Genomic DNA, 56859 nt, shown 5'->3' on the forward strand with positions numbered 1-56859 from the left:
GCTCTTTTCCTGAAGGAGGGGGTTTCCGATGGCAGACCGGAAGCAGACCTTTACCCCTGAGTTTCGCGCTGAGGCGGTGCGATGGGCGCAGACGAGCGGGCGGTCCCGCCGCGAGGTAGCCCCCGATCTCGGCGTCGGGCTCTCGACGCTGCGCACCTGGATCGACGGCCGGCGTGAGCGGGAGATGGATCACCCGCCGGCCGATCGGCAGGAGGACATGGCCGCCGAGCTCAAGCGCCTGCGGCGCGAGAACGAGGTGCTGCGTCAGGAACGGGAGATCCTGAAGCGGGCCACAGCTTTTTTCGCCAAGGAGGGAAGTCGATGAGGTTCCGCCTCATCGACGCGGCGAAGAAGGACTTCCCGGTCGCGCGCCTGTGCAAGGTCCTCGACGTCAGTCCGAGCGGCTATTTCGCCTGGAAGAACCGCCCGGCCTCGACGCGCCAGCGCGAGGMTCTCGTGCTGCTTGCCCACGTCCGCTCCGCCTTCACGCTCTCGCACGAGACGTATGGCAGCCTGTACCTGGCGGTGGTCCTCGATCTGTACTCCCGACGGGTCGTGGGCTGGGCGGTGGGCGATCGCCTTCACAAGGAACTTGCACTGGCTGCGTTGCGACGTGCCCTTTGGTCTGGCGCACCGCGTTCCAGACGCGAGCCGAGGCTATCGCCGCGCTGGCCCGTCACATCGATGGCTTCTACAATCCCCGACGCCGTCACTCGGCACTCGGCTTCACAARCCCCACCCAGTTCGAGAGGGGCATCGCCCACCAAACCGCTCCCCACTGAACTGAAGCAAGTCCAGTTCGGCCCTTGCGCAGCGCCCCATCGTCGATGCCGATAACGTGCTGCCGTCGGCGTTCGGAAGCGGCAAACGCGCTTCGTCCGCAACAGGGTTGTGGCGCTGGTCGGCATAGCCAAATGCCCGAGCAACCGGGCGGCGGGCTGGCCACCGAGCGCGAGACTGGTGCGAGCATGCGCGTCAGTGAGGCGGCGCGTGCGCTGGGCATGGCGGCTGAGCGGCTTCTGGAACCGCTCGGAGCGGGTGCGCCGGGGGCAAGCCGGGTTGCGCCAGTAGAAGCGCCGAACCTCCAACTGCAGCTGGACGGCCTTGCCGCTGACCGGCAGTTCGGCGGGCCGTCGCCGATACCGGCTATGGACCGACGTGCTCACGGTTCGACACGTCGGGCAGCGAACGTGATCGTGTGGAGTTTCGGCGGCGACCATGAGGGCGGCGCGCTTGACAGGGACGAGGCGACAGCCGGGCAGAGGGCAAAGCAAGGTCATGCTTCGATCTGTACCTTGGAGACGATCTTCGCCACGAGCCAGCCGTCACGCTGACCCTTCCACCAAACCTGACGGAGAACCACTCCTAAGGGGCGGATCAGTGCGAGACTCAGGCCAGAAATTCCTGGTTTCTATCTGGGCTTCAAGGCTATATTCCGTTTCGATGCGCGCGTTCCTCAGCTCGTCAAGCGTAAAGACGGACGCAAGTCGAAACCGAGCTAAAGGCTTGGTCTGGGGAAGCGTCGGCGTGCTCGCCTTCTCGGTCTCGCTGCCTGTAACCCGCCTAGCGGTGGCTGGAGGAATAGCAGGCAGTTTCGTCGGAATCGGTCGGGCAGCGGTCGCTGGCGTCCTAGCCTTGCTCACGCTAGTGATAATGCGCCAGCCGTTGCCCTCTTTTCGACTGATGCCCCGGCTCGCAGTGGTCGCAGTTGGGGTCGTGCTGGGCTTTCCGCTGCTCACTTCTCTCGCCCTTACTCACGTGCCCGCGTCACATGGCGTCGTCGTTGCAGGCCTGCTCCCTTCAGCCACCGCAGTCATGGCGGTATTTCGCGCAGGAGAGCACCCCTCACTGCGGTTCTGGATCGCTGTTCTGGCTGGCGTCGCGTGTGTGCTCAGCTTCGTCTTCGTGCAAGGAGGGGGCAGCTTTCAGTGGGCGGATGCGCTTCTACTCGCTGCGGTCGTGCTCTGCGCGCTGGGTTACGCCGAGGGTGGCGCGCTAGCTCGGGAGTTGGGGGGCGTGCAGGTCATGTGCATTGCCGTCATTTTGGCACTGCCCGTCACGGTGCCGATCACACTGATAGAGCTGGATGTCGTCCTGCTTGCACACATTACACCCGCTGCCTGGGCTGGTTTCGCCTACTTGTGCGTGGTCAGCAATGCGGGCTTCTTTGCCTGGTATCGCGGCCTATCTCTCGGCGGCGTAGCGCGGATCAGCCAGCTTCAGCTCGCGCAGCCTGTTCTTTCGCTGGCCTGGGGCTGGTTGCTGTTGGGAGAAGTGATTACTGGCCCAACTATCGCGGCTGCGCTCGGTGTCCTGACCTGCGTGGTCATGGCGCAATGGCTGCGTTAGCTGTTTGCTTGCGGAACGTCATTGGGGACTGTCGGAAATTTTGTGTAGGTGCGGCGGGTTGAACATCAGGCCGCCATGGCACGGGTAAAGCGCTCACCGAAGAAGACGGCGAACTGCGCCTTGGCCATGACCCACTCACGCGGGCCATCTCCCACGCCTTCTCGGAGTGGTTCAAGACCAGGTAGAGCAGCTTCAGGGTGTTGCTCGAAGACACCGGCAGTGCAGAACCTTTGCAACACCGCCTCCGGATAGGCGCCGGCGTCGATAACCCCGACCTGTGGCCACAATTCCGCTCTCACGACCACTGCGAGACTGGGGAGCGTGCCGGGCTCGGAGGAGGTCATTTTTGAGCTTGTCGCTTAGCTTGGGCMTAGTGCCTAGACGCCGACGAACGCATCTCGTGCTTGCCCGCTAACTTGCTGCTATCGCTTCGAAAAAGCGCGCTACCTCGTGTACGCTTTGTTGGCGTCAGAGCACTAGGGCTCGCCGGACCGGAAGAGCGTCGGGGCTTTCGCAACCGTTGGCAGGAGTGAACAGTTCGGTCACCGGGATGTCTGCGCAGGATTGTCCGGGGGTGAGGACGACGTGTCCGCACTCCGCGTAGCCGGAAGAGCGGTCTGGTGAGCGGGTGTACGGCCCACCCCCCCTATGGCAGTCAGAGTGGTCGGACAGGCAAAAGCTTGCCGCGCAGCAGCAGGCTCAATGTTCTGAGCGCGATGTTCGCGCCACTCGCGCCCGCGGCGACGGCCCTCGTGCTCACGGTAGTGCGTAGGCGCCGCCTAGACTGACCCCGCCGGAGCCGTTCCCTGCGCTGAGGCCGTCACGATCCCCCAGCGCCGCCGTTCCGCTTCAGAATGGATCGGGCGGATTCTCGGGTGTCACCTCCTCTGGAGGCCGGACTCCGGAACGCCCTCCTTCGGCGCGTGACCAGCCGGTCAGATCTACGTCCTGTCGCCTGCCGGATCTATGAGCCCATAAAAAGATTCAATTATCGGCCGCTGCTTCCCTGGTCCATCCTAAGCCGAGTGCTGTGGCGCCCCGGGTGAGTGCAGAGAGCATTGTCCTTATGAGCGCGTACGTACATCGTTCGCTTCACGAGGACGATCTTCTGCCCGCCCTCGTGGCTAACGGCATCGATCACTTGGTGGCGGGCGTGAGAAGCCCGCCACAGTGACACGTGACGTGGCTGTACTGGGAGGAGACCAGATGCCTGCAAGAAACCACAGTCAGTGGACCGCAAATCCGCCCCTGGAGAGCAGCGAGTGGATCGACAGCCGCATCTATACCGAGGAGGCCATCTTCGAGGAGGAGATGGAGAAGATCTTCAAGAAGACCTGGATCCCCGTCTGTCACGAATCCGAACTCCCGAAGCCCTACGACTTCCGAACCACGAGCATAGCGCGTGAACCGGTCGTCGTCTGCCGCGGCCCGGACAACGTGATCCGCGCGTTCCTAAATGTCTGCCCCCATCGCGGGATGATCATCGAACGGCGCCCGGCGGGAAGCTTCTTCGAACCCCAGCCGTCCGGAAACCCCAAGCGTATGACCTGCATGTTCCATGCGTGGCAGTTCGACATGAAGGGGAATTGCGTCTACGTGAGCCGCGAAAAGGAGGGATATCAGGACCGCCTTCGCAAGGAGGACGTCGGTCTTCGCCGCCTCCGGTGCGAGGTCAAGTTCGGTGGCTTCGTTTGGGTTAACCTCGACGACAATCCTGTCTCACTCGAAGATTGGGCGGGCAAGCCGTTCGAATGCCTGCGCAAGACTCTGGAGGCGGAGCCGCTCGAAGTCTTCCACTACCACAAGGCTATTGTGGAAACGAACTACAAGCTTTGGCACGACACGAATTGCGAATTCTATCACGATTTCATGCACTATCACAACCGTGTCACCGGCTTCAACGACGCGTACTTCGCTCGAAAGAACGAAGCTTTCGAGAACGGTCACATCGTGGTCGGTACGTTCGAGGTGAACTACGACCAGTATGAGGGGTTTGAAAGCCGGGCTGGGCTCTCCTTCCCGCATCTGCCGCCGAACCAATGGTACATGATCGACCTATTCCCGGGCATGAACTTCAACCTGCGCGGTTCGGCGCTCCGGTGCGACACGGTTACTCCGCTAGGCCCGAACAAGCTCATGATCGAGTTCCGCGGCCTGGGATTGAAGAGCGACAGCAAGGAAGATCGGCAGACCCGGATCAATCACCACAACTCCATCTGGGGGCCGTTCGGCCGGAACCTGCACGAGGATCTTATCGGCGTGCAGGGTCAGGGCACGACGATGCGACCGGGCTCGGAGCCCCGCCGCATACTTCATGGCCGTCAGGAGAACCAGACGATCCACGATGAGAACGGCATGCGGCACTACTACGACGAGTGGGGCCGCTGGATGAACCGCATGCCAAATGATCCTGACAAGGTCTTCGCCGAGCGAGAACTTATGGCTGCGGAATAGCGGACGATCTCCGGGCGGCGACCCAACCGGGGCCGCTGCCCGGCACACGCGAGAGACTCGACGACAGACAAAGACAAACGGGAGGGTTTCGCCATGGACGCTGCGAGCGCCGTACGCGAGGCGATCGGCCGAGCGACCGTCTACTTGGACGATCAACGCTGGAACGATTGGCTCGATCTCTGTGCCGACGACTTTAATTATGCGATCAAGTCGTACAGTCCTGAGATCAGCCAAGATATGACGTATCTCCAGGGAAGCCGGAAAGACATGGAGAGCCTGATCAAGCTCCTCCCCAAGCACAACACCGATCACTCGCCCCTCAGTCGCCACACGAATGTTTGCACTGTCGAGGTCGATGCCGACGGCAAGAATGCGACGGCTGTCAGCTCTGTCGCCGTCTACCAACATTTGCTCGACGGCACCAATTCGCATGTCGACTCGGGAGAGAGCAGGCTGTTTCTCGTCGGCAAGTACATCGACAAATTCCGCATCGAAGAGGGGCGTCCTATCTTCGTCGATCGCGAGGTCCGGCTTCAGAACCGACGCCTCGACAAAGGGTCGCATTGGCCGATCTGACGGATGCCGTCCGTTTTCGGGCGGTCAGCCGGAGCCTGTGTTCCAGTCTTGCCCGCCGTCTATTTGGAATGCCGTAACAGGATTGAAGCCACCTGCGCTCCGCGGAGGAAACATGGGCTGGAAGTATCTGTGCGACGCCTCGGACATCGGGACCAACGCCGTCAAGCTGGTCGATGTCGACGGCGTTTCCGTGCTCGTTGCCAATTATGGCGCCGGCTTCAGGGCCATGCCGCCGATCTGCCCGCACATGGAGGAGCCCCTCGCCGAATCCGGCGTGATCGCGAACTGCATCCTGACCTGCACGAAGCATCTGTGGGCGTGGGATCTCCAGACCCTGTCGATGATCGGCGAGACCGAGAAGGAGCTGAAGACCTACGAGGTCAAACAGGAAGGCGGCAAGGTTCTCGCCCTCATCGACGGGGAGATCACCTACGATTTCGACGAGGATGGCGACGATGACGACGATTTCTTTAACTGACGTGGACGCGTCGCCATCGGAGCTGAGCGGCGGCGGTCGTTTGCTCGATCGCGCGGTGACCGCGTCGGCGGGCGCCGTCCGCGTACAGGTGCAGTCCAAGGCGGGTTCCGTCACGTTCGATTGCGGCCGGGACGAGACCCTGCTGCTGGCGGGCCTCAGGCAGAACCTCACACTGCCCTACGAATGCGCCTCGGGAACCTGCGGATCCTGTCGGGCGCGCCTGGATTCGGGCGAGGTCGCCAATGGCTGGCCGGACGCGCCCGGCCACGCGAAGATCAAGCCCGCGAAGGGCGATATCCTGATGTGCCAGACCCGTCCGCTGGGGGATTGCTCCCTTCGGGTTCCGGCCAACGTCGTGGAAGGATTCCCGCGACACGCGTGCCCGACCCACCACAATGGCCGGATCGAGCGGCTCGACAGGCTGACCGCGGACGTCCTCCATTTCGACGTCGTTCTCGCCGAACCGATGGTGTTCGACGCCGGGCAGTTCGTCCTGCTGCAGGTCCCCGGCCTGGAGGGTATGCGCGCCTACTCGATGGTGAACTACGAGCGCCGGACCCGCCGCCTTTCGCTGGTGGTGAAACGCAAGCCAGGGGGTGGGTTCGGAGACTGGCTCTTCGAGCGCGCGGTCGCGTCCGATACCGTCGATGTCTTCGGCCCCCTCGGCCGAGCCACGTTCCATCCCGATGAAGATCACGATCTCCTGATGGTGGCCGGCGGCTCCGGGATCGCCGGCATGATGTCCATCCTCGAGCGGGCAACGAACGAGGGACATTTCGATGCCCATAAGGGCTACGTGTTCTTCGGGGTGAGGACGATCGACGATTGCTTCTATCTCGAGCAATTCAGCCGGTACGTGGACAAGGCGCGTGGGAATCTGGAAGTCACGATCGCTCTGTCGGAGGCCCCGCCTCAGGGTCCGACGGAGGCCGCACATCCGGGCGTTCGCTTCGCCACCGGCATGGTGCATGAGGTCTGCGGGCGGGCCATGGCGGGGCGCTTCACCGACAGGATGATGTCGTACCTTGCGGGGCCGCCACCGATGGTCGATGGAGCCCTTCGGACGCTCATCAGCAGCGGCACAGTCACGCCGGATCGCATCCGGTACGACAAGTTCGGATAGTCTCGCATGCTCGCCGCCGCCGCCACGCCGCTCGCGTTGAATCTGCTGTTCGTCGGCACCCTCGCCGGCCTGATGATCGGCTGTGTCGGGATCGGCGGCGTCATCATCGTGCCGATCCTGTCGCTCGCCCTCGGCGTTCCGGTCGGAACGGCGGCGGCGGCGGCCATGGTGGGCTATATCGGTACCGGACTCGCCGGAACGCTCGCGTTCGGCCGGAACGGGTCGATCGACAACCAACTCGCGGGGCTGCTGTGCCTGGGGGCAGTCCCCGGCGCGCTGACCGGAGCCTGGATCGTTCGGACCGCCGATCCCTTCGTCGTCCAGGCGACGATTGCCTGCCTCGCGGGCGGTGCGGGCCTTCACAGCCTCCTCAAGAGCCGGGCCGATTTCGCGCCGCGCCCGCAGATCGCCTTCGGCGTCGCCAGCGCGATGCTGGTCGGGTGCCTGGTCGGCCTGATCTCCGCTGTAACCGGAACCGGCGGCCCGCTCGTCCTCGTGCCCCTTCTCATGTGGCTCGGCTTCCCGGTGCTCGGTGCGGTGGGTTTGGGCCAGGCGATCCAGATCCCGGTGGCGATCACGGCGACCGGGGGGGCGATGCTCTTCGGCTCGCTCGACTACGCGATCGCGATCGCTCTCACCATAGGCCTCGTGGTCGGCTGCCCGGCCGGCGCCTGGGTGTCCCACCGCATCGAACAGAGGGCGCTTCGGACTGTGGCCGCGACCGTCCTCCTGGGGACCAGTTGCATCATGGCCGCGACCTTGGCGTTTCGCTAGGGCGTAGTCCTGCCCTCTGGGACCACGCGGGCGCGGTCCCTCGCCCGGATAGCTTTACTTTCCGCTCCTCACCATGTAGCATTATAATGCAGCGGCTGCGGGGCTGATGTGAAAGAGTGCCGATAGGGCGGAGCGCCAATGTTCCTGCGTCAGTTCAACTATCTCTTGGCCGTAGTCGACGAGGAACATTTTGGCCGGGCAGCCGAGAAGTGTCACGTGACTCAACCGAGCCTTTCGGTGGGCATCAAACAGCTTGAACTTGAACTCGGAGTACCGGTCTTTCTTCGCGGGCGCGGACAACGCTTCCACGGGTTGACGGCCGAAGGCCAGATCGTCGCGAAGTGGGCGCGCAAAGTCGTCGGGCATTGCGACGCCATGCGCGACGAGATCGCGGAGATGCGCGCCAATCTGTCCGGACGGTTGAGAATGGGGGCGATGCCCTCCATGTCGCCCGTCCTGCCGGTACTGCTTCAGCTTGTCCGACAGAAGCATCCGAACGTCGCGATGGATGTCCGTTTCATCGGCCACGACGCGATGAAGGTCGGGCTGAACAACTTCACTCTGGATGCGGCTCTGACATACCTCGACGAGGCGGAACTCGGGCGACGTAATACGATCAAGATCTACACCGAGAAGAGCTGCATCCTGGTCTCGGACACTCCGGAATACGCAAACCGCACGACCATGGGCTGGGACGAGGCTGCGAGGCTTCCTCTGGCGATGCTGCGCCCGTCCATGCATGAACGCCGTTTCGTGGACAGCGTCTTTGCCAAGATCGGTCTGAACCCCGAGCCCAAGCTGGAATCCGAGTCGATCCTGCACCTGATGTTTCAGGTGCAGTTCGGAGGCCTCTGTACGATCATCCCCGAGCACTTCACCCGCATGCCGGGTCTCCATCCGGGAACCAAAGCTCTGGATCTCGTGGATCCGGTCGTGAGCCAAGATGTCGGGTTGTACTGGTCCGAGGGAGAGCTTCTCACGCCGATCGCGAGTGCCCTGGTCGCCGCGGTGAAGAACCTCAACAAGCGCGGCGGCCTGGACCAGATCCTGAGCCGGACGTCGAACGTGCCGGCCCCCGATTGGAACGCCACGCTCCCGCCCCTGGCTTGCCCGAGCTTCGGCCTGCCGCAGAAATCCGAGCGGGTCTGACCGGACCGATCAGGATCCGCCGCCGGGGATCGCACACGAACCGAGCCGGGCCCGAGATCGGGGACCGGCTCGCCGGACAACGAGATCCGGGGAGCCAGGACGGACGCCTTTCGGTGCGGTCTTAGTGGCCGCGCACGAAGGCCTCGAGCTGGGCGCCCTCAGCATGCCTGAAGATCTGCGAGGCCGCGACAACGTCCTCGCTCCGGCGCTTCTGGCCGTCGCATCCACGGACGTAGAAATGCGGCTCGTCCAGACCTGATCCCACGGGCCTGAAGCCAACGACACAGGTCGCGCATTCCAGCTCCATGCTGAGATCCTCGGGCCGAACGAGGATTCCGCTGTCGGTCGCGCCGCCTTGCCGAGGATCGGCACTCCGAAGCGCATGCGCCGCGTGCGACATCCACTCGGCCAGAAGCGTCAACTCCTCCCGATACTGCTCGGGGCTGAAGTCCTGGCCATCGCCCGAGAGAAGCTGGGACGCGTCATAGGGGAGGTTCTTCGTGAACTTCGATCGGTCCACCCCTCTGTGCAGCAATTCGATCAGCAGCCATGCCTCGGCATGCGCCGGCGAATGTTCTTCCGCCGAGAACGCGTGATTCGAGGGCTGTCCGTCCTCGAGGAACTGGAGGACCATCTCGGCGACGCGGAGCTCGAGTTCCAGGCCGTCAGCGAGGCCGTGGGTCCTGATGGCGCGTCGTTCGTCGCACCAGCGGAGCCTGACCGACCCCCGCGTTCCCGCGTCGGGCCCGTAGCTGTTCTCGACGCGGGCCACCCATTGCAGGAGGCTGTGGACCTGATGCTGCGCCTCGTTGAACTTCCGGAAATCGTTCACGTCAGGATGGAAAGGCTTAGGCTCCGCCATGGTTTCGACTCCCTATTCAGCGCGATGCGCGCGCCCCCAGGTCCCCGTGCCGGGCCTGCAGGGCGCGCGCTGAGTTCAGGGACGACGGTTCATCGCTCGAAATTCATTCCGAAGATGCGGCCGGCGTTCAGGTAGGTCGCTGCCGCAAAGGCTTCCGCCGAGAGGCCGAGGTTGCAGAAATCATCGACACCCTGACGCATCGGCCGGAACGGATACGAACTTCCGAACAGGAACTGGTCCTTCATGAAGCCGTTGGCCGCTTCGATGTACAGCTTTCCGCCGGGACAGAATGTGTACATGTCCGGAGAGACGAAGACGTTCTCGTTCCGGAACGCGACCGTGACGATGTCATGCACGCGAGGGTAGAAGCCGTGTGAGCACACGAGCTTCAGCTTGGGAAACGTCTTCGCGACCACATCGACGGCGAACGGATCGTTGAACGCGAGATCGGGCGTCGTCGGCCCCGACATGATGAAGGCCGGCACCTCCAGGGTCTGACAGAGCTCGTAGAGCGGCATCAGACGATCGTCATGCGCCTTGAGGGGCTCCTTGTAGAAGCCGGCATCGAGGTTGAGGCCCGTCAAGCCGAGCTGCCGGATGGCCCGGGTCGCTTCCTCGAGCGCGCCGTCCGGGCCGAGTTCCACGGGATCGACGGACGCCACGCCCAGAAGCCGCTTCGGAGCCGTGGCGGCCACATCGGCCAGTGCGTCGTTGGTAACCCGCACACCCGGGACACTCCGGGCGACCATCACGGCCGCCGTGATGCCCGCTTCGTCCATCTCGGCGACGAAGCCCGCCGCATCGCGGGCACGGGTAAAGTGATCGACATCCCGGCTCCCGACGCGTTTGTTGAGCCAACGGACGACGCCATATTCCGGAGTATCCGGTGTTGAACCAAAAAATTTGTGCAGAAAAGCCGGCCGACTCCGCATGTCGACGATGGGTTTTTTGCCTCCATCTGCCACTTCAAATCCTCCCGGTTTGCCTTCGTTATTGAGTTTCGCGAACGGCGAGACGTTTCAGCTGGCCTGGTAGGTCGAGCCGATGGATCTGTTGCCGGACCGATGTCCGCAGGACGTGACCAGTCTGTTCTCGCTCGGAACGCGAAAATATTAGAAAATTCGGATCGGCCCATAGCCCGATCCTAATTTACTCACGCGTGAGCGCCCGGCAGTCTGCCGTTTGCAGGGCGCTCGCGCGCAATCGAACCCCTGCGCGGGCAAACTAATAGACAGCTCCTATCGCTAACTTCCAAATAAATATTAGCCGCAGCGGTGATAAGCGGCCAATCATCGAAGGGCGACGTCTTTGCGCTGCAACATGGAGGTTTGCATCGAACTTTGTGCTCGCGATTTGGGAGCTCTAACGCTCGCTCTGGCAGGGACTCGAGACCGTCGAACGGTCGGTCGACAATCAGGTTTACGCCAAACCAAAGACCAGCGGTCGGGTCCGACTGGCAGAGCGCGCTGTGGCTGAGTTGTGACGATGGGGCTTGCTGTTGGTCAGATCGAGCAACCAAACGGCTAACATAAACTGGGAGGAGAACGTTATGTCGTCAGGTGTCGGGGTCATTACCGAGGGGGCTGTTCCAATTGGCTCGGCAACATCAGCGCACGAGATTCCCTTCGAAGAGCCTCAGATCACGAAGAAGGCCCGCAACACGATCACACTGGCGGCGACGCTCGGCTATTTGTTCGATGCCTATGCGATCAACATCTACGGCATGACTCTAGCTCTCATCGCGCTGGACTTCGGGGTCGGCGTTCAGACGATGGGCGCCATCGGCTCGATCTTCATCGCGGGCTACATGCTCGGCAGCTGCGTCTTCGGGATGTTGGGCGACAAGATCGGCCGCAGGAAGACGCTCGGATTCTCGATCTTCGCCTATGGGAGCGTGACGGCCCTGACCGGCTTCGCGACCGGCCCGATCTCGTTCGCCCTCGGCCGGTTTCTCACTGGGGTCGGCGGCGGCGGAGAACTGACCGTCGGCGTTCCCTATGTCGTCGAGTCCTGGGACAGCAAGAACCGCGGCCTCGGCGCTGGGTGGATGTTCGCAGGCTATGCCATTGGCGTCGTCTACGCGGCCGGCGTTTCAGCGCTGATCCTCGATTGGCTGGGTTGGCGCGCAATGTATTTCCTTGCGATCCTGCCGGCTGTCGTTATCCTTTTCGTCCGCCTCCAGCTCGAGGAAAGCCCGTCCTACGTCGCCACGATGGCCAAGCTGAAGGAAGCCAAGCGCGAACGTGTTTCTCTCACTGCTGCCATGAAGCAGAACCCGCAAATTCGGCGCAACCTTATCTGGGGATCGCTGATTTACGTCTCGCTGGCCTGCATCTACTACGCCGAGACAGTGTTTGCAGTACCCTTCATGGTCACGACGCTCAAGATGACAACGGCTACGGCGGTTGCGACCCTCGGGCTGTTTAATCTCTCGATGTTCGCCTTCTCGATCATCTGTGGGATGGCCTCAGATCGCGTTGGCCGGAGACTGGCGGGCTCGATCACGCTTCTGGCCTTGAGCGCGGCCCTTTGGGTCATGTTCTCGACCGCTTCCATTCCCCTTTTCATTCTCGCCGGCATGCTCGCGTTCGGCGGAATAGGAGGATCTTGGGCCATCGGCATGGTGCATGTCGCCGAGCTTTTCCCAACCGAGATCCGCGGATCGGGCTATGGAACTGCGGTCGCCATCGGCCGGCTCCCGTCGATCTTCGCGCCGCTCGGCATCGCTTGGCTTGCCAGTGTGACCGAGGGCGGGATGGGGGACGCTATGAAGTACTCCTGCGCAGTCTTGCTCTGCGCGTTGCTCGCCTACATCTTCGGACCCGAATCTCTGCGCCGTAGCAACCCCGGCATCGCTCCAGATACAGTCAGCAAAGCTGGCTGACGCACCGAGGTCGCTCCCTCGTCACCGCTCCGAGGTTCGCGATCTGGTTCGTCGTGCCTGGCCGTGGATCCCGATCACTCGCGCGATGGGTTCGGGATCCACGGTCGTCCTCCGAGAAAATCCCGCGATCGGGCGCCGTCTCAGTAGCTCTCGAGCCCGTTGCAATACGGGTGTGGAAAGTAAGCTTTGCCCCCAGAAGTGCACAATTCGCCGATCAGGTGTTGATCCAAGACCGCTCCGATCGTGAAAATCAGCGTCGCGATGACGACCGTCAGAGCGACGGCCGTCGCTTTGGGATAAGCTCTAAAGCGCTGAATTAGGGCAAAGCCGAACGTGATGGTGAGTGCTTCTGCGATCGCCGCGTACATCAATTTCATCCCACTCCTGAGGCGGCCGCATGGTTGGCACCTGTGCGACCGGCTCGCGTCCAAACACCAAGCCAGGGCCTAAGGCCTGCATCCTCTAACGCGGCCGACAGTCCAACGGCACTGCACAATGAACATGTCCCCTCCGCAGATCGCGCATTGTCGCCGCGACAACGCATGCAACCTGATAATGGCTGCCTATGAGCTCCAAGGGAAAATGTATTGGCTCCCGAGGCATCCTGCGTCTTAACCGGAGTGCGGAGCGCACGGGCCGAACGTTTCTCCTGGCCGAACGGAACGGATGCCGCTTCGCAGATCCGGCATCAGATCCCGGATCGAGCGGCGACCGTTTCAAATCGCTTATCCGGCACCTGCCAGGTTCGCAGGTAAAGACCTCGTGAGGGGGATCAGGGTGACGGGTGGCCCGAAATTGTCCATGTTCTTGGCCGACTTATCTGCGGCATGAAAGAAAAGGTTGTAATTTACAGCAGCAACAATCGACCGATAAACTTGATAACGACAGTGACCTGAGAGCCGGGCGGATGGCCGGAACCCGACTTTTGTTTCTAAATGGAGAGTTGGAAATGGACCTCGGGAGACGCGAACTGTTGAAGGGCGCCGCTGCAGCGACACTCGCCAGTGCGGGTTTCGGCCTGCGCCGGGCCGATGCCGCAGGGACGGCGACGCTGCCCTTCGGCAACGGGGAGCGGCCACTCGTGGCCTATCCGGGCAAGCGGCCACTGCTGCAGATGACCGCGCGCCCCCCGCAGCTGGAGACGCCGTTCGCCGTGTTCGACGCGGGCGCGATTACGCCGAATGACGCGTTCTTCGTGCGCTACCACCTCGCCGACATTCCCACCGAGATCGACCGCCAGGCCTTCCGCGTCGCGGTCAAGGGCCATGTCGAGCGGCCCCTCTCCCTCACGCTGGCCGACCTCAGGGCGATGCCGCAGACCGAGATCGTCGCGGTCAACCAGTGCTCGGGCAATTCCCGCGGCTTCTTCGAGCCGCGCATCGCCGGCGGCCAGCTCGCCAACGGCGCCATGGGCTGCGCCCGCTGGACCGGCGTGCCGCTCAAGGCCGTGCTCGACAAGGCCGGCGTGAAGGCCGGCGCCGTGCAGGTGTCCTTCGAGGGCCTCGACGGACCGGTCCTGCCCGAGACGCCGGACTTCGCCAAGGCGCTGACCCTCGACCACGCCCGGGACGGCGAGGTGATGCTGGCCTGGGGCATGAACGGGCAGGACCTCCCCTGGCTGAACGGCTTCCCGCTCCGCCTGGTCGTGCCGGGCTTCTACGGGACCTACTGGGTCAAGCACCTCGACAGCATCACCGTCCTCGATCACCCCTTCGAGGGCTTCTGGATGAAGAGCGCCTACCGCATCCCCGACAATGCCTGCGCCTGCACCGAACCCGGCAAGGCGCCGGACAAGACGGTGCCGATCGGCCGCTTCAACATCCGTTCGTTCCTCACGAACCTGGCCGACGGCGCGCAGGTGAAGGCAGGCCGCCTGCCCCTGCGCGGCATCGCCTTCGACGGTGGCTCCGGCATCAAGGCCGTCGAGATCTCGGCCGACGACGGCAAGACCTGGAGCGGGGCCAAGCTCGGCCCGGATCTCGGCCGCTACGCCTTCCGCACCTGGACCGCGGAGGTCGACCTGACGCCGGGCGCCCACGCCCTGCGCGTGCGGGCGACGGGCAACAATGGCGGCACACAGCAAATGGAGCCGCGCTGGAACCCCGCCGGCTACATGCGCAACGTCGTCGAGACCACCCGCGTCACAGCGGCCTGAGGAGGATCGAAATGATCAGGTCCATCGTGCTGCCCGCCGCGGCCGTCGCGCTCACGGCCGCCCTGGCCGTAACAGCCGCGCGCGCTGCGCCGGAGACCTATGCGCTGCCGGAGCCCACGGCCCAGTTCCGGCCGGCCCCGGAGGCCCCGCACGCCGCCGGCTTCCGGGCCGCGCAGGAGAACTGCCTGACCTGCCACTCGGCCGACTACATCGCCATGCAGCCGCCGAAGAAGGGCCAAGCGTTCTGGGACGCAGAGGTGACTAAGATGATCAAGGTCTACCGCGCGCCGATCGAGGAGCAGCAGGCCAAGGCGATCTCCGCGTATCTCGGCGCGACTTACTGAAAGCTTCCGCCGCACAGGGAGGCCACCCCATGACCGCTAGGATTGCCGGCCCTGTCGCGGCGGGAGCCGCACCCGCCAACCGCGCCCCCGGATCCTCCTGGGCCAGAGCGGCCGGTAGCCTCCTGCCGGGGCTGCTTCTGTGCCTCGTCATAACCGGCGCGGCGCAGGCGCTGCAGGTCGGCGAAGAGCACCTGACCGGCCACCCCTACGTCGAGGCCCTGGTCCTCGCCATCCTACTCGGCACGGCTTTGCGCACCGTCTGGATGCCGGACGCGCGCTTCAAGGCCGGGATCGCCTTCTCGGCCAAGCAGGTGCTGGAGGTGGCCGTCACCCTGCTCGGAGCCTCGGTGAGCCTCGGGGCGATCGTCGCGTCGGGTCCTGCACTCCTGGCCGGCATCATCGGGGCGGTGGCGCTCACCATCCTGGCGAGCTGCGCCATCTGCCGCGCCCTGGGCCTGCCGGTGCGCATGGCGCTGCTGATCGCCTGCGGCAACGCGATCTGCGGCAATTCGGCCATCGCCGCGGTGGCGCCCGTCATCGGTGCCGACAGCCGGGACGTGGCGGCCGCCATCGCGTTCACGGCGGTGCTCGGCGTGCTGATGGTGCTCGGCTTGCCCCTGTTCGTGCCGTTCGCCGGCTTCAACGACCACCAGTACGGCGTATTGGCGGGGCTCACCGTCTACGCAGTACCGCAGGTGCTGGCCGCGACGCTCCCGGTGAGCCCGCTCGCCACGCAAGTGGGCACGCTGGTCAAGCTTGTGCGGGTGCTACTGCTGGGACCAGTGGTGCTGGCCTTGTCGCTGATTGCCCCGCGCCTGCCAGCGGAGGGAGCCACGGGCAAGGCCGCCCCGGGCCGGCCCGGCTTCTTTAAGCTGGTGCCGTGGTTCATCCTCGGCTTCCTGGCGCTTGCCACGCTGCGCTCGCTAGGGCTGATCCCGGATGCCTGGATCCTGCCGGCCTCTCGGCTCGCCGGCTTCCTCACGATCGTGTCGATGGCCGCGCTGGGCCTGGGTGTTGACGTGCGTGTGCTGGCTCAGGTCGGCGGCCGGGTGACGCTGGCGGTCACCGCCTCGCTCGCCGTGCTCCTCGCCATCGCCGTCCTGCTCATCCGAGGCCTTGGCCTTAGCTGAGACCGCGGATCGGAGCGTGAGCACTTTTAGCAAGAGTATATCGACCATTAGCATGCATCGGCCGGCGTAAGGCCTCTGATCATCAGTTACTGCATCCGGTTCAGGTCTGAACTAGAGACCGAGGAAACGATGCCGGTTCAGCCCGCTCCCGAGTGCTCAATCGAGGACGAAGCCTGTCTCTGTCGCAACGGCATCTTCGCCACCCGCGGCGCGGACCGACGCCGCTTTCTCCTTGCCTCTTTGCCGCGGGTTCCGGCGTCGCAGCCGCCCGGCAGCCTTTTCCATCGCGAACAGTGTCTTGGCGTGCCGGAAAAGTGCCTCCCCTCACGTGTTAGCCGGGCGCCGCGTGAACCCCGATCGAGCAACCGACCTCCCTCCCCTGTAGCTCGAAGTCGCGTGCACCTCTCGAGATGGCAGGTTAACTGACTTTCGGCTCATCGGACGCCCGCGAGAAATGTTCGTCTGCGCGAAGGCGGAGAAGAAACGCAGGAGATGGAGGTTGAAAGTTATAACTCAGTGCTATCCGCGCAAAAGAGAATTACATTTACTATTTCTGGGTAATATGAGAGAAATTCGAGCTGTCTAGAAAGCGAAACAGAGAAAAATGATGCATGACCGCCGACCTCTCCATTGGGGAGGCGGGAGGGCTTGCAGCCTCAACAAGCCGTATGAAGGCCGAAGGCAAATGCCTTGGGCGTCCGTGGAGCAGCGTCTAGGGAGAGACCACCATGCGCCTTGCCACTGACCCTCCGATCGGGACGGGGATCGAACTGACCGCTTCCGATCGGGTCGCCGCGGCGGCCACAACCGACATTGCCGGCCGCCTTGAACGGCTGCCGATGTCGGGCTACCAGCGGAAGATCTTCGCGATCATCGCCTCCGCGTGGCTTGTCGACCAAGTCGATGTCGCGCTTCTGACATTCCTGCTCGGTTCGATCGTCGTCGCCTTCGGGCTGACCCCTACCGAGGCCGGACAGCTTGCGGCGATGACGTTTGCCGGCCAGCTTATCGGTAACGTGATCGCTGGCACCGCGTCGGACAAGTTCGGGCGCAAGACCGTATTTCAGGTCACAATGCTGGTCTGGGGCTTCGCCAGCCTCGCCGCGGCTGCTGCTTGGAGCCTCACTGCCTTGATGGTCTGCCGCTTCCTGATCGGCGTCGGCGTCGGCGGAGAGGCGCCGGTGGCCCAAGCGATGGTCTCAGAGATCGTGCCAGCCAATGTGCGCGGCAAGTACATCGCTTTCATGGAGGGCTTCTGGGCGATCGGTTACGTGCTGTCGGGGGCGATCAGCTTCTTCGTCCTGCCCTATCTCGGCTGGCGCTGGGCGTTCGCCATCGTGGGTCTACTCTCGATGGTTGTGCTCGTGGTTCGCCGCTCCATGCCGGAGTCACCGCGCTGGCTCGCGGACAATGGTCGCCATGCCGAGGCAGACGCGGTTATGTCTATGATGGAGCGCGAGGTCGAGCGTGCCACTGGTCGTACGCTGCCGCCGGTTGCACCCTCCATCACGGCCGCGGCTTCCACGCCCGTGCCGCACCAGAACCCGATTGCGACGCTGTTCTCGCCCGAGTACCGCCTAAGGACGGTGATGGCCTTCGGGATGTGGTTCTTCGCCCTGATCGGCTTCTTCGGGCTCAACTCCTGGATCGCCGTGCTGCTCAAGGAGCGTGGCTTCTCGATCGTCGGCTCGGTGGGCTTCGTGACCTTGATCACGGTCGGCGGCATCCCGGGCTTCTTCACCGCGGCACTGATGCTGGAGAAGGTCGGACGCAAGGCTACGACGGCGGCGTTCCTGATCTGCGCGGCGGTGGCGGCCTACCTCTACGGCAACGCCGTCGACCAGACCTGGCTATTCGTCACCGGCTTCGTCATGCAGTTCTTCATGTTCGGCATGTGGAGTTGTCTCTACGCCTACACGCCGGAGCTTTATCCGACCCGGGCGCGAGCGACCGGGGCCGGCTTCGCCTCGGCTTTCGGGCGGATCGGCGCCATTCTCGGGCCGATGATCGTGCCGGTGCTGGTGCGGGATTACGGCCCGGCCACGGCCTTTCAGGTCGGCGCGGGTGGTTTTTTGATCGCCGCAATCCTCGTCCTCACGCTAGGCGTAGAGACCCGGGGCAAGGTGCTCGAAGCCGTCTCCCACTGAGGCTCAATTTATCCGGCGCGCCCGAACGTCGCGCGCTGGACCCGCTTCCCTACAACGGAGTCCTAAAATACCCGTCGTAGACATGCGGGGCTTGTCGCAAACCGTGGCGTAGGTAGCAGGAGTGGCCGGTTCAACCGCGGCTTCAGATTTCCTTAACCTTTTGAAGTCCGAAGCAGACCTCGAGCAGCCGGTTCTGCTCCCGGACGGTCCACGCGCCGGTAAAGCCGAAGCCTTTGCGCAGCCACAGCATGGCTTCCAAGCCGCAGATCGTGCGCCGGGTTGTGTGGAACGAACGGAAGCCGCCTACCCGCGGCATCGCCCGTTTCACCCGGAAGTGGTCGCTCTCAATCCCCTGTTGCAGGTGCTTGGTGACGTAGTGGACCGGCGTGCGCGGCAGCAGACCCGCCTCGCGGCTATCGGCGATGGCTGACGGGTACGGTCCAGCGCTATCGGTGCCGATGCGGTCCGGGGCGAGGAGCGGCTGATCCTGGAGCATCTTACGGAAGAACCGCTTGGCGGCGTCGAGGTCGCGGTGGGCGGTGAGCAGGAAGTCCACCGACGTGCCGTGCTTGTCGATGGCCCGGTAGAGGTAGCGCCACTCACCSCGCACCTTGATGTACGTTTCGTCGACCCCAATCGAGCCGCAGTGCGGCCGACGGAACTGGCGCAGCCGCTTCTCGATCAGCGGCGCGTAGGCCAGGACCCAGCGGTTCAGGGTGGAGTGGTCCACCTCCARRCCGCGTTCCAGGAACAACTCCTCGATGTCGCGGTAGCTCAGCGGGTAGCGCAGGTACCAGGAGACKGCCTGSACGWTGAGCGCGGCTTCGAARTGCCGGMCCCTGAAGTCGGCTTTGGCGCGCTGCTTGAGCTTGGCAGCGATGACAGACAGGATCATGGGCCGGCTCCGAAAGCGGAGCGGCAAGCTCGGCAGGTATGCCTAACGAGCCGTGAACGTCGGCCTATTCGCGTTTGCGACACGCCCGAAAAGCGGACGGGTAGCCCATATTGAAGATATTTGAGTCAGTACGGTCGGACTGCGAGTACATGGCCTGGCTATAGATCCGGCCGCCGATTCGCAGCCTCGGCATCATGTCCATGATTTCCCCGGCCGCACGAGGCCATATCCAGACCTGTCGATCGGCGTAGAAACCGCGACACTTAACCCGAGCGCAAGTCACGAGCACCGCTTACAATGGACCTTTGCGAACTCATTCCGATCCGTTTGGGGCAGGTCGTCGTTTGTTCAATGTCTATGTTTCACATTCAGTCTAAAGATCGTATTTAAGAATGTTAACTTTTTATTGACGTCGATTATTCGACGCCGCTGAGATCAATCGGACCGAATCCGGGAAAGGCCATTGCGAACAGATACCAGATCGGTGCCGGCTCCCCGGCATACGAGCGCTCGACCGCATCGACGCCGGTGCATAGACGGCGAAGGCTGGTTGCAGTGAGTGTGCAGGCTGAATAGCGGCAAGCTGGTTCGCGCGCATAAAAAGCTGATTGATCCTGCCAGATGCGCCAGCCACGGTAGTCCTGCTGCCATCGGATCACGGGCTTCGAACTCCCCTTCCCGGTCTGGCGACACGATGATGAGAATGCCGCCTTAGAGCGAGATGTTGTCGTGCTTCTTCCAGGACTGCTCCATCTTCTTGGTGCGGAGCATGCCCAGCGCCCGGGCGATCCGGCTGCGGGTCGAGTGCGGCATGATCACCTCGTCGATGTAGCCGCGCTCGGCCGCGACAAACGGGGACAGGAAGCGATCCTGGTACTCCCCGGTCCGGGCCGCGATCTTCTCGGGGTCGCCCAGTTCGCTCCGGAAGATGATCTCGACTGCACCTTTCGCGCCCATCACCGCGATCTGCGCGGTCGGCCAGGCGTAGTTCACATCGGCGCCGACATGCTTCGAGGCCATGACGGGGGCTTGTCACGTTGGCAAGGTCGCCGGCTTGCCGCGACCGATCCAGCATCGTAGCCGGGCCGCATGAGCCCGCTCTCGTACTCCGGCTACCGCTTTCCGCGCGACATCATCCAGCGCGCCGTGTGGATGTACCTGCGCTTCACCCTCAGCTTCCGCCATGTCGAGGAGCTCCTGGCCGAGCGCGGCATCATCGTCACGTACGAGAGCGTCCGCCGCTGGGTGCTAACCTTTGGTCCCGTCATCGCGCGCGGGCTACGAGCCCGGCGACCCAAGCCGCACACGCGCTGGCATCTCGACGAGGTGTTTGTGAAGATCGGCGGCCGGCAGATGTACCTGTGGCGGGCCGTTGATGCGGAAGGCGAGGTGCTGGACGTGCTGGTTCAGCCCAAGCGCGACAGGCGAGCGGCGCAGAAGCTGATGCGCAAGCTGCTGAAGAAGCAGGGGATGGCAACCGAGGCGTGGGTCACGGACAGGTGCCCGGCCTACGGCGCTGCGCTGCGTGACCTGAGGCTTCGCAGGGCGGATCACGTCCAGCGCAAGCGAGCGAACAATCGAGCCGAGAGCTCGCACGTCCCGGTGCGACGACGAGAGCGCAAGCTGCAGGGCTTCCAGTCGCCAGGCTCAGCCCAGCGGTTCCTGTCGATGCATGCAGCGACCTACAACACCTTCACCGTTCCCCGCCACCTCGTCTCAGCCCCCACGCACCGACTCTTCCGAGCCGAGGCGTTCGCGACGTGGCGCAGGGCGGCTAGCGTGGCGGCTTGAAACTAGAGCTGTTCCCACCTATGTAGCGACGGCCTAGTCGCCCTCATATCCGGCGGCGGTGATGCAGTTGCGGCATTCGTCTGGGGTGAAGCGGGTGAAGGCCTCGCGGATAGCAACCCAGAGGTCGGGCACGGTGCGGGCGGTTGCGGTTCGCAGCAGGTGCTTGAGCTTGGCGAAGATCTGCTCGATCGGATTGAACTCGGGACTGTAGGGCGGAAGGTACAGGACCCGCGCCCCCACCGCCTCGATGACTTCGCGCACGCCGGCGACTTTGTGGGCCGGCAGGTTGTCGAGGATGACGGTGTCCCCGGGTCGCAGCACCGAGACGAGGCTGTCGGCGACGTAGCTGCGGAAGCGGGCGCCGTTGGTGGCGCCATCGACGAGACTGAGCGCGCACAGGCCGGTGCTGCGCAGGGCGGCTGTGACGGTGGTAGTTTTGTAGTGGCCCTGCGGCACGAGGAGCCGGCACCGCTCACCGCACGGGGCGCGTCCGTAACGGCGGGCCATGTTGGTGGCGGCCGCGGTCTCGTCGAGGAAGACGAGTGTGTCCGGATCGAGATCAGGCAGGGCCTCGAACCAGGCTTGGCGGGCCTCCCTTACGTCGGCTCGCTCCTGCTCAGCCGCGTAGAGAGCCCCTTTTTGCGGGTGATGCCGTGGCGGGCGAAGAAGCGCGACAGGCCGCTCGTGCTGGTCTGCACGCCCTGCGCGGCCAGGGCGTCGCGCAACTCGCGCAGGAAGATCTCGGGCCGGGCTTCGTAGGTGGAGAGGATCCGATCGGCCTGCCCCTCAATGGCCGGAAGACGATCGTCGCCGCCCGTCGGCTTGGGCGCGACGTGGCCTTCCTGCGCGAACCGCTCCGACCAGCGGCTGGCACTCGACACGCTTACACCGAACCGGGCCGCCGCTCGATGGAAGGAGGCGCCCTCGGCCACGGCCGCCACGACACGCTCGCGCAGATCGACAGACAACGGTGAAGGCATCGAGGGCTCCTTCACCACTCAACGCGGCAAACCGCTAACCCGTCGCAACGCGGCCGGGCACGGCTCTAAGGCTTTGGCGGACCACTGACGGAAGGGCGCGGGCCGCCTCCGAGACTTATCCGGAGGGACGCGTCGACCAGGGCCGCCGAGGCCGCGACGCGCCGCGTTGGCATCTCCGTCGTCGGACTGCTTTCAAGGTAGAGACACGGATGCCGACAGGCCGACCCGTCCCGGTCGGGGACGGCTTTCGGCGCGGCACGACTGGAGGTCGGAGATGGACGAAGCCACGCGGATCGATCGCCTGGAAATGCGCCTGATGGAGCAGGACGCCACGATCGAGGACCTCAACCGGACCGTGACCGAGCAGTGGCGGCTGATCGACCGGCTGGCGCGGCAGCTGGACATGCTCCGGGATCAGGTGGAGGAGGCGGCCGCCCGGGCGTCGCCGCGGGGCTCGGAGCCGCCGCCGCCGCATTACTGAGGCGGGACGGCCGGCGCGCCGCGCAGGCGCACCGGCCGGCGTGTCAGAAGTTCGCCTGCGTGACGAACTTGGTGACCAGGTAGGCGTCCAGCGCCTCCGGGCCGCCCTCGCTGCCGTAGCCCGAATCCTTGACGCCGCCGAACGGCGTCTCCGGCAGGGCGAGGCCGTGGTGGTTGATGGAGATCATCCCGCTCTCGACCGTGTTCGACACCCGGGCCGCCCGCTCGGCGGAGCGGGTGTAGGCGTAGGCCGCGAGCCCGTAGGGCAGGCGGTTGGCCTCGGTCAGCGCCTCCTCGTCATCCGAGAACCGGTTGATCATCGCGACGGGGCCGAACGGCTCTTCCTTCATGAGCCGGGCGGTCAGCGGCACCTCGGTGAAGACCGTCGGCTCGAAGAAGTTGCCCTGGTTTCCGATGCGGTTGCCGCCGGCGCGCAGCGTCGCGCCGCTGGACTTTGCATCCGCCGTGAGCGCCGCGATGGCGTCGAGGCGCCGCGCGTGGACGAGGGGACCCATCTTGGTCTCGGGATCGAGCCCGTCGCCGACCTGAAGGGTCTTGGCGAAGGTGGTGAAGCCCTCGACGAAGCGGTCGAAGACCGAGTCGTGGACCAGGAAGCGGGTCGGCGACACGCAGACCTGACCGGCGTTGCGGAACTTCGACGGGGCGAGAACCGCGATGGCCTTCTCCACGTCGGCATCGCCGAACACGATCGCCGGGGCGTGGCCACCGAGTTCCATGGTGGCCCGCTTCATGTGCTCGCCGGCGAGCGCGGCGAGCTTCTTGCCGACCACGGTCGATCCGGTGAACGAGATCTTCCGGATCACCGGGTGCGGGATCAGGTAGGCCGAGATGGTCTCGGGGTCGCCGTAGACGAGCGAGAGAGCGTCGCCCGGAATGCCGGCATCCAGGAAGGCCCGCACCAGGGCGGCGCAGCTCGCCGGGGTGTCTTCAGGTCCCTTCAGGATCACCGTGCAGCCGGTGCAGAGGGCGGCCGAGATCTTGCGGACCGCCTGATTGATCGGGAAGTTCCAGGGGGTGAAGCAGGCCACGGGACCCACCGCCTCGCGCACCGCCACCTGCAGCACGCCGTCCGCGCGGGCCGGGATGACGCGGCCGTAGGCGCGCTTCCCCTCCTCGGCGAACCAGTCGATGATGTCCGCCGCCGCCAAAGTCTCGACGCGCGCCTCGGCGAGGGGCTTGCCCTGCTCCAGGGTCATGATCCGGGCGATCTCGTCGACCCGGGCGCGCAGCAGGTCGGCCGCCTTGCGCATCACCTTGGCGCGTTCGAAGGGGGCGACCTTCCGCCAAGCCGGGAATGCACGGGACGCGGCCGCCAGGGCCTCGTCGAGATCCGCCGTGGTGGCGACGGCGCATTGGCCGATCGTCTCGCCCGTGGCGGGGTTGAGGACCCCCAACGTGTCGCGGTCGGCACCCGCGCGCCAGCGCCCGGCGATGTGAAGCTCGGTATCCGGATACATCGGTCGATTCCCGCTCGGCCGCACCTTCGGCCGCAGGCGGAATGTGGCGATGTGGCGCGTCTCGGCAATCCCCGTGGCGGTATGGCTGGGGCGGCCTGTCGTCAGGCGGCCGCGCGGGCAGGCTCCGGAGCCTGCACGACCGTGGCCGTCCCGTGACGGGCACGCAGGGTTGCGCCCTTCGGCACCACCTGCCACCCCTCGCGGCAGCCGTCGATCGGCTCCGAGACCACGACGATGCCACCCGGCCCCTCGCGGAAGTACAGGCTCGGCGGACGACCGTCGCAGGCCCAGCGGTAGGCCGTGAGGGTCTCGCCGTCGGTGAGCAGCGCCGTAAAGCGCAGCGGCTCGCAGACGTTGGCGGCTTCCATCAGCTCGCGGACGGTCTTCAAGGTCCGCGCCATGGCGCCGACGGGATCGGCCTCCAGGCCGTTGGCCAGCGCCAGCAGGAAGATCGCCTCGGAATCGGTGCTGCCGCGGCGGTGGTCGTAATAGGCGTCCGGGATCAGCGCCTCGAGCCGGCGCTTGATCCGATGGTAGCCGCCGATCTGGCCGTTATGCATGAACAGGTGCCGGCCGTAGACGAACGGGTGGCAGTTCGCCCGGGCGGTCGCGGTGCCGGTCGAGGCGCGGACATGGGCGAAGAAGGTTCGCGCCCGGACCTGCCCGCAGAGGTTCACGAGGTTCTCGTCCGACCAAGCCGGGGAAATGTCGCGATAGACACCCGGCTCCGGCCGTTCGGCGTACCAGCCGATACCGAACCCGTCGCCGTTGGTTTCGGTCTTCCCTTCGTCGGCGTGCAGCGACTGATGCACCAGCGAATGGGTGGGCGCGCAGACGAGGTCGGAGAGGAAGACCGGCTCACCGCTATAGGCGAGGAAACGGCACATGTCGGACGATGATCCTTTCGCTGTGATCCGCACTCGATCCGATGCAACGCCGCGCCTCAGGCGGAGACGTTCCGTCGCAGGAGGTTAACAGTCGGTCCACGCCGGTGAACAGTTTCTTAACCGCACGGAAACTGCGCCATTTTCGAGCGTTCCGCATCAAAATGGGGCTGGCTGTTCGCAGGGCAGGCATGCCCCGTTCGAGCGACCCGACTCTTGTGAGCCGACTCATGTCAGGCCAGCATGGCCGAATCGGGGAATCAGAAGTTCGCCCCTGAGGCGACAGCCCGAGACGGGGCGACCTACCGGCAGCAGGAGAGTTTCATGGATCGCGCAACGCCCGATAGTTCCGGCCCCGTGGCCCTCGTCGTCGAGGACGACGCGGCGGTGCGCGACCTCGCGACCGCGGTGCTGGAGGAGACCGATCTCGGCGTGATCGCCTGCGACACTGCGGAGGCTGCGCTCTCGGTTCTGGAGCGGTCGGACGTCACCGTCGCGCTGCTCTTCGCCGATGTGCGGCTGCCGGGCGCGATGGATGGCGTGTCCCTGGCACAGGCGGTCAAGCGGCGCTGGCCGGGCGTGCGCGTGGTCGTCACCTCCGGGGCGAGCCGGGATGCACGGCTGCCCGATCAGGCCGTCTACATCCAGAAGCCGTGGCGAGCCCTCGACGTGCTGGTCCAGGCCGAGCACGCAACCATGGCCGCGAAGGCAGCCTGAGCCCAGGGCGCGAACCCGTACCGCGCCCCTTTCCGACATCACGCGCAGGGGCGCGACCGAGGGCGGCTCGACAGCGGCCCTCGTGGTTCAGTGCCGGGTCACGTCATTGTGCTTGCCGGATGGGGCCGGGGTCGGTCGCTGCAACCGCGGGTCCGGCGTCGCCCGGCATGCTCCAAAGAAAAAGCCCGACCGCTCGCGCGGGCCGGGCTCTCTCAAAACCGGTTCGGGGCAGCTCAGGCGGCGGGCGTCGTGCCGGCCGGGGCCTGACCGGCGGCGCTGCCGCCCGGGGCCTGCGTCGGAGACGGGGACGGGAAGCCGGGACGGCGGCCGCCGGCGGGGAAGCGGGGCTTCGGCTTCGGCGCGGCGATCAGGCCCTCGCGGATCGCGGTCTTGCGGGCCTGCTTGCGGGCGCGGCGGACGGCCTCGGCCTTCTCGCGAGCCTTGCGCACGGACGGCTTCTCATAAGCCTTGCGCTGCTTCATCTCGCGGAAGATGCCCTCGCGCTGCATCTTCTTCTTGAGGACGCGGAGCGCTTGATCGACGTTGTTGTCGCGAACGAGTACCTGCAACGGACTTGATCCTCTGGACCTGAAGTTCTGGGTTCACGCGGCCCGCCGCCGATCTGGAAACCGGCAACGTCCCTCGCCCGGATTGAACCCGGGAGGGACGGGAACGTCGGTTTCCGAATCGGCGTGGAGCTCACGCCTTGGCGGGGCTATTACACCAAGCGCGCACCAGTTCCAACCTGCCTGCGCGATCCATCTGCGCCGCCGCCGTGCTAGGTTGCGCGGATGAGACACGACGACTCGCAGCAATTCGCCAGCGACAACTACTCCGGCATCTGCCCGGAAGCCTGGGCGGCCATGGAGGCGGCCAACCGGGGCCATGCGCCGGCCTACGGCGAGGACGCCTGGACGGAGCGGGCCGCCGACGCGTTCCGCGACCTGTTCGAAACCGAGTGCGAGGTGTTCTTCGCGTTCAACGGCACGGCCGCCAACGCCCTGGCGCTGGCCGCGCTGTGCCAGTCCTACCACAGCGTGATCTGCGCGGACTCGGCCCACGTCGAGACCGACGAGTGCGGCGCACCGGAATTCTTCTCCAACGGCTCGAAGCTGCTGACCGTCCGGACCGAGGGCGGGAAGCTCACGCCGGATGCGATCCGCGGTCTGGCCCAGAACCGGAGCGACATCCACTTCCCGCGCCCGCGGGTGGTGACGATCACCCAGCCCACCGAGACGGGGCAGGTCTACACCCTCGCGGACCTGCGGGCGCTGTCGGCGACGTGCCGTGAACTGGGGCTCGCCCTGCACATGGACGGCTCGCGCTTCGCCAATGCCTGCGCGAGCCTCGGCTGCAGTCCGGCCGACATGACGTGGCGGTCGGGTATCGATGTCCTGTGCTTCGGCGGGACCAAGAACGGCATGCATGCCGGCGAGGCCGTGGTGTTCTTCGACCGGCGGCTCGCGGAGGATTTCGGCTACCGCTGCAAGCAGGCCGGCCAGCTCGCCTCCAAGATGCGGTTCCTCGCCGCCCCCTGGGTCGGCATGCTGGAGAGCGGCGCGTGGCTTAGGAATGCCGCCCACGGCAATGCCTGCGCCCGGCGTTTCGCCGAGGCGGTCGCCGGGCTGCCGGGGGTGCGGGCGCTGTTCCCCGTGGAGGCGAACGCCGTCTTCCTGACGATGCCGGCCACCACCATGGACGGGCTGCGCGCCCGCGGCTGGCGGTTCTACACCTTCATCGGGGGCGGGGCGCGGTTCATGTTCGCCTGGGATGCGCGGCCCGAGCGGGTGGACGCGCTGGTCGGCGACCTGCGCGCGCTGGCCGCCGCGGCGGCCTGAGCGGGTGGACACCGAAGTGCTGAGCCAACCCTTCAAAAGGTGTTTCGCGCGCTGGTGTCGAGTCTCCCTGAGGAGTGTCAACACGCTTGTGCGACGTGCGCACGGTCGTCCTTGCGAGCGCAGCGAAGCAATCCAGTGTCGCGCGACGCCTGCCGATGTCATGCTGCCCTGGGTCGCTTCGCTGCGCTCGCGATGACGGTGGCGCCGAAAGCCCAGGCTTGAGAGGGACGGGTGGGTGCGACGCTTCGGCGACTCGGCCCCTACAGCAGCGCGAGATCCGTCGTGTCGGTGCTCGGGAAAATCCGGCGCAGGCTCGCCTGATCGAGGCCGTACAGGCGCCGGAACAGGCTGCCGAGCAGCCCCCGGTAGTCGGTGAGGACCGGATAATCCCGGTTCTGGAACAGGTGCGCCTCGTCGGCCCGGACCTGCGGTCCCGCGATGCGGCCGCCCCGGACGCCGCCGCCCAGGATCCAGTAGACGCTGCCGTGACCGTGATCCGTGCCGCGGTTGCCATTCTCCCGGAACGTGCGCCCGAACTCGGACAGCACCACCACGACCGTGTCGGACCAGCCGGACCCGATCTCCTCGACAAAGCCGGAGAGGCCGCGTCCGAGTTCGCCGAGCCGGTCGGCGAGGTAGCCGGTGCCGGCGCCCTGGTTCACGTGGGTGTCCCAGCCCCCGACATCCACGAAGCCGAGATTGAACGTGTCGCGCATCAGGCGGCCGATCCGCCGGGCCGACAGCTCGAAGCCCTTGGGCGAAACCGCCCCCCGGTCGGCCTGCGCCGCATGGTCGGAGATCGACTGGTAGACCGCGTCGCGCACCCGGAACCCCTCGGCCACGGCGGCGGCCAGCTTGGTGTCGCTGTACATGGCGGCGATGAGGCGGGCCTGCCGGTCGTCAATGCCGGGCTTGCCGACGCCGTTGATGGCGATGTTCGGCACCGTCTCGCGGCCCCGGAAGATCAGCGGCATCTGGTCTGTGAAGGCGATCGGCCGGATCCGGGTCAGCTCGGCGGCGAGCCGGGCCATGAAGCCGGAATTGTAGTCGCGGGCGGAGCCCACGTTCTGGCCCATCTCGATCGTGTCCTGGGTCTCGAAATGGCTCCGGGTCAGGTCGTCGGTGCCGGCGGAGGGTACGAACGCCGCCTGACCGTTCGCGTAGAGCGGCAGGAGCGTGTCCCGAAGCGCCGGGTGCAGGCTCCAGTCGCCGTCGAGCGCCAGGGCAGCCTTGGGGTCCGCGGCGTCCGACTTGGCGATCGCGAGATGCGGCCTCGACCGGTAGTAGAAATCGCTCCCGGTGGGGATCACCACGTTGGCGGCGTCGTAGGCGCCGCGCAGGAACACCACGAGGAGGCGCGCATCGGCCTTCGGGGCCGCCCAGACGCGGCCGGCCACCGTGGACAGGCCCAGCGCCGCGGCGGCGCGGATCAGATCGCGACGGTTCATCGCATGAACTCCGGCGAGGCGAGGTAGAGGGTGTTCCAGTCCTGCGGCGAGACCGCTTGGGCGAGGGCCGCCCGCGTCGCCGCCGACAGGGTGGCGGACACGGTCGAGAAGTAGAGCCCGTTGGCGAGCACCGGAAAGGCCGGCTCCTCGGCCTGATCGGGCGGCGCCGGTTTGAACAGGCCGGCCGATCCGGACCCGATCTGCCGGGCGATCTCGAACCGCGTCGCGAGCTGCCCCGGACCGCTCCAGGCGGCGGCGTCGAGGGGGTACCCGTCCGGCGTCGAGCGGTTGAACAGCCCCTCGCCGAGGCGGTTCAGCCAGCCGAGCACCGGGCCGGCATTGCGGATCACGCGCTGGTCGTAGGCCATGCGCAGGGCCGAGAAGACGTAGCGCACCGGAACCTTGAAGGCGCCGCTGCGCTCGGCCGTCAGCGCCGGTTCGCGCGCCAGGGCCTCCGTCACGGCGGCGATGTCGCCGTCGCTCCGGCTGAAGACGGCCGCGAGCCGGGCCACGAGCGCCTCGTCCGGCGCCTGACCCAGGAGGTAGGCGGCGAGCGCCCGAGAGACGTTCGTCGCGGTGGCGGGGCTGCGGGCGATCAGGTCCACCGCCTCTTCGACCTCCAGCCAGCCGCGGCCCTGGATGTGCCCGCCGAGGAAGACCTTGTCGCCGTAATCATGCCGGTTCGGGTTGAATTCGAACAATCCGTCCCGCCGGAAGTCGGCGGCGTGGTCGGGGCGGAGCTTCGGATCCTCGGGCTTCAGGTCGATGCCGATTCCGGTGAGGATCCGGGCCAGCGCCTCCACGTCGCCCTGCGTGTAGCCGGAGCCGACACCCATCGTGTGCAGCTCCATGATCTCGCGGGCGTAGTTCTCGTTGATGCGGCCGGCGGCGTTGTCGGCATTGTCGAGGTAGCGCAGCATCGCCGGGTGGCGCAGGCTCGCCATGAGCAAGTCGCGGAATCGCCCGAGGGCGTGCGGGCGGATCGCCGTGTCGAGGTAGTCGCCCACGGCGGCGCGCAGGGTGGACTTGCCCTGGTGGACGTTGAACCGGTTGAACCAGAACCACGTCAGCCGCTCGCGCAGCTGGTCCGGGCTGTAGAGCGCCCGGAGCACCCAGACGGAGGCGGCGTTCCGCGCATGCGTGTTCAGCGCGGCCTGGAACGCCTGCTGGGCGGCCTTCCGGGCGTCGGGATCCGCGATGTCCTTGAACGCCTTGGCCTGCGCGTCGAGGGCCTGGGCGCGTTCGAGCAGGCTGCCCTGCGGCGTCAGCGCGTCGACCTCGGCCTGCGCGGCCGGTGGCAGGCGCGTTTCGGTCGGCGGATGGAGCTGTGCCTGCAGCCAGCGCACCCGTCCTTCGGCCTGAAGCTGCGCGAAGGACGCGGGCGAGGCCCCCCAGGTCAGGGCATTGAGGAAGGCGGCGTCGGCGGCCGCGGGCGGCGGCGCGTCCGCCGCACGGAGGCCCGCGCTCGCCGAGGCCAGCAGCAGCGTGGTCACGAGAAGACGGCGTGTGGCGGCGCGCGACATCGGAGCCTTGCCCGGACGGTGGATCGGCCGGGGCAGCCTGTTGCCGGCGCCCTGTACCGTGCCTGAAAGGCCGCCCCGTGAAGCCCGCGTCTTTGCCAATATCGGGGCTTGCCGCTACACGATCCCGAGATCCACCGCCCGAGACCGCGCGAGGCCGCGCGCCGCGCGACCACGTTCCGCCGACCCAGAGCGTTCGCTCCATGCTGATGCAGACCAAGACCGAAGCGAAGCCGGCCGATCCGGTGGCGCGGCGGCGCACCTTCGCGATCATCTCCCACCCGGACGCGGGCAAGACCACGCTCACCGAGAAGCTGCTGCTGTTCGGGGGCGCGATCCAGCTCGCCGGCGAGGTCAAGGCCAAGCGCAACCGGGTCTCGACCCGCTCCGACTGGATGGGCATCGAGAAGGAGCGCGGCATCTCGGTGGTCACCTCGGTGATGACCTTCGAGTACGGCGACTGCGTCTTCAACCTCCTCGATACGCCCGGCCACGAGGATTTCTCGGAGGATACCTACCGGACGCTGACGGCGGTCGATTCGGCCGTGATGGTGATCGATGCGGCGAAGGGCATCGAGGCGCGCACGCGCAAGTTGTTCGAGGTCTGCCGTCTCCGCGACATCCCGATCGTCACCTTCATCAACAAGCTCGACCGTGAGGCCCGCGACCCGTTCGAGCTGCTCGACGAGATCGAGAAGACGCTCGCCCTCGACGTCGCCCCAGTCACGTGGCCGATCGGCACCGGCCGCAACTTCTCGGGAACCTATGAGCTCGGCGGCAACCGCGTGCGCCGGCTCGACGCCGCCGAGGATGCCGGGATGGTGGCGGTGTCCGGTCCGGACGACCCGCTGTTCGACGAGCTGCTCACCGAGAACGGCGCCGCGGCTGCGTGGCGCGAGGAGGTGGAGCTCGCCGAGGGCGGCCTCAAGCCGTTCGACCTCGACGCGTTCCGCGAAGGCCACCTGACGCCGGTCTTCTTCGGCTCGGCGCTGCGCAATTTCGGCGTGCGCGACCTCATCGACGGYCTCGCCAAGGTCGCGCCCCCGCCCCGCGGCCAGGACGCCGACAAGCGCCTCGTGGAGCCCACGGAGCCGCGCATGACCGGCTTCGTGTTCAAGATCCAGGCGAACATGGACCCGAACCATCGGGACCGCATCGCCTTCATGCGGGTCTGCTCGGGCAAGCTGAACCGGGGCATGAAGGCGCGACTGGTGCGCACCGGAAAGCCGATCTCGCTGTCGGCCCCGCAATTCTTCTTCGCGCAGGACCGCGCCATCGCGGACGAGGCCTATGCCGGGGACGTGGTCGGCATCCCGAATCACGGCACCCTCCGGATCGGCGACACGCTCACCGAGGGCGAGGATCTGGTGTTCCGCGGCGTGCCGAGCTTCGCTCCCGAGATCCTGCGCCGGATCAAGCTCACCGACGCCATGAAGGCCAAGAAGCTGCGCGAGGCGCTCCAGCAGATGGGCGAGGAGGGCGTCGTCCAGGTCTTCGTTCCGCAGGACGGCAGTCAGGCGATCGTCGGCGTGGTCGGCGCGCTCCAACTCGACGTGCTCAAGGAGCGGCTCCAGGCCGAATACGGCCTGCCGGTGGATTACGAGACCTCACGGTTCTCGGTCTGCCGTTGGGTGTCGTCCGACTCGGAGGCCGACCTCGACAAGTTCATCGATTCGCACGGCTCGGCCATGGCCAAGGACCTCGATGGGGCGCCGGTCTTCATGGCGACGACCGCCTTCTCCCTCCGCTACGAGGAGGAGCGCTATCCGGCGGTGCGGTTCACCGACGTGAAGGACTATCAGAAGCGGGCGGCGTGAGGGGGCGAAGGGCGCTCGTCCCGCGGCTGCCCCTGCAGGACAGGCGCCTCAGAACTTCCCCAGCATCGGGAATTCCACGCTCAGGCTCGACTCGGCCGCCATCGGCGCCTCGCGCTTGCGCGGCTTGCGGTTGAGCACCTGTTTCAGCTTCGTCTTCAGCACCGCCATGTCGAACGGCTTGAGGATGAAGGCGTCGGCACCCGCCTGGTGGGCGAGGTTGATGTCCTCGAAATCGAAGGACGATTCGGTGAGCATGAAGGGCGTGTTCATCAGCGCGTCGTCGGCGCGGATCTCGCGCAGCAGGCTGAGCCCGTCCATCGGCTCCATGTCGAGATCGGAGATCACCAGGGCGTAGCGGCGCTGCCGCATCCGCTCCAGCGCCTCGGGCGCGTTGGTGACACCTTCCACATCGGGGAAGCCGATGCGGGTCATCAGCATCACGATGAGCCGGAGGAGCTTCTCCTGGTCGTCGACGATGAGGATCGGGGGCGTATCGCTCTCGGACATCGGCGACTCAGATGAAGAGGTGGTCGATGCCCTGACGGGTCATCGCGTCGGCTTGGAGCGACAGGCAGAGGCTGTGGATCGCGGACGCCTTCGGCGTGCCGCGCTGGAGCATCGGCAAGAGGTTGGCCTTGGCGAACAGCGTGTCGTTGCCGGCGGTGCGCTGCGCGCTCTTGAACGAATGGACGAACTCGCGCTTGGTGATCTCGCGCCACTCGTTGATCTGAACTTCCCGGTGCCGGCTGTCGGCGCTCACGCGGTCGAACGTCTCGTGCACCGACGTGCGCTCGCCCTCGATCACCTGGCAGGCGAAATTGCCCTCGATGATCATGAAGCTCGTGATCACCGCGAACTCGTTCTTCTTCTGGGCGGTCCGGCCGATCTCGTTGATCTGCTCTGATCTCTTCGCCGGGTCCGACGACAGATTGAGACGCGAGAAGTAGATGATGTGGACGAGGCTGGTCCGTTTCGCCCGCATGACCCCGAGATCCGAAATCCGTACCCGTTCAGTGCTTCCGGGCAGGACGCTCCGCGCCCGAACCTAGCCCGGCGGGCATCATCGCGCGTCTGGAATAACACCCCGTAAACGTCGCGGGCCGCGCGAGCGGGACCGTACCGGGAGACATCGCACCCGGCAGGATCTGCCGAGCCGGCCGCCGCGCTCGGCGAAGCCTGCCGGGTCCCGGGCGCCAGGGCTCTGATTTATCAAGGGCTTAGCCCTGGCACGACGGTTGCGGACCCCGAATCTGCGGGTCAGTGCGGCGCGCATCGGGATCGTTCGCCATGGATCTTTTCACCGCCCTTCAGACCTCGGTCTCCGGACTCCAGGCGCAATCCTACGCCATCAGCAACATCTCCGGGAACATCGCGAACTCGCAGACGACCGGCTTCAAGCGGATCGACACCAGCTTCGTCGACCTGATGTCCGAATCGACGCCGAAGCGCGAGGTCGCCGGATCGGTGCTGGCCCAGTCGCAGCTCACCAATACGCTGGCGGGCAACATCGTCTCGTCGAGCGTGCCCACCAACATGGCCATCAACGGCCAGGGCTTCTTCACCGTGGTGCAGAAGACCGGCGACGCGAGTGGCGCCGCGACGTTCGGCGGCACCAACCTGTATACGCGCCGTGGCGACTTCTCCCAGGACAAGGACGGCTATCTCGTCAACGGCGCGGGCGGGTACCTGACCGGATCCAATCTCGATCCGATCACGGGTCAGACGACCAGCACCGGGCTGATCAAGCTCGGGAACACGTCGCTTCCGGCCCAGGCGACGACGACGATCACCTACGCGGCCAATCTGCCCGCGACTCCCAACACGTCGGCCTCCTCGACATCGGGCTCTGATCTCTACGACCAGAATGCCTCGGCCGTCGTGCTCAACGGTACCGGGCAGACGGGCGTCAAGGTCGATTCGACCCAGGCCGGCGCCGTTACGACCTTCCTGAGCAACAGCATCGCGGGTCCGTCTTTGCCAATCTACACGTCGACGGGTGCGCCGGTTACGCTGACGACACGCTGGGCCAAGGTTCAGGATGCCTCGACGACGCCGTCCCAGCCGGCGAAGTGGAACCTGTACTACGCGACCGACCCGACCGCGCTCAGCACATCCGACTGGAACAATGTCGGCACGACCTTCACGTTCGACTCGACCGGCAAGCTGACATCCCCGTCGGGCAACCCGGTCGCTCTCGGTCCGGTGACGATCGGCGACTACACCTATTCGAACCTGAACATGAACATCGATTCGGCGGGCCTGACGCAGTACGCCGACACGTCAGGCGCGGCGACGACCAATTCGCTGACGCAGAACGGGAACAGTTCCGGTACGCTCACGAGCGTCGCGATGGGTGCGGACGGCAAGGTCAACGGGACCTTCTCGAACGGCTCGGTGGTGGCCCTCGCCTCCGTGGGGATCGTCAACTTCGCAAATCCCGACGGGCTGAAAGCCGATTCCAACGGAAACTATCTTCAGTCGGCCGATTCCGGGCCGCCGCTGGCGGGTCTCAACGGCAGCACCATCTCGGGCGCCAGCGTCGAGCAATCCAATACCGACATTGCGACCGAGTTCTCTAAGATGATCGTAACCCAGCAGGCCTACTCTGCGAACACGCGTGTGATGTCGACGGCCCAGACGATGATGTCTGATCTGCTCAACGTGATCCGCTGATTGACGACGGGATTCGAGCCGCGGAGGCCGTGACATGTCGCTGAACGCGATTTCCACCGCGACCGCAGGGCTGGCCGCCACGCAGGCGGCGATCAACGTCGTCTCGCAGAACGTCGCCAATGCCGGCACGGCGGGCTACGTCAAGCGCACCCTCTCGACGGTCGCCAACGGCCCCAACAATTCGGGTGTCGCCGTCGGGCAGATCACCCGCAGCTTCGACGCTGCGGCCCTGAACCAGCTCCGGCTGGAGACCTCGGGGGCGGCCTACACCAGCACCAAGTCCGGAATCGCCACTCAGCTCGATGCGCTCTACGGGACGCCGGGCAGTTCGACCTCCCTCGACGGCACGCTCAACACCTTCACCGAATCCCTCCAGGAGCTTGCCGCCAATCCGACCTCGGCGGCCGCGCGCACGACGGTCCTGGGCAACGCCTCGGCACTGGCCAGCCTGATCAACAGCTCCGCCGGCACGGTGCAGAACCTGCGCACCGGAATCGAATCGCAGCTCGGCACCGACACGAGTGCCGCGAGCACGATCCTGTCCAACATCGCGAAGCTGAACGGCAAGATCCAGAACACCACCGACAGCGCGTCCCTGACCGACCTGCAGGACCAGCGCGATCAGGCGATCAACAGCCTGTCGAGTTACATGGACGTGCAGACGGTCCAGCAGCGGGACGGCACTGTCTCGGTCATGACCCAGTCGGGCGTGACGCTGGTGGATCGCGGGAACGCTGCGAGCCTGAGCTTCGACGGGCGCGGGGTCCTCGACGCCTCCGCAAGCTACGCCACCGATCCGAGCCAGCGCACGGTGGGCACCATCACGGCGACGCTGCCGGGCGGCGGCAAGATCGATCTCGGCGCGCCGGGCGTGCTCCGGTCCGGCAGCCTGGCCGCCGAGATCGAGATGCGCGACCAGACCCTGCCGCAGGCGCAGCGCCAGCTCGACGACCTCGCCGCCGGCCTCTCGACCGCGCTGACGAACACGACCACGACCGGGACTTACAGCGGGACCGACACGCAGGTCACCGTCCCGACGATGCAGCCCGGCAACACGATCACGTTCCCGGTCACCGACAACAACGGAGCGGTCCGCAACGTGACGCTGGTGGCCTCGGCGACCTCCAGCGGCACGATCGTGCCGGCCGCCCAGACGACGGACGCGAGCGGGCTGACGCTGACCTTCAACGCGAGCGGCGGCCCGAGCACCTACGCGGCGGCGATCCAGTCGGCGTTCTCCACCTTCAACCTATCGGGCGGCGCCTATCAATTGCCGACCCTGTCGGCGACCCCGGTGTCCTCGACCGCGACGAGCGCGACCCTGACGCTGGCGGCGGCCGGCAAGGTCGTCGCCGCGGCGACCGCCAACGTCTCGGCCGTCTCGGCCTCGGACCTGAACACCGGCAACCCGTCGATCGCGCTGTTCGTCGATGGCACCGGCAACAAGCTCTACACCGGTTCGTTCGACGGCGGCTCGCAGCTCACCGGTTTCGCGCAGCGCCTGACCGTGAACGGTGCCCTGTCGGGGAACACGTCGGCGCTCACGGCCACGAGCGCCACGGATACGAGCGCGTCGGGCGCGCGCGCGCAGAAGCTGTTCTCGGCGCTGACGTCCACCCAGCAGACCTTTTCGTCGTCCAGCGGCATCGGCGGCGTCTCGGCCCCCTACCGCGCGACCGTGGTGGGCTTCGCCCAGGACGTCATCGCTTCACAGGGGGCGGCGGCCTCGAACGCCTCGGCGCTCGACGCCACCCAGCAGACCGCGCTCTCCACGGCCCAGAGCCGGTTCTCCTCCGGGGCGGGGGTCAACATCGACCAGGAGATGTCGAACCTGATCGCCCTGCAGACCGCCTACGGCGCCAACGCCCGGGTGCTCACGGCGGCGCGCGATATGCTCACTCAGCTGCTGCAGATCTGATCATGACGACGATCGCCCCCTTCGCGGCCGGCTCCTACCTGACGACCCGGAATGCCTCGCAGCTCCTGACGCTGAAGAGCCAGCTCAACAACCTGTCGAACCAGCTTTCCAGCGGGCAGGTCTCGCAGACGTACGGGGGCCTGGGCTCCGGGCGCTCGACCGCCCTTGCCGCCCAGGCGACCCTCAGCGCGCTCAGCGGCTACGCGTCCGGCATCACCGCCGCGCAGACTCGGACCAGCATGGCGGTCACGAGCCTGACGCAGGTGGCGACCCTCGGGACCAGCACCGGAGCGGCGCTGCAGAACGGCCTGCAGAGCGTCGCGGCGAACTCGGTCGCCGGTCGCTCGACGGCGATGGCCAACCTGCAGACGGCGCTCGACACGCTCAACGAGTCGGCGGCGGGCAACTACCTGTTCGGCGGAACCAACACCACCACCCAACCGGTCGTCGACGCGGACAAGATCCTCAACGGCACGACCGATTCGGGCGGCAACAAGCTCGACGGTCTCTCGACCCTGATCTCGCAGCGGGTCACCGCGGAGCTCGGGGCAGGGGGCAACGGTCGCCTGACGCAGACGCCGGCCAATCCCACCACGACGGTCCAGGTTACCGAGGAGTCGAACGACGCGACCCGGGGGAAGTTCGGCTTCACCCTGGCCGGCGCACCGACGACGACCGGCTCGGCGCTCAGTTCGACCTACACGGCCGGCACCGGCACCAGCCCGGGCACCTTCACCCTGAATATGACGACCCAGCCGGCCGTCGGCGACACCGTGACGTTCGCGCTGAAGATGGCGGACGGCACCTCGACGACCGTTACGCTCACGGCCGCGACCAGCGCGGACCCGAAATCGACCACCAGCTTCGCCATCGGTTCGACGCCCGCGCAGACGATGGCGTCCCTGTCGACCACGCTGAACAATGCCTTGACGGGTGCGGCCGGCAGCACGCTGGCGGTCAACGCCACCGCGGCGGTCGCGTCGGATTTCTTCGCGGGCGCTGCGAATGGCGGCCCGTCGGGGTCCGGGGTCATGCCGCAGCGCATCGTGTACGACGCCAGCCAAAGGCCGGTCGGCTACACGGCAGCGACGCCCCAGAACACGGTGCTCTGGTACCAGGGCGAGAACACCTACGACACCTCGACGACGCCGGCCAAGCCGACCTCCGCGATCGACACGCAGTCGGTCCAGGTGAGCGCCACCGGCAGCGTCGGCACGGGTGCCCGGGCCAACGACCCCACGGTCCAAAACGTCCTGGCCGGCCTGGCGACCATGGCGTTCGGCCTGCCCACCACGAACGACGCCAACACCTACAACACCTACCAGACGGTGGCGACCAAGGCCGGCAGCCTGCTCGCCTCCGCCGACCATACGCCCAGCGTTCAGGACACGGTCACGCAGCTCACCATCGCGGCGACGCGGCTCTCGAACGCCAGCACCACCAACAAGGCCACGCAGAACACCGTCCAGAACACCCTCGACGGAATTGAACAGGCGCCCACCGAGGAAGTCGTGGCCAAGCTTCTCGACGTACAGAACCGGCTCCAGGCCAGCTATCAGGTGACCGCCACGCTCTCGAAGCTGTCGCTTGTGAACTACATCAGCTGACGCCAATGCCGAGATCGAACCGGAACCGCGCGGCGTCGGCCGATTGCGGGGCGGCGTGAGAATGCGTCGTCTTGAGCCGCAATGACCATAGTCTTGCCGCTTTCCGGGATTGATCCTCGAATCATCGACGCGCACGTGCGCTGATTCTCGATCGAGGAGAGGCCGGCATGCCGCTGTCCGGACCGATCGCACTGATCCTTCGTCTCGGAGCCGCACCCCCGTGCAACGCGCGCGTCTTGGTGGAGCGGACCGTCGAAACGTATGTCGCGGGCTATGGACACCCCGACGAGTGCGCCATCGCCCTCGACATCCTCCTGCGCGACCTCGCCCGTCTGCGCATCCTCGAGCCCGATCTTGACCGATCGATCACCGAGGTCGAGCGCTACATCGACGGGCTGCACCGGGATCTCGCGCGCCGGGCCGCCTGAGATGCGCGGCCGTCTGGGGTTGCCGATGGCCGTCGCGGCGGTCCTGGCCCTCGGCGGGACGGCCGCGGCCGTCGACGTCCGGAAGGCGCCCGTCACCCCCGCGCCGGTGCCGTGCCCGTCCAAGGGGCAGGGCTTCATGCGCCTGCCCGGAAGCGACAACTGCATCCGCATCTCGGGGCGCGTCACCGCCGGGGCGGACCTGCGCGCCGGCCACGGCCTCGCGGCCGTCCCGGCCGTTTCCGCCCGACTCGCGATCGACAACCGCGCCGACACCGATCTCGGCGAGGTCCGGACCTACCTTCGGATCGGCACCGGCCGCCGCTGAGCCGCGATTTACAGGTTCCGCGACAGGACCAGCGGGCCGCTGCGGACACCGCGACCGTAGGGGGAGGGCGCCGGCGTCTGCCGACCATACCCCGTGGGCATTTGCGCCCGACCGATCTCCTCAGCCAGGGTCTTGATCAGCCCTTCCGACACGGTCTTGGCGCTGGCGAGCACCGTCTGGTTCGCCTCCACGGCCGCGGTGAAACGGCGATGGGCCACCCGCAGGGTCTCGACCCCGTCGGGATGGAAGCGCTTCAGCGCCACGGCATTCGCCTTCGCGACCTCGAGCCCCTGCATGTAGGCGGCGGCCAGCGCCGCCTTCGGCTCGGCTGCGGCCACACCCTCCTGAAGCCGGCCCTCCCGGACGTAGGCGGCCTCCTCGTCGAGCACGGCCTCGAGGGCAGCCATGTTGCTGAGCACGCCGGCCACCAGCGCCTCGGCGGTGACGCGGTCCGCGACGCGCAGCGGTTCAGCCCTTTGCATGGATCGCTCCCTCGCCCGCCGCACCCTGCATCTTCATGATCTCACGAAAAACCGAATCGGCGATCCCGACGCCGCCGCTCTTCACGATCTGGGTCGCGTATTCCTTGGTCAGCATCGAGCGGTAGACGCCGCCGCCGGTGCCGTTCTCGCCGAGGGGACCGTCGGTGCCCTCCGACTGGGTCAGGCGATCCAGGCTGTTCTCCAGGAACATCGACTCGAACTCGGTCGCGGTCTTCCAGGCCTTCGCCTTGTTGGCGGTCTTGATGATCCCGTCGACGGCGCTCCCGGCGGCCGAAGTCCCGACGCTGGCGGCGGCGCTGGCCGCGAGACTGGCGAGTTGCAGCATGGTTCGACCCTCCGCGTCCGGTTCGTCACATCAATTCGATATCGGCCTGGAGCGCGCCGGCGGCCTTGATCGCCTGGAGGATCGAGATCAGATCCCGCGGGCCGACGCCCAGCGCGTTGAGGCCATCGACCAGCTCGCGCAGGCTCACGCCTTCCTTGACCAGGGCGAGCTTGTTGCCGTCGCCGGTGTCGACCTTCAGGCCGGTGCGCGGCACCACCACGGTGCGGCCGTTGGACAGCGGCGCCGGCTGGCTCACCTGCGGCTGCTCGGTGATGGTCACGGTGAGGTTGCCCTGGGCGATCGCCACCGTGGAGACGCGCACGTCCCGGCCCATCACGATGATGCCGGAGCGCTCGTCGACCACGACCCGGGCGGTCTGGTCGGGCTCGACCTTCAGCTGCTCCACCTCGGTGATCAGGCGGATCATGTTGCCGTTGTAGCGGGCCGGGATCTGGATCGTGACCGTGGCCGGATCCGTGGGCTCGGCCGTGTCGGCGCCCATGAAGTCGTTGATCGCCGCGGCGATCCGCTTCGACGTGGTGAAGTCGGGGTTGCGCAGGGACAGGCGCAGGGAGCGGGCGTCGTTCAGCTTGAACGCGATCTCGCGCTCGATGTTGGCGCCGTTGGAGATGCGGCCGTTCGTGGGCACGCCGCGGGTGATCTTGGCGGCGTCGCCCTCGGCCGAGAAGCCTGCGATCGCCACCGAGCCCTGCGCCAGCGCGTAGACCTCGCCGTCCGCGCCGAGCAGTGGCGTCACCAGAAGGGTGCCGCCCTGGAGGGACTTGGCGTCGCCCAGCGACGAGACCGTCACGTCCATCCGGGTACCCTGCGCCGCGAAGGGCGGCAGGTTGGCCGTCACCATCACGGCGGCGAGGTTCTGCGTCCGCATGGTCGCGCCGCGCGTGTTGACGCCGAGCCGTTCCAGCATGGCCTGGAGGGACTGCTTGGTGAACGGGATGTTGTTGAGCGTGTCGCCGGTGCCGTTGAGGCCGACCACGATGCCGTAGCCGACGAGCTGGTTCTGGCGCACGCCCTCGATGGAGGCGAGGTCCTTGACGCGCGACAGGGCGAAGGCCGGGCCGGGCAGGGCGGCGATCAGCACGGCGCCCGCGAGGGCACCGAGCAGAAACCTGAGAAGACTGAACGCGTGACGCGGGCGCATGCCGGATGTTCGAGGGTAAACGGACCTGCCGCCATCCTGCCAGGGTCGTGCCAGTCGCGCTGACGCCGCAAGCCTTTGAACAGACTGTATCTTTCTCGCCTGCCGAAACCGGGAGGCCTCGGGATGCCGGCACAGAAGCTGCCGACCCGGCAGCTTCTGCCGGCTCGTTTACCCGCGCTTAACCCTGCAGGCCGAGTTTCCGGTTCTGCGCGGGGGCGCTTGGAGCAACGCGAGCCGGATCATGCGTGTCGAGACTCGCCAGCCGATCCAGAGCGCGGGCGGTGTCGCGGCCGCCCGGCGACCCGAGGGTGGCGCCGGCTTCAGCCTCGGCGCCGCTCCTGCCTCCACTTCGGGCGCCGGGGCGCCGGCCGCCGCCGCCTCGCTGGCAGGGCTCGATGCGGTCCTTCTGCTCCAGACCGAGGCCGACACCCCGCAGGAGCGCCGTCGGCGCACGGCCAAGCGCGGACAGGATCTGCTCGACGGCCTGGACCGGCTGAAAGCCGCGCTGCTCGGCGGCCGCGTCGCCCCGCAGGACCTGCGTGCCATCGCCGGCCGGTTGAACGAGCGCGCCGGTCTCTCCGGCGATCCGAGGCTCGACGGCCTGATGGCCGAGATCGAGCTGCGCGCCGCCGTTGAATTGGCCAAGCTCGAGATTGCGCGAAGCGTCTGATCGGGCTTTGCGGGGATCTGCAAGTCTCGGCCTCGACATCGCTTTTCGATGGTCGAGACCCTGAGATCCGGGAGCGCCTTCGTGCGCTGGACCGGCAGCCCGCTCGGGCGCTTTGCAGGCTAGAGCCGTTCCCGATCGTGTTGCAACGGTCGGGAAGGACGGCGAGCCCGGTCTCGCCAGCCGCGCCAGGCCCCCTCTCCCGCACGGGAGAGGGGACCCGCGCCTCGTTCGGCACGGGCTCGCCGATCGTATTCGTCCCAACCCGATCGGGAACGGCGCTAGCTCGGCCCCAGCGCCGCCGAGAAGGCCCGCAGGTTGGCCCGCATCATGTCGAGATAGGTCGGCGCCTGGCCGCCCGGGCCGGAGAGCGCGTCGGAATAGACCTTGCCGCCGACGCGCGCGCCGCTCTCGCGGGCGATCTGCTCCATCTGGCGCGGGTCGCTGATGTTCTCCAGGAACACGGCCGGGACGCGGTCCCGGCGGATCTGGCGGATGATCGCTCCAACATCCCGTGGGCTCGCCTCGCTGTCGGTCGATACGCCCTGCGGCGCCACGAAGCGCAGGCCGTAGGCCGCCGCAAAGTAGCCGAACGCATCATGGGTCGTGATGATCTGCCGCCGCTCCGGCGGGATGCCGGCGATCGTCGTGCGCACGTCCCGATCCAGCGCGTCGAGTTGGGCGAGGTAGAGGACCGCGGCCTCCCGGTAGGCGTCGGCATGGGCCGGGTCGACCTTGGCGAGGCCGTCGCGGATATTGGCGACGTACGTCCGCACATTGGCGACGTCCTGCCAGGCATGCGGATCCACGGCGTGGTCACCGTGGCCGTGATCGCCATCGCCGTGGGCATGCTCGTCCTGGGCGGGGATCGGCTTCACGCCTGACGCCGCGATCACCACCGGGGCGCGGGTGCCGGAGGCGCGGATCAGCCGGTCGAGCCAGCCCTCGAGCCCGAGGCCGTTGACGAACACGATGTCGGCCTCGGCGACCTTGCGCGCATCGGCCGGCGAGGGGCTGAAGCCATGGGCGTCGGAATCCGGCCCGACCAGGGTCGCCACCGCCACATGGGCGCCGCCGACCTGTCGGACGAGGTCGCCGAGGATCGAGAAGCTCGCCACCGCCCGGATCGGCTTGCCCTCGGCGACGGCCCGGGCCGACCCCGCGAAGCAGAGCCACAGAGACAGGGTCGCGAGTGCCGCAATCCGGACTGTTCTCATCGCGCCCCGCACCATCCCACCCGTCCCACAGCTCCGATCGCGCCTGCCAGTAATGTAACATTGTTACATACACAAGCGGGATACACGCCCGCTGTTTCCTGCGCAGCATCGGGCATCGTCTCGGGGCGCCGGCTCCGATGACGTCCCGAGCGTAAGACGGAGGTTTGCATGTCCCGACGTGTGAGAGCGGCCATTCTGGTGACCGGAGCCCTCGGCCTGGGGCTCGCCGGCGCGGCCGTGGCCCGCGACCGCGGCCCCGAGGGTTTCCGCGGGCCGGGTCGCTGGAGTTCCCTGACCCCCGAGGACCGCGCAGCGTTCACGGATGCCCGCATCGCCGCCCTGCATGCCGGCCTGAAGCTCAACGCCGATCAGGAGAAGCTGTGGCCGCCGGTGGAATCGGCGATCCGCGATATGGCCAAGATGCGCCAGCAGCGCCGTGAGGCCATGCGCGACCGGCCCAAGTTCGGCGACGACGCGCCAGCGGCCCTGCGCGCGATGGCGGATGCCGCGACCGCGCGAGGGGAGGCCCTGCGCAAGCTCGCCGACGCGTCGCAGCCGCTCTACGCCAGCCTCGATCAGGACCAGAAGCGGCGCGCCATGATCCTCGCCCGGCCCATGGGACCGATGGGCGGTCACGGCATGGGTGACCAGGGCATGGGCGGTCGCTGGCATCGCGGCCACGACGATGACCGTGGGCCGGGCGGCGACGACCGCTGACCAAAGACCTTGATCCGCGGCGGCGGGGGGGGGGATGGCGCGCCTTCCCGGCGACACCGCTTCCCTTCTCGCCCGGCTCTGGCGCACCTGGCTCTACCCGCACCGGGCGACGCTCACCGTGGTGCTGGTGCTGATCGCGCTGGTCGGCGCCTCGACCGGGCTCTACCCGGCGCTGATCAAGGCCGCCTTCGACGCTTTCGACCGCAAGGATTCGGCGGCGATCGCCTACGGGCCGCTCGTCGTGATCGTGGTGACGGCCACCCGCGGCTTCGCCCTCTACGGCCAGACGGTGCTGACCAACCGCGTGGTCACACGGGTCGAGGCCGACATGCAGGCGGCGCTCTACGGGCACCTGATCGACTCCGATCTCGCCCAGCTCGGCCGGGAGAGCCCGGCGGCGCTGACCCAGCGTTTCACCACCGACTTCGCGTTCATCAAGGAGGCGCTGACCCGCATCTCCACCGTGCTCCTGCGCGACATCGCCATGCTGATCGGCCTCGTGGCGGCCCTGATCTGGATGGATCCGGTGCTGACCCTCGTGGCGGGGGTCACGGTCCCGTTCGTGGCGGGACCGATCGGGCGGATCGGCAGGAAGCTCCGCCGGGTTTCGACTTCCACGCAGGAGCAGATGGGCGCCACCGCCAGCCTGATCTCCGAGAGCCTCCAGGGCGCCCGGGTCGCCAAGACCTACGCGATGGAGGCCTACCTCAAGGGCCGCGCCGCCGAGGCCCTCGACGAGGTGCGCCGCCTGAAGATGAAGGCCGCCAATGCCCGCGGGCGCCTCGACCCGCTCCTGGAGATCGGCGGCGGGATCGCGGTGGCGGGGGTGCTGGTGCTCGTCGGCCAGCGGGTCCTGGCGGGGGAGAAGACGGTCGGCGACTTCACCGGCTACGTGGCCGCCTTGCTCCTTGCGGCGCAGCCGGCGCGGGCGCTGGGGAACCTCAACGCCATTCTGCAGGAAGCGGCCGCGGCGCTCCGGCGCTACTTCGACGTCATGGACGAGGCGCCCGCCATCCGCGAGGCGTCCGAGGCCCGGCCGCTCAGGGTCGAGCAGGGGGCGATCCGCTTCGCCGACATCCACTTCCGCTACCGGCCGGACGCCCCGGCCCTGGAGGGCATCGACCTCGCCGTCCCCGCAGGTTCGGTCACCGCCCTGGTCGGGCGCTCGGGTTCGGGCAAGTCGTCGCTGCTCAACCTCGTTCCGCGCCTCTACGACGTGACCGAGGGTGCCGTGACCATCGACGGGCAGGATGTGCGCGCCGTGACCCTGGGGTCGCTGCGCGCCGCCGTGGCGGTGGTCTCGCAGGAGGTCGTGCTGTTCGACGACACGATCGCGCGGAACATCGGCTTCGGCCGTCCCGAAGCCACCCGGGCGGAGATCGAGGCGGCGGCGCGCGCGGCCGCGGCGCATGACTTCGTGACCGCGCTGCCGGAGGGTTACGAGTTCCGGGTCGGCCCAGCCGGAGGCCGGCTCTCGGGGGGCGAACGCCAACGCGTGGCCCTCGCCCGTGCCTTCCTGAAGGATGCGCCGATCCTGCTCCTCGACGAGGCGACCTCGGCCCTGGATTCGGAATCGGAGCGCCTCGTCCAGGAGGCCCTGACCCGGTTGATGCGCGGACGCACCACCCTGGTGATCGCCCATCGCCTCTCGACGGTGCGCGAGGCCGATCAGATCGCCGTCCTGGAGGCCGGCCGCGTGATCGAGACCGGGCGGCACGACGCGCTGGTCGCGGCCGGGGGCGCCTATGCGCGCCTGCACCGTCTCCAGCTGTCGGAGCCCGCGACGGCGGAGTGACGCGCATCCGCGGCGGCGCCGACATGCGCCGGCTCCGTAGATTCGCGCGGCGGAGCACGCCATAAGGACTCAGTCGATGAGGACCACACCGTGAGCGACCTGACGTTCGAGATCAAAAGTCATCCCGCCCCGCGGACTGCCGAGGAGCGGGCCGCCCTGATGGCCAATCCCGGCTTCGGCAAGGTGTTCACCGACCATATGGTGGTGGCGCGCTATACGGCCGGTCGCGGCTGGCACGACGCGCGGATCCAGGCCCGTGAGGCGATCCCCCTCGATCCCGCCTCGGCGGTGCTGCACTACGCGCAGGAGATCTTCGAGGGATTGAAGGCCTACCGCACCGCCGACGGCGGCGCCGCCCTGTTCCGACCCGACGCCAACGCGCGCCGCTTCCGCCATTCGGCCGAGCGCCTGGCGATCGCGCCGTTCCCCGAGGACGCCTTCGTCGAGGCGATGCGCAAGCTCGTCGAGATCGATCGCGCCTGGATTCCCGACACGCCCGACGGCAGCCTCTATCTCCGGCCGTTCATGATCGCCACGGAGGCGTTCCTGGGCGTCAGGCCGGCTTCCGAATATCTGTTCATCACCATCGCGTCGGCGGTGGGCTCGTATTTCAAGGATCCGAACAGCACCGTCACCGTCTGGGTGTCTGAGCATTACACGCGGGCCGCTCCGGGCGGCACCGGCGCGGCCAAGTGCGGCGGCAACTATGCGGCGAGCCTCGCCGCGCAATCCGAGGCCGCGGCCCAGGGCTGCGAGCAGGTCGTCTTCCTCGATGCGGTCGAGCGCCGCTTCATCGAGGAACTCGGCGGCATGAACGTGTTCTTCGTGTTCGAGGACGGCACGCTGGTCACGCCGCCGCTCTCGGACAGCATCCTGCACGGCATCACCCGCGATTCGGTGATCACGCTGGCGCGGGAATCCGGTCTCTCGGTCAAGGAGGAGCCCTACACGATCGACGCCTGGCGCGCCGATGTCCGGGCGGGACGCCTGACCGAGGCCTTCGCCTGCGGCACCGCCGCGGTGATCACGCCGATCGGCACCGTGAAGGGCCGCGAAGAGAGCTTCACCATCGGGAACGGCAAGGCCGGTCCCGTGGCCCAGCGGCTTCGCAACCTCCTGGTGGACATCCAGAGGGGCAACACGAACGACGCGCATGGCTGGTTCCAGAAGGTCTTCTAGGACCGCGCGTCAGCCTGCACGGGAGGCGGGCGGGATGGTCTTGCCCCGCCCGCATGCCCGCGGGACCCCTGGCGCGCGTCCGCTTGCACGCCTCGGGACAGGGGAAGGGCTCCCCGTCGACCGACGCGGCCTCATGAAGCCCGGCCCATGCCGTCGTCCTGCCGAACCCGCCCCGCGCTCCGGTACATCGGGATGAGGGCCATCTATCGGGCCATGCGGGCCGGGCCGGGGCGCCTCCGCGGATGACGGCCGTAGCGACCTCCGCCCCGAAGCCGGCGATCGGTCCATGGAACCCGGGCGTCCGGTCCGATCTGCCGACGGCCTTCCTGCCGCTGGTCACCGTCTACCGCCCGGAGCACGTCGAGACGCCGCTGCGCGACGCCTTCGATCTCAGCGACCTGTGCGGCTTGCCGGCCCGGCAGCTCACGCGCTTCCGGGCGAGCCGCCTGGTCGTCCACGAGGTGCTGATCCGGGTCATGTCGGACCTGTCCGTGCCTGTGGGCGCGGTCTACGCCGATCTCGGCGTGAACTTCCGGGCGATCGTCGCCACGATCCTGCGCGAGGGCATCGCGTCCCGCCTCGACGTGGTCGAGGCCGCGCTGCTGACGATCCGCGCCGAGGCCGATGCGGTCCTCGCCCGTGAAGTCGCGGCGATCCTGGACGACCGGCCGCCTGAGCCTGCACCCGAGCCCGGCTGGCTCGACCGGCTGCTCGGGCGCGCGCCCCCGGCCCGCCCGAGCGTGCGCGAAGACCTCGCGACCCGGGCGCTGCGCCATCTCGACGCCTGGCAGGCGCGGGCCGCCGAATCCGCCGACGGGCTGGAGATCGCCGCCTGCGAGGCCCTGCGTGCCGTGGTGTCCGGACTCATCGCCCGGCAGAACACCCTGGTCCGCGATGCCGCCCTGTTGCGGACCATCGCCGGGACGCTGGTATCGAACGGCTATGGCAGCCGCCGGATCGGCGAACGCATCGAACCCTGGATCGCGGCGGTGGTGGAGGCCCACGGCTATCGCCGGCTGGCGCCGCAGGACCATCCGGTGGTGATGAACGTCAAAGGGGCCTCGGCCTCCGGCAAGAGTACGATCCGACCCTACCAGCTGGACCTCGCCAGACGCCTCGGCATGGCATGGTCCGACTTCGCGGTGATCACGCCGGATGTCTGGCGCAAATACCTCCTCGACTACGACAGCCTCGGCGAGGCCTCCCGGTACGCCGGAACGCTGACGGGCTACGAGGTCGAGATCGTCGACATGAAGCTAGACCGCTACGTCACCCGCAAGGCGGCCGAGCGGCGGATCTCGAACCTGCTCATCGATCGGTTCCGGTTCGACAGCTTCCAGGCCGAGGCCGGCTCCGATGGCGGCGGCCAACTGCTTACCCGGTTCGGAGACCGGGTCTACATGCAGTTCATGGTCACGCCGCCCGCCGATACTGTCGAGCGCGCCTGGAAGCGCGGCGAACTGTTCGGCCGTTACAAGGCGGTCGAGGATCTCCTGGCCCACAACGTCGAGGCCTATACCGGCATGCCGCGCCTGTTCTTCAACTGGGCGCTCGCCCGGGACAAGCGGGTAGTCTGCGAGTTCCTCGACAACAGCGTGCCGCTCGGCGAGCGGCCGCGCACCATCGCGTTCTGGTCGGATGGGGTGCTCAACATCCTCGACGTGACGGGGCTGATCGACATCGACCGGTTCCGGAAGGTCGACATCTTTGCCCGCAGCCCCGAGGCGGTTTTCAAGGGCGTCGACCTCTCGGCACCCGCCAACACGGGCTTCCTGCGCGAATGTCTGCGCCGTATGCCCGCCATCCGCTTTGTCCAGGCCGAGACCGGCCGGGCGATCCTGCGGCTCGACCGCGGGCGGATCACGGCGCTGGACCGTGACGCCCTCGCGGCGGTCGGCGACGGACCGGAATGGGCGGCGGCGCGCGGACTGATCGGCGTGCCGACCGATCTGGCTTCAATCCCCCTCCTCGACGAGATCCTGAGCCCCGCCGACACCCCGACGCTGGGGGCGTGGGGCACGATTCCAGAGGCCGGGCAAACGGCATAATATCGCCGCCCTGACAGTTCATCCTGTCCGTCTCACGCTGGTATATTGCATACCTGGAACGGATGTGCATGATCGTCGGTGCACGAGAGACGCTGCCACCGGAAGGCCGCGGCGCCCAAAAGAGAGGCTCTGGGATGGAACGCCAAGATTCGCCGTCGGCGAAATGGTGGCAGCTCGCCTTCGGCGTGATCTGCATGGCCATGATCGCCAACCTGCAATACGGTTGGACCTTGTTCGTCGACCCGATCGACCAACGCTATCATTGGGGACGAGCTGCGATCCAGCTCGCCTTCACGCTGTTCGTCGCCACCGAAACCTGGCTGGTGCCCGTCGAGGCGTGGTTCGTCGACCGCTACGGCCCGAAGATCGTCGTCGCCTTCGGCGGCGTGATGATCGCCCTTGCCTGGACCATCGACGCCTACGCCGACAGCCTGTTCATGCTGTACCTCGGCGCCGTGATCGCCGGTATCGGCGCCGGCTCGGTGTATGGGACCTGCGTGGGCAACGCGCTGAAGTGGTTCCCCCATCGCCGCGGCCTCGCGGCAGGCGCTACGGCTGCCGGGTTCGGAGCCGGCGCGGCCATCACGGTGGTGCCGATCGCCCGGATGATCGCCACCAGCGGCTACCAGGACGCCTTCCTGTACTTCGGTCTCGGCCAGGGCGCCGTGGTGTTCGTCCTCGCCTTCCTGCTGCGCAAGCCGTCGACGATCACGCAGGTCCAGCGCAAGAGCCTGCGCCTGCCGCAGACCAAGGTCGACCGCAGCCCCCGCGAGGCCGTCCGCACGCCGGTCTTCTGGGTGATGTACGCGATGTTCGTGATGGTCGCCTCCGGCGGCTTGATGGCGGCGGCGCAGATTGCCCCGATCGCCCACGACTTCCAGGTGGCCGGCGTGCCGGTCAGCCTGTTCGGTCTCCAGATGGCGGCGCTGACGCTGGCGATTTCCCTCGACCGGATCTTCGACGGGTTCGGGCGGCCGTTCTTCGGCTTCGTGTCCGACCATATCGGCCGCGAGAACACCATGTTCATCGCCTTCTCGACCGCGGCGCTGGCGGTGATCGTCCTCCTGACCTACGGGCACAATCCGATGGTCTTCGTCCTGGCCACCGCAGTCTATTTCGGTGTGTTCGGCGAGATCTACTCGCTGTTCCCGGCGACATGCGGTGACACGTTCGGTTCGAAATACGCCGCCAGCAACGCCGGCCTGCTCTACACCGCCAAGGGAACGGCGGCGTTCCTCGTGCCCTTCGCTAGCCTGCTCTCGACGGCCTACGGCTGGTCGGCGGTGTTCACGCTGATCATCGTCCTCAACGTCACGGCGGCGGCCCTGGCCATGTTCCTGCTCCGCCCCATGCGAGCCCGCTATCTCGCCACGGAAGAGCCCCACGCGGCGCTCGCCGCCCAGCCGATCCGGGCGGCCTGAGCCCCGCCCGTCCCCCACACAGAAATCGACCCTTCGGAGATCCCGCGATGACTGCCCTGGCCAAGATCGTCCACACCGCACCAGAAATCGAGGCCGAGCCCGACCTGACCGACGGCTTCCACCTCGTCATCGACGCGCTCAAGCTCAACGGCATTGAGACGATCTACGGTGTCCCCGGCATCCCGATCACCGACCTCGGCCGCATGGCCCAGGCCGAGGGGATGCGGGTGATCTCGTTCCGCCACGAGCAGCATGCCGGCAACGCCGCGGCGATCGCCGGCTTCCTCACCCAGAAGCCGGGCATTTGCCTCACCGTCTCGGCTCCGGGCTTCCTCAACGGCCTGACGGCGCTCGCCAACGCCACGACCAACTGCTTCCCGATGATCCTGATCTCGGGCTCGTCCGAGCGCGAGATCGTCGATCTGCAGCAGGGCGACTACGAGGAGATGGACCAGCTCGCCATCGCGAAGCCCTTGTGCAAGGCGGCCTTCCGCGTGCTGCACGCCGCCGATATCGGCATCGGCGTCGCCCGCGCGATCCGGGCCGCCTGCTCGGGCCGGCCGGGCGGCGTCTACCTCGACCTGCCCGCCAAGCTGTTCGCCCAGGTGATGGATGCCGAGGCCGGCCGCCAGTCGCTGGTCAAGGTGATCGATCCGGCCCCCGCCCAGCACCCCGCCCCCGAGGCGATCGCCCGGGCGCTCGACGTCCTGAAATCCGCCAAGCGGCCGCTGATCGTGCTCGGTAAGGGCGCCGCCTACGCGCAGGCCGACGAGGCCATCCGGGCGCTGGTCGAGACCAGCGGCATCCCCTACGTGCCGATGAGCATGGCCAAGGGCCTCCTGCCCGACACCCACCCGCTCTCGGCCGGCGCGGCGCGCTCGACGGCGCTCAAGGACTCGGATGTGGTGCTGCTGATCGGCGCCCGGCTGAACTGGCTGCTGTCGCACGGCAAGGGCAAGAGCTGGGGCGAGCCGGGCTCGACCAAGTTCATCCAGATCGACATCGAGCCCCGCGAGATGGACTCGAACGTCGAGATCGTGGCTCCCGTCGTCGGCGATATCGCCTCCTGCGTGCAGGCGCTGCTGAACGGCATGGGCAAGGGCTGGCAGCAGCCCCCGTCCGACTGGATCGACACGCTCAAGACCAAGCGCGACGCCAACATCGCCAAGATGGCGCCGAAGCTCATGAGCAACGCCTCGCCCATGACCTTCCACGCCGCCCTCGGCGCCCTGCGCACCATCGTGAAGGAGCGGCCGGACGCGATCTTGGTCAACGAGGGCGCCAACACCCTCGACCTCGCCCGGGGCATCATCGACATGTACCAGCCGCGCAAGCGCCTGGATGTCGGCACCTGGGGCATCATGGGCATCGGCATGGGCTTCGCCGTCGCGGCCGCCGTCGAGACCGGCAAGCCGGTGCTCTGCGTCGAGGGTGACAGCGCCTTCGGCTTCTCCGGAATGGAGGTCGAGACGATCTGCCGGTACGGCCTGCCGGTCTGCATCGTGGTGTTCAACAACAACGGCATCTACCGCGGCACCGACACCGATCCGACCGGCCGCGACCCGGCCACGACGGTGTTCGTGCCGGATTCCCGCTACGACAAGATGATGGAGGCCTTCGGCGGCGTCGGCTACCACGTCACCACGCCGGACGAGCTGACCCGCGCGGTCAACGAGGCGATGAACTCGGGCCGCCCGGCCCTGGTCAACGCGGTCATCGACCCGGCCGCCGGCAGCGAGAGCGGCAACATCGGCAGCCTCAACCCGCAGAGCGGGATCAAGAAGAAGAAGTGAGGCCGAAACCCTCGCGAGATCTCTGATCCGAGACCATCGAAGCCGGGCTCGCGTGTCGAGCCCGGCTCTTTGCCTTGATTGGAACGGCGTCGCGGATCCGTGCGGGATGGCGTTCCGCTGGAGCTCCTGGCCACCGGGAGATCTTCCCCGCACCGTCATCACGAGCGAAGCGAAGTGACCCAGGGCAGCGCGGTCAAGATCAGCGTGCAGCGAGTGGATTGCTTCGCTGCGCTCGCAAGGACGGCGCCGGATCCGTCATCCGTTCTGTGACGTGCATCCATGATCGACCCAGACCTTGCCGGCCGCCTGCATTTCCGGCACCGGCTGCCCTCGAACGAGCCCCACCCCCCAGGCAAGCATGAGATCGGCCTGTTCGCCGAGCGCGACGCGGTGCTGATGGTTCCCGAAGGCCTCGATCCGCGCAAGCCCTGCCCGCTGGTGGTGCTGTTCCACGGCGGCGGCGGCAGCGCCGAGCGCATCCTGCCGATGCTGGAGGGGCATGCCCGCACGGAGCGCTTCCTGCTCCTTGTGCCGCAATCGCAGTTTCCGACCTGGGACATCGTCATCGCCGGCCATGGGCCGGACCGGGAGCGGGTCGCGACGGCGCTGGCCCATGTGGCGGACCGGTTCCTCCTCGATCCGGCGCGGCTCTGCTTCGCCGGCCATTCCGACGGCGGGAGCTACACGCTCTCCCTCGGGCTCGCGAACGGCGACGTCGCGAGCCACCTGATCGTCTCGTCGGCCGGGTTCCTGTCGGTGCACCTGCAGGTCGGCGCACCGCGCATCTTCCTGTCGCACGGGACCCAGGACGAGCAGATCCCCATCGACCGGAGCGCCCGGGTCCACGTGCCGGCCCTGCGCGAGGCCGGCTACCCGGTCACCTATGTCGAATACGACGGGCCGCACGCCCACCAGCCGGCCGTGGTGGCGCAGGCGGTCGCGTTCTTCCTGGCGGATCCGCCCGCCGGCCGCTGAGGCTCAGGCCAGGGCGGCCCGGGCCGGTGCGCGGGCGCGGATCGACGCCTCGGGCGCATCGGTCTCGGACAGGAGGGCCGGGATCAGGTCGGTCTGCGAGACGATCCCGACCAGACGGCCGTCGGAATCGACCACCGGCAAATGGTGCAGCCCCGCCTCCGACATCCGCGGCACCAGCGCGGCGATGGGCGTGTCCGGACCGACCGGGTCGACCGCGCTCATGATGTCCGCCGCGCAGCCATGGGGGGCGCGGCCCCGCTCGGCGGTGAGCCGCAGGCGGCGGCCGAGGCCGAGGCGCGGTCCGGACCGGTCCCAGGCGGCCTTGTCGAGGAGATCGGTCTGCGTGACGATGCCGAGGACGCGCGCGCCCTCGTCGGTGACCGGCAGCGCCTTGATCCGGTGGCGGCGCAACAGCCGCATGGCCTCGGACAAGGGCGCGTCCGGTGCCACTGCGATCACGTCGCGCGACATGATCGCCGCGCAGGTGATCGGCCCCGAGCGGCGGCCGTAGACCCGCATCTGCACGCGCCGCAGGATCTGCTCAAGGTCGCTCCGGTCGACGTCGAGGAGCTGGTCGAAATCTTCCAAGGCGGCGTCGAGATCCGAGGCCCGGAAGCCCACCCGCGCATCGGAGGGCGGATCCGCCGTCCGCGGCCCGGCCGGGCGCAGGTGCGGGTAGGCGCGCCCGGTCAGGTTGTTGAACAGCAGGGCGGTGGCGAGCAGCAGCAGCGAGTTGGCCGCGACCGGCCACAGCACGAAGCCGTAGCCCAATTCCTTGATCGCCGGTCCGCCGGGCACCGCCGTCAGCGCCACCGCGCCGCTCGGCGGGTGCAGGCAGCGCAGGGCCATCATCAGGGCGATCGCGACGCCGATGGCGCAGGCGGCGGCCACGAACGGGTCGGCGATCCAGGTCGCGGCCGTGACGCCCACGAGCGCCGCCACGATGTTGCCGCCGAGGATCGATCAGGGATGCGCCAGGGGGCTCGCCGGCACGGCGAAGAGCAGCACCGCCGAAGCCCCCATCGGGGCGATCAGCACCGGGAGCGCCTCGGAGCCCACGGAGGCGCGGCAGACGAGGCCGGTCGCCAGGATGCCGACCAGGTCACCTGCGGCGGAGCGCAGGCGCTCGCGCTTGCTGACCGGCGTCAGCTCCGGGAGAAAACGGCTCAGGAACACGCGCATCGAATCCGGGCTTCCCACATGACAAGGACGGCGCTGGAGTGGCGCCGTCCTGTCTCAGGATTGCAGAGGTCGGTCGTTCCTTATCAGACCGCGCGGGCCTCGTGCATGGCCCGGATCTGTTCCGGAGTGTAGCCGAGGCCTTCCAGCACCTCGTCGGTGTGCTCGCCGAGCAGCGGCGAGGCCTTCACCTCGACCTGCATGTCGGAGAACTTGATCGGGCTGCCGACGGTCAGGTACGAGCCGAGCTTCGGGTGTGGCACCTCGACCACCGTGCCGCTGGCGCGCAGCGACTTGTCCTCGGCAATCTCCTTCATCGACAGGACCGGCGCGCAGGGGATGTCGTAGGTGCGCAGGATGTCCACCGCCTCGAACTTGGTCTTGTCGGCGAGCCATTCCTCGATGGTCTTGAAGATGTCGAAGATCTTGTCCTGGCGGGCGCGCGGCGTGTTGTAGGCGGGATCGGTGATCCACTCCTCGTGGCCCAGCACCTTGCAGATCGGCGCCCAGGCGTGACCCTGGATCGTGAAGTAGATGTAGGCGTTCGGGTCGGTCTCCCAGCCCTTGCACTTCAGCACCCAGCCCGGCTGGCCGCCGCCGCCCGCGTTGCCGCCGCGGGGCACCACGTCGGAGAACTCGCCGTGGGGGTATTGCGGGTATTCCTCGAGATAGCCGAGGGCGTCGAGGCGCTGCTGGTCGCGCAGCTTCACCCGGCAGAGGTTGATCACCGAGTCCTGCATCGACACGGCGACCTTCTGGCCCTTGCCGGTCTTGTTCTTCTGGTGGAGCGCCGTGAGGATGCCGATGGCGAGGTGCATGCCGGTGTTGGAATCGCCGAGCGCGGCGGCGCTGACGGTGGGCGGGCCGTCCCAGAAGCCTGTGGTCGAGGCGGCGCCGCCGGCGCACTGGGCGACGTTCTCGTAGACCTTCAGATCCTCGTAGTGGTGACCGTCCGAGAAGCCCTTCACCGAAGCCAGGATCATGCCCGGGTTCAGCTCCTGGATGCGCGCCCAGGAGAAGCCCATCCGGTCGAGGGCGCCGGGGCCGAAATTCTCGACCATGACGTCCGAGTCCTGGATCAGCTTCTCAAGGACTTCCTTGCCGGCCTGGGTCTTGGTGTCGAGGGTGAGCGAGCGCTTGTTGGAGTTCAGCATCGTGAAGTAGAGCGCGTCCGCGTCTTCGACGTGGCGCAGCTGGGTCCGGGTGACGTCGCCGGCGCCGGGGCGCTCGACCTTGATCACGTCGGCGCCGAACCAGGCGAGCAGCTGCGTGCAGGCAGGGCCGGCCTGGACGTGGGTGAAGTCGATGATCTTGATGCCTTCCAGCGGCTTGCTCATTGGGCGTTCTCCCTGTGGGGTTGGGGGATCGGGTCCGTCGGTCCGTCCGGTGGGCTTAAGGAGCCGGACCGGACGGGGTCGCGGAGGCTTCGAGTTCGGCCACGCGCTGGCGCAGACGCTTCTCCTCGGTCCAGCGCTCGGTCTCGTCGCGGATCACCGCGACGATCCCGGTCACCCGGTCGGAGGCGTCCCGCACCATCCCCACCGTGAAGGCGATGGAGAGCTGGCGGCCGTCCTTGTGGAGCGCCGGCACCCTCAGGGTCTCCGCCCCGTAGCGGGTGACGCCGGTACGCATGGTCTTCGCGTAGCCGTCCCAGTGACGGCGGCGGTGCCGTTCCGGCGTGATCAGATCGAGGCTCCGGCCCAAGGCCTCGGCAGCCGTGAAGCCGAAGATGCGTTCGGCGGCCGGATTCCAGACCGTGATGGCCCCGTCCGGGTCGGACACGATCACCGCATCGCCGATGGCCTCGATCATCCGAGACAGGTCGGCTTCATGGGGCGCCGCCGCGGCCGACGGGGTGGTCGTCACGGACGGCCTCGGGACGGACCGCGTTCTGTGGCGTGTATCGAAGCAGTCCGAAGTTCCATCATACTCGGCCTCCCTCGGCGAACGCCGCGTCGTCAGCAGCGATAAAGTTCCGGTCCGGCGGTGCGCGATGCCCGAAATCCGGCTGCGCTGATTGGTATTTGGTATGCCAAATGTGGGATGCCGTCAATGTCAGCGGTGACAGGTGGCATTTTTCTTCAACCCACCGCCTGAGGTCCGGTCGGTGCGCCGGTACGCGTTCGACGGTCTCCGAAATGCCCGCCGAGCCCGCCAAACCGCTCAGACCGCTCTCAGATTCGCCGCTTTCGGCGGGCAGGGGATGGTCCGACAGGCAACTCGGACCGACGGTTCGGCGAACCGCCCTGGAGACCATTTCGGTGATCCGTTTCGAGAAAGTCAGCAAGGTCTACCGCACGGAAGGTCACCGGCGGACGATCCTGGAGCAGGTGTCGTTCACCCTGAAGCCGGGTGTCTCGTACGGCATCCTGGGCATCAACGGCGCCGGCAAATCGACGACGATGCGGCTTATCGCCGGCACCGAGGATGCGACGCGGGGTAAGATCCATCGCGGCCTCCGGGTCTCCTGGCCCCTCGGCTTCGCCGGAGGCTTCCATCCCAAGATGACGGGGCGCGACAACGTCACGTTCGTGGCGCGCATCTATGGGGAAGACCCGCGGAAGGTGCTCGACTTCGTGGAGGACTTCTCGGAGCTCGGCAGCTATCTCGACGTGCCGATCTACACCTATTCGTCCGGCATGGGCGCGCGGCTC

At 67.2% G+C, this 56859-nt stretch carries 50 protein-coding genes and 5 pseudogenes (1 of these 55 only partly in view); 32 read left to right on the top strand and 23 right to left on the bottom strand.

Going from position 1 to position 56859, the window contains the following annotated elements; genetic code table 11:
- The first annotated feature begins 28 nt into the window (after positions 1-28).
- Positions 29-782, top strand: a pseudogene (locus tag AC1DXK_RS15335) (transposase).
- 14 nt (positions 783-796) lie between these two features.
- Here the strand turns inward: AC1DXK_RS15335 and AC1DXK_RS15340 are convergent.
- Positions 797-1280, bottom strand: a pseudogene (locus AC1DXK_RS15340) (transposase family protein); the annotation flags it as partial.
- Positions 1281-1443: 163 nt separating this feature from the next.
- On the opposite strand from AC1DXK_RS15340, the gene AC1DXK_RS15345 reads away from it, so the two are divergent.
- On the top strand, positions 1444-2349 hold the full coding sequence (locus tag AC1DXK_RS15345) for a DMT family transporter (RefSeq protein WP_477298256.1): 906 nt from the start codon (positions 1444-1446) through the stop codon (positions 2347-2349).
- Positions 2350-2414: 65 nt separating this feature from the next.
- On the opposite strand, the pseudogene AC1DXK_RS15350 reads toward AC1DXK_RS15345, so the two are convergent.
- Positions 2415-2545, bottom strand: a pseudogene (locus AC1DXK_RS15350) (IS256 family transposase); the annotation flags it as partial.
- 1010 nt (positions 2546-3555) lie between these two features.
- Between AC1DXK_RS15350 and AC1DXK_RS15355 the strand changes: the two are divergent.
- The 6 genes from AC1DXK_RS15355 to AC1DXK_RS15380 all read left to right on the top strand — a co-directional run bounded on the left by AC1DXK_RS15355 (position 3556) and on the right by AC1DXK_RS15380 (position 8903).
- A complete protein-coding gene (locus AC1DXK_RS15355) occupies positions 3556-4803 on the top strand; it encodes an aromatic ring-hydroxylating oxygenase subunit alpha (RefSeq protein ID WP_457107753.1) in 1248 nt (415 codons plus the stop codon).
- Between the two features lie 93 nt (positions 4804-4896).
- The gene (locus AC1DXK_RS15360) at positions 4897-5379 is read left to right on the top strand and encodes a nuclear transport factor 2 family protein (protein WP_457107752.1); all 483 of its coding nucleotides are present in this window, start codon (positions 4897-4899) and stop codon (positions 5377-5379) included.
- Positions 5380-5491: 112 nt separating this feature from the next.
- Positions 5492-5857 carry a Rieske 2Fe-2S domain-containing protein gene (locus AC1DXK_RS15365; RefSeq protein ID WP_457107751.1) on the top strand — a complete coding sequence of 122 codons (366 nt, stop codon included), beginning with the start codon at positions 5492-5494 and terminating at the stop codon, positions 5855-5857.
- 55 nt (positions 5858-5912) lie between these two features.
- Positions 5913-6980: a 2Fe-2S iron-sulfur cluster-binding protein gene (locus AC1DXK_RS15370; RefSeq protein WP_477298259.1), complete on the top strand. Its 1068-nt coding sequence runs from the start codon at positions 5913-5915 to the stop codon at positions 6978-6980.
- 6 nt (positions 6981-6986) lie between these two features.
- A complete protein-coding gene (locus AC1DXK_RS15375; protein WP_457107749.1) occupies positions 6987-7754 on the top strand; it encodes a sulfite exporter TauE/SafE family protein in 768 nt (255 codons plus the stop codon).
- Between the two features lie 138 nt (positions 7755-7892).
- Positions 7893-8903: a LysR family transcriptional regulator gene (locus AC1DXK_RS15380; protein WP_477298261.1), complete on the top strand. Its 1011-nt coding sequence runs from the start codon at positions 7893-7895 to the stop codon at positions 8901-8903.
- Between the two features lie 121 nt (positions 8904-9024).
- On the opposite strand, the gene AC1DXK_RS15385 is transcribed toward AC1DXK_RS15380, so the two are convergent.
- Together AC1DXK_RS15385 and AC1DXK_RS15390 are read right to left on the bottom strand one after the other, a co-directional pair.
- Positions 9025-9765, bottom strand: a complete 741-nt coding sequence (locus AC1DXK_RS15385; RefSeq protein WP_457107747.1) for a hypothetical protein — start codon at positions 9763-9765, stop codon at positions 9025-9027.
- Between the two features lie 89 nt (positions 9766-9854).
- Complete coding sequence (locus AC1DXK_RS15390; protein ID WP_457107756.1) at positions 9855-10697, bottom strand: amidohydrolase family protein; 843 nt, start codon at positions 10695-10697, stop codon at positions 9855-9857.
- A gap of 617 nt (positions 10698-11314) precedes the next feature.
- On the opposite strand from AC1DXK_RS15390, the gene AC1DXK_RS15395 reads away from it, so the two are divergent.
- Positions 11315-12649 (top strand): MFS transporter, encoded by a 1335-nt coding sequence (locus AC1DXK_RS15395; protein WP_457107746.1) that lies wholly within the window; start codon positions 11315-11317, stop codon positions 12647-12649.
- Positions 12650-12789: 140 nt separating this feature from the next.
- Here AC1DXK_RS15395 and AC1DXK_RS15400 read toward each other — a convergent pair whose 3' ends face one another.
- Positions 12790-13017, bottom strand: coding sequence for a hypothetical protein (locus AC1DXK_RS15400; RefSeq protein WP_477298264.1), 228 nt, complete (start codon positions 13015-13017; stop codon positions 12790-12792).
- A 581-nt stretch (positions 13018-13598) separates the two neighbouring features.
- Here AC1DXK_RS15400 and sorA point away from each other — a divergent pair.
- The 4 genes from sorA (at position 13599) to AC1DXK_RS15420 (ending at position 18425) form a co-directional block, all read left to right on the top strand.
- Positions 13599-14804 (top strand): SorA family sulfite dehydrogenase catalytic subunit, encoded by a 1206-nt coding sequence (sorA, locus tag AC1DXK_RS15405; protein WP_457107744.1) that lies wholly within the window; start codon positions 13599-13601, stop codon positions 14802-14804.
- A gap of 11 nt (positions 14805-14815) precedes the next feature.
- Complete coding sequence (gene sorB, locus AC1DXK_RS15410; RefSeq protein ID WP_457107743.1) at positions 14816-15148, top strand: SorB family sulfite dehydrogenase c-type cytochrome subunit; 333 nt, start codon at positions 14816-14818, stop codon at positions 15146-15148.
- A 29-nt stretch (positions 15149-15177) separates the two neighbouring features.
- Positions 15178-16278 (top strand): YeiH family protein, encoded by a 1101-nt coding sequence (locus tag AC1DXK_RS15415; RefSeq protein WP_457107742.1) that lies wholly within the window; start codon positions 15178-15180, stop codon positions 16276-16278.
- Between the two features lie 728 nt (positions 16279-17006).
- Positions 17007-18425 carry an MFS transporter gene (locus AC1DXK_RS15420; protein WP_477298266.1) on the top strand — a complete coding sequence of 473 codons (1419 nt, stop codon included), beginning with the start codon at positions 17007-17009 and terminating at the stop codon, positions 18423-18425.
- A gap of 142 nt (positions 18426-18567) precedes the next feature.
- Here the strand turns inward: AC1DXK_RS15420 and AC1DXK_RS15425 are convergent, their stop codons facing one another.
- From AC1DXK_RS15425 to AC1DXK_RS15435, 3 genes and pseudogenes are all read right to left on the bottom strand, one after another.
- Positions 18568-19320, bottom strand: coding sequence for an IS6 family transposase (locus AC1DXK_RS15425; protein ID WP_477298268.1), 753 nt, complete (start codon positions 19318-19320; stop codon positions 18568-18570).
- Positions 19321-19736: 416 nt separating this feature from the next.
- The gene (locus tag AC1DXK_RS15430) at positions 19737-19979 is read right to left on the bottom strand and encodes a hypothetical protein (protein WP_456687047.1); all 243 of its coding nucleotides are present in this window, start codon (positions 19977-19979) and stop codon (positions 19737-19739) included.
- Positions 19980-20031: 52 nt separating this feature from the next.
- Positions 20032-20343: pseudogene (locus AC1DXK_RS15435) on the bottom strand (carboxyl transferase domain-containing protein); the annotation flags it as partial.
- Between the two features lie 66 nt (positions 20344-20409).
- Between AC1DXK_RS15435 and AC1DXK_RS15440 the strand changes: the two are divergent.
- Entirely contained in the window at positions 20410-21111 is a 702-nt protein-coding gene (locus AC1DXK_RS15440) for an IS6 family transposase (RefSeq protein ID WP_456686439.1), read from the top strand.
- A 33-nt stretch (positions 21112-21144) separates the two neighbouring features.
- Here AC1DXK_RS15440 and AC1DXK_RS15445 read toward each other — a convergent pair.
- A protein-coding gene (locus AC1DXK_RS15445) for an IS630 family transposase (protein ID WP_477298271.1) occupies positions 21145-22091 on the bottom strand; the annotation gives its coding sequence in 2 pieces (ribosomal slippage) (positions 21145-21746 and positions 21746-22091; 948 coding nt in all).
- A 274-nt stretch (positions 22092-22365) separates the two neighbouring features.
- On the opposite strand from AC1DXK_RS15445, the gene AC1DXK_RS15450 reads away from it, so the two are divergent.
- Entirely contained in the window at positions 22366-22572 is a 207-nt protein-coding gene (locus AC1DXK_RS15450; protein ID WP_457107717.1) for a SlyX family protein, read from the top strand.
- 43 nt (positions 22573-22615) lie between these two features.
- Here the strand turns inward: AC1DXK_RS15450 and AC1DXK_RS15455 are convergent, their stop codons facing one another.
- Together AC1DXK_RS15455 and AC1DXK_RS15460 are read right to left on the bottom strand one after the other, a co-directional pair.
- Positions 22616-24049, bottom strand: a complete 1434-nt coding sequence (locus AC1DXK_RS15455) for an NAD-dependent succinate-semialdehyde dehydrogenase (RefSeq protein WP_457107718.1) — start codon at positions 24047-24049, stop codon at positions 22616-22618.
- Between the two features lie 101 nt (positions 24050-24150).
- Entirely contained in the window at positions 24151-24936 is a 786-nt protein-coding gene (locus AC1DXK_RS15460) for a class II glutamine amidotransferase (RefSeq protein ID WP_457107719.1), read from the bottom strand.
- 321 nt (positions 24937-25257) lie between these two features.
- Between AC1DXK_RS15460 and AC1DXK_RS15465 the strand changes: the two genes are divergently transcribed.
- Complete coding sequence (locus AC1DXK_RS15465) at positions 25258-25650, top strand: response regulator (protein WP_457107720.1); 393 nt, start codon at positions 25258-25260, stop codon at positions 25648-25650.
- Between the two features lie 233 nt (positions 25651-25883).
- Here AC1DXK_RS15465 and rpsU read toward each other — a convergent pair whose 3' ends face one another.
- Positions 25884-26219 carry a 30S ribosomal protein S21 gene (gene rpsU / locus AC1DXK_RS15470; RefSeq protein WP_457107721.1) on the bottom strand — a complete coding sequence of 112 codons (336 nt, stop codon included), beginning with the start codon at positions 26217-26219 and terminating at the stop codon, positions 25884-25886.
- A 222-nt stretch (positions 26220-26441) separates the two neighbouring features.
- On the opposite strand from rpsU, the gene AC1DXK_RS15475 reads away from it, so the two are divergent.
- Positions 26442-27488, top strand: coding sequence for a threonine aldolase family protein (locus AC1DXK_RS15475; protein WP_457107722.1), 1047 nt, complete (start codon positions 26442-26444; stop codon positions 27486-27488).
- 260 nt (positions 27489-27748) lie between these two features.
- Here the strand turns inward: AC1DXK_RS15475 and AC1DXK_RS15480 are convergent, their stop codons facing one another.
- Both AC1DXK_RS15480 and AC1DXK_RS15485 read right to left on the bottom strand, forming a co-directional pair.
- The gene (locus AC1DXK_RS15480) at positions 27749-28936 is read right to left on the bottom strand and encodes a DUF1501 domain-containing protein (protein WP_477298274.1); all 1188 of its coding nucleotides are present in this window, start codon (positions 28934-28936) and stop codon (positions 27749-27751) included.
- Positions 28933-30459: a DUF1800 domain-containing protein gene (locus tag AC1DXK_RS15485; RefSeq protein WP_477298276.1), complete on the bottom strand. Its 1527-nt coding sequence runs from the start codon at positions 30457-30459 to the stop codon at positions 28933-28935. Before AC1DXK_RS15485 ends, AC1DXK_RS15480 begins: the two co-directional genes overlap by 4 nt.
- A 200-nt stretch (positions 30460-30659) precedes the next feature.
- Between AC1DXK_RS15485 and AC1DXK_RS15490 the strand changes: the two genes are divergently transcribed.
- On the top strand, positions 30660-32273 hold the full coding sequence (locus AC1DXK_RS15490) for a peptide chain release factor 3 (protein ID WP_457107725.1): 1614 nt from the start codon (positions 30660-30662) through the stop codon (positions 32271-32273).
- A gap of 48 nt (positions 32274-32321) precedes the next feature.
- Here the strand turns inward: AC1DXK_RS15490 and AC1DXK_RS15495 are convergent, their stop codons facing one another.
- On the bottom strand, positions 32322-32780 hold the full coding sequence (locus AC1DXK_RS15495; protein ID WP_457107726.1) for a response regulator: 459 nt from the start codon (positions 32778-32780) through the stop codon (positions 32322-32324).
- 7 nt (positions 32781-32787) lie between these two features.
- A complete protein-coding gene (locus AC1DXK_RS15500) occupies positions 32788-33255 on the bottom strand; it encodes a BLUF domain-containing protein (RefSeq protein WP_457107727.1) in 468 nt (155 codons plus the stop codon).
- 305 nt (positions 33256-33560) lie between these two features.
- Between AC1DXK_RS15500 and AC1DXK_RS15505 the strand changes: the two genes are divergently transcribed.
- The 5 genes from AC1DXK_RS15505 to AC1DXK_RS15525 all read left to right on the top strand — a co-directional run bounded on the left by AC1DXK_RS15505 (position 33561) and on the right by AC1DXK_RS15525 (position 39224).
- Positions 33561-34946: a flagellar hook protein FlgE gene (locus tag AC1DXK_RS15505; RefSeq protein ID WP_457107728.1), complete on the top strand. Its 1386-nt coding sequence runs from the start codon at positions 33561-33563 to the stop codon at positions 34944-34946.
- Positions 34947-34980: 34 nt separating this feature from the next.
- The gene (gene flgK / locus AC1DXK_RS15510; protein WP_457107729.1) at positions 34981-36864 is read left to right on the top strand and encodes a flagellar hook-associated protein FlgK; all 1884 of its coding nucleotides are present in this window, start codon (positions 34981-34983) and stop codon (positions 36862-36864) included.
- A 2-nt stretch (positions 36865-36866) separates the two neighbouring features.
- Complete coding sequence (locus AC1DXK_RS15515) at positions 36867-38471, top strand: flagellin (RefSeq protein WP_457107730.1); 1605 nt, start codon at positions 36867-36869, stop codon at positions 38469-38471.
- 167 nt (positions 38472-38638) lie between these two features.
- Entirely contained in the window at positions 38639-38899 is a 261-nt protein-coding gene (locus AC1DXK_RS15520; protein WP_457107731.1) for a hypothetical protein, read from the top strand.
- 1 nt (position 38900) lies between these two features.
- Positions 38901-39224 (top strand): porin, encoded by a 324-nt coding sequence (locus AC1DXK_RS15525; protein ID WP_457107732.1) that lies wholly within the window; start codon positions 38901-38903, stop codon positions 39222-39224.
- 8 nt (positions 39225-39232) lie between these two features.
- On the opposite strand, the gene AC1DXK_RS15530 is transcribed toward AC1DXK_RS15525, so the two are convergent.
- The 3 genes from AC1DXK_RS15530 to AC1DXK_RS15540 are packed head-to-tail and all read right to left on the bottom strand — an operon-like array spanning position 39233 to position 41214.
- The gene (locus tag AC1DXK_RS15530) at positions 39233-39706 is read right to left on the bottom strand and encodes a hypothetical protein (RefSeq protein ID WP_457107733.1); all 474 of its coding nucleotides are present in this window, start codon (positions 39704-39706) and stop codon (positions 39233-39235) included.
- The gene (locus tag AC1DXK_RS15535) at positions 39693-40052 is read right to left on the bottom strand and encodes a rod-binding protein (protein WP_457107734.1); all 360 of its coding nucleotides are present in this window, start codon (positions 40050-40052) and stop codon (positions 39693-39695) included. The genes AC1DXK_RS15530 and AC1DXK_RS15535 overlap by 14 nt, the downstream gene beginning before the upstream one ends.
- Before the next feature lie 25 nt (positions 40053-40077).
- Positions 40078-41214, bottom strand: a complete 1137-nt coding sequence (locus AC1DXK_RS15540; protein ID WP_457107735.1) for a flagellar basal body P-ring protein FlgI — start codon at positions 41212-41214, stop codon at positions 40078-40080.
- A gap of 241 nt (positions 41215-41455) precedes the next feature.
- Here AC1DXK_RS15540 and AC1DXK_RS15545 point away from each other — a divergent pair, with 241 nt between their 5' ends.
- Positions 41456-41884 (top strand): flagellar assembly protein FliX, encoded by a 429-nt coding sequence (locus AC1DXK_RS15545; RefSeq protein WP_457107736.1) that lies wholly within the window; start codon positions 41456-41458, stop codon positions 41882-41884.
- Positions 41885-42162: 278 nt separating this feature from the next.
- On the opposite strand, the gene AC1DXK_RS15550 is transcribed toward AC1DXK_RS15545, so the two are convergent.
- Positions 42163-43098, bottom strand: a complete 936-nt coding sequence (locus tag AC1DXK_RS15550; RefSeq protein WP_457108332.1) for a metal ABC transporter substrate-binding protein — start codon at positions 43096-43098, stop codon at positions 42163-42165.
- A 168-nt stretch (positions 43099-43266) separates the two neighbouring features.
- Here AC1DXK_RS15550 and AC1DXK_RS15555 point away from each other — a divergent pair, with 168 nt between their 5' ends.
- From AC1DXK_RS15555 to AC1DXK_RS15585, 7 genes are all read left to right on the top strand, one after another.
- Positions 43267-43815, top strand: coding sequence for a Spy/CpxP family protein refolding chaperone (locus AC1DXK_RS15555; RefSeq protein WP_457108331.1), 549 nt, complete (start codon positions 43267-43269; stop codon positions 43813-43815).
- Positions 43816-43849: 34 nt separating this feature from the next.
- Entirely contained in the window at positions 43850-45610 is a 1761-nt protein-coding gene (locus tag AC1DXK_RS15560; protein ID WP_477298281.1) for an ABC transporter ATP-binding protein, read from the top strand.
- Positions 45611-45700: 90 nt separating this feature from the next.
- Complete coding sequence (locus AC1DXK_RS15565) at positions 45701-46789, top strand: branched-chain amino acid aminotransferase (RefSeq protein ID WP_457108329.1); 1089 nt, start codon at positions 45701-45703, stop codon at positions 46787-46789.
- A gap of 242 nt (positions 46790-47031) precedes the next feature.
- A complete protein-coding gene (locus AC1DXK_RS15570) occupies positions 47032-48837 on the top strand; it encodes a DEAD/DEAH box helicase family protein (RefSeq protein ID WP_457108328.1) in 1806 nt (601 codons plus the stop codon).
- A gap of 134 nt (positions 48838-48971) precedes the next feature.
- Complete coding sequence (oxlT, locus tag AC1DXK_RS15575; RefSeq protein ID WP_457108327.1) at positions 48972-50258, top strand: oxalate/formate MFS antiporter; 1287 nt, start codon at positions 48972-48974, stop codon at positions 50256-50258.
- A 47-nt stretch (positions 50259-50305) separates the two neighbouring features.
- Entirely contained in the window at positions 50306-52051 is a 1746-nt protein-coding gene (gene oxc, locus AC1DXK_RS15580) for an oxalyl-CoA decarboxylase (protein ID WP_457108326.1), read from the top strand.
- 279 nt (positions 52052-52330) lie between these two features.
- The gene (locus AC1DXK_RS15585; RefSeq protein WP_457108325.1) at positions 52331-53026 is read left to right on the top strand and encodes an alpha/beta hydrolase; all 696 of its coding nucleotides are present in this window, start codon (positions 52331-52333) and stop codon (positions 53024-53026) included.
- 3 nt (positions 53027-53029) lie between these two features.
- Here the strand turns inward: AC1DXK_RS15585 and AC1DXK_RS15590 are convergent.
- The 3 genes and pseudogenes from AC1DXK_RS15590 to AC1DXK_RS15600 all read right to left on the bottom strand — a co-directional run bounded on the left by AC1DXK_RS15590 (position 53030) and on the right by AC1DXK_RS15600 (position 56071).
- A pseudogene (locus tag AC1DXK_RS15590) lies at positions 53030-54208 on the bottom strand (HPP family protein).
- Between the two features lie 83 nt (positions 54209-54291).
- On the bottom strand, positions 54292-55542 hold the full coding sequence (gene frc, locus AC1DXK_RS15595) for a formyl-CoA transferase (protein ID WP_457108324.1): 1251 nt from the start codon (positions 55540-55542) through the stop codon (positions 54292-54294).
- A gap of 55 nt (positions 55543-55597) precedes the next feature.
- Complete coding sequence (locus AC1DXK_RS15600) at positions 55598-56071, bottom strand: PAS domain-containing protein (RefSeq protein WP_457108323.1); 474 nt, start codon at positions 56069-56071, stop codon at positions 55598-55600.
- Between the two features lie 395 nt (positions 56072-56466).
- Between AC1DXK_RS15600 and AC1DXK_RS15605 the strand changes: the two genes are divergently transcribed.
- Positions 56467-56859: the 5' portion of an ABC transporter ATP-binding protein gene (locus tag AC1DXK_RS15605; RefSeq protein WP_457108322.1), read on the top strand. Its footprint extends 261 nt past the window's final position; only the first 393 of its 654 coding nucleotides appear in the window; its start codon is at positions 56467-56469; its stop codon lies beyond the right edge, outside the window.

The organism is Methylobacterium sp. P3_A11 (genome assembly GCF_056403155.1).

Bases quoted from the DNA above. Each gene is read 5' to 3' on its own strand.
- AC1DXK_RS15345 (WP_477298256.1), top strand. From the start codon at position 1,444: ATGCGCGCGTTCCTCAGCTCGTCAAGCGTAAAGACGGACGCAAGTCGA.
- AC1DXK_RS15355 (WP_457107753.1), top strand. From the start codon at position 3,556: ATGCCTGCAAGAAACCACAGTCAGTGGACCGCAAATCCGCCCCTGGAG.
- AC1DXK_RS15360 (WP_457107752.1), top strand. From the start codon at position 4,897: ATGGACGCTGCGAGCGCCGTACGCGAGGCGATCGGCCGAGCGACCGTC.
- AC1DXK_RS15365 (WP_457107751.1), top strand. From the start codon at position 5,492: ATGGGCTGGAAGTATCTGTGCGACGCCTCGGACATCGGGACCAACGCC.
- AC1DXK_RS15375 (WP_457107749.1), top strand. From the start codon at position 6,987: ATGCTCGCCGCCGCCGCCACGCCGCTCGCGTTGAATCTGCTGTTCGTC.
- AC1DXK_RS15380 (WP_477298261.1), top strand. From the start codon at position 7,893: ATGTTCCTGCGTCAGTTCAACTATCTCTTGGCCGTAGTCGACGAGGAA.
- AC1DXK_RS15385 (WP_457107747.1), bottom strand. From the start codon at position 9,765: ATGGCGGAGCCTAAGCCTTTCCATCCTGACGTGAACGATTTCCGGAAG.
- AC1DXK_RS15390 (WP_457107756.1), bottom strand. From the start codon at position 10,697: ATGCGGAGTCGGCCGGCTTTTCTGCACAAATTTTTTGGTTCAACACCG.
- AC1DXK_RS15395 (WP_457107746.1), top strand. From the start codon at position 11,315: ATGTCGTCAGGTGTCGGGGTCATTACCGAGGGGGCTGTTCCAATTGGC.
- AC1DXK_RS15400 (WP_477298264.1), bottom strand. From the start codon at position 13,017: ATGTACGCGGCGATCGCAGAAGCACTCACCATCACGTTCGGCTTTGCC.
- sorA (WP_457107744.1), top strand. From the start codon at position 13,599: ATGGACCTCGGGAGACGCGAACTGTTGAAGGGCGCCGCTGCAGCGACA.
- sorB (WP_457107743.1), top strand. From the start codon at position 14,816: ATGATCAGGTCCATCGTGCTGCCCGCCGCGGCCGTCGCGCTCACGGCC.
- AC1DXK_RS15415 (WP_457107742.1), top strand. From the start codon at position 15,178: ATGACCGCTAGGATTGCCGGCCCTGTCGCGGCGGGAGCCGCACCCGCC.
- AC1DXK_RS15420 (WP_477298266.1), top strand. From the start codon at position 17,007: ATGCGCCTTGCCACTGACCCTCCGATCGGGACGGGGATCGAACTGACC.
- AC1DXK_RS15440 (WP_456686439.1), top strand. From the start codon at position 20,410: ATGAGCCCGCTCTCGTACTCCGGCTACCGCTTTCCGCGCGACATCATC.
- AC1DXK_RS15450 (WP_457107717.1), top strand. From the start codon at position 22,366: ATGGACGAAGCCACGCGGATCGATCGCCTGGAAATGCGCCTGATGGAG.
- AC1DXK_RS15455 (WP_457107718.1), bottom strand. From the start codon at position 24,049: ATGTATCCGGATACCGAGCTTCACATCGCCGGGCGCTGGCGCGCGGGT.
- AC1DXK_RS15460 (WP_457107719.1), bottom strand. From the start codon at position 24,936: ATGTGCCGTTTCCTCGCCTATAGCGGTGAGCCGGTCTTCCTCTCCGAC.
- AC1DXK_RS15465 (WP_457107720.1), top strand. From the start codon at position 25,258: ATGGATCGCGCAACGCCCGATAGTTCCGGCCCCGTGGCCCTCGTCGTC.
- AC1DXK_RS15475 (WP_457107722.1), top strand. From the start codon at position 26,442: ATGAGACACGACGACTCGCAGCAATTCGCCAGCGACAACTACTCCGGC.
- AC1DXK_RS15480 (WP_477298274.1), bottom strand. From the start codon at position 28,936: ATGAACCGTCGCGATCTGATCCGCGCCGCCGCGGCGCTGGGCCTGTCC.
- AC1DXK_RS15485 (WP_477298276.1), bottom strand. From the start codon at position 30,459: ATGTCGCGCGCCGCCACACGCCGTCTTCTCGTGACCACGCTGCTGCTG.
- AC1DXK_RS15495 (WP_457107726.1), bottom strand. From the start codon at position 32,780: ATGTCCGAGAGCGATACGCCCCCGATCCTCATCGTCGACGACCAGGAG.
- AC1DXK_RS15500 (WP_457107727.1), bottom strand. From the start codon at position 33,255: ATGCGGGCGAAACGGACCAGCCTCGTCCACATCATCTACTTCTCGCGT.
- AC1DXK_RS15505 (WP_457107728.1), top strand. From the start codon at position 33,561: ATGGATCTTTTCACCGCCCTTCAGACCTCGGTCTCCGGACTCCAGGCG.
- flgK (WP_457107729.1), top strand. From the start codon at position 34,981: ATGTCGCTGAACGCGATTTCCACCGCGACCGCAGGGCTGGCCGCCACG.
- AC1DXK_RS15515 (WP_457107730.1), top strand. From the start codon at position 36,867: ATGACGACGATCGCCCCCTTCGCGGCCGGCTCCTACCTGACGACCCGG.
- AC1DXK_RS15520 (WP_457107731.1), top strand. From the start codon at position 38,639: ATGCCGCTGTCCGGACCGATCGCACTGATCCTTCGTCTCGGAGCCGCA.
- AC1DXK_RS15525 (WP_457107732.1), top strand. From the start codon at position 38,901: ATGCGCGGCCGTCTGGGGTTGCCGATGGCCGTCGCGGCGGTCCTGGCC.
- AC1DXK_RS15530 (WP_457107733.1), bottom strand. From the start codon at position 39,706: ATGCAAAGGGCTGAACCGCTGCGCGTCGCGGACCGCGTCACCGCCGAG.
- AC1DXK_RS15535 (WP_457107734.1), bottom strand. From the start codon at position 40,052: ATGCTGCAACTCGCCAGTCTCGCGGCCAGCGCCGCCGCCAGCGTCGGG.
- AC1DXK_RS15540 (WP_457107735.1), bottom strand. From the start codon at position 41,214: ATGCGCCCGCGTCACGCGTTCAGTCTTCTCAGGTTTCTGCTCGGTGCC.
- AC1DXK_RS15545 (WP_457107736.1), top strand. From the start codon at position 41,456: ATGCGTGTCGAGACTCGCCAGCCGATCCAGAGCGCGGGCGGTGTCGCG.
- AC1DXK_RS15550 (WP_457108332.1), bottom strand. From the start codon at position 43,098: ATGAGAACAGTCCGGATTGCGGCACTCGCGACCCTGTCTCTGTGGCTC.
- AC1DXK_RS15555 (WP_457108331.1), top strand. From the start codon at position 43,267: ATGTCCCGACGTGTGAGAGCGGCCATTCTGGTGACCGGAGCCCTCGGC.
- AC1DXK_RS15560 (WP_477298281.1), top strand. From the start codon at position 43,850: ATGGCGCGCCTTCCCGGCGACACCGCTTCCCTTCTCGCCCGGCTCTGG.
- AC1DXK_RS15570 (WP_457108328.1), top strand. From the start codon at position 47,032: ATGACGGCCGTAGCGACCTCCGCCCCGAAGCCGGCGATCGGTCCATGG.
- oxlT (WP_457108327.1), top strand. From the start codon at position 48,972: ATGGAACGCCAAGATTCGCCGTCGGCGAAATGGTGGCAGCTCGCCTTC.
- oxc (WP_457108326.1), top strand. From the start codon at position 50,306: ATGACTGCCCTGGCCAAGATCGTCCACACCGCACCAGAAATCGAGGCC.
- AC1DXK_RS15585 (WP_457108325.1), top strand. From the start codon at position 52,331: ATGATCGACCCAGACCTTGCCGGCCGCCTGCATTTCCGGCACCGGCTG.
- frc (WP_457108324.1), bottom strand. From the start codon at position 55,542: ATGAGCAAGCCGCTGGAAGGCATCAAGATCATCGACTTCACCCACGTC.